Below are 57,671 nucleotides of genomic sequence, written 5' to 3' on the forward strand. Positions count from 1 at the left end.
GCACGCGCGGCTTCGGGTGCTCCAGCGGCGGGCGGAAGAACACCTCCCAGGGCGTCGCGAGGAAGCGGTTGCGGTAGCCCTGCTGGAAGTCGTCCGTGCTGGCCGACGTGTCGGAGGTAACGTTCTCTTCCAGCACCTGCGGCTGCTTGCCTTCGTGGAAGACTTCGCTGAGCAGCCACAGGTCGTTCCACTCCGCGCGCGGGTGCTCGGCGATCTCCAGGAAGTGCCCGCTGACCAGCAGCGGCTGGTCGCTGACCCCTTCGCCCAGGCGCCGGTCGGCGCGGTGGCGCTCCAGGGCGCGCTGGCTGAGCAGCTTGCCGCGCTGGCGATCGACGAAGCGACCGGGGTAGTCGTAGTCCTCCAGGTCCGGCTCGGCCGGGGCGTCGGCAGCGGGGCGGTTGCCGGCCTCCAGCAGCAGCCGCGGCTTCTCGAAGTCGTAGTCGCGGCGGGTGGTGCGCGTGGTGCGGCTGGCCAGGCGCAGGCTGAAGCGCTTGATCACCGGTTCGTCGGCGACCAGCCCGCTGTCGTGCACGTAGGCGGTGGGACGGCCCAGGCGGGGGAACACCGTCTGGTCGTCGCCGAACACCAGCAGGTGCGCCTCGGCGCTGTGCCGGAAATGGAAATGGATGCCCTCTTCGGCACAGAGGCGCTGGACGAAATGCAGGTCGCTTTCGTCGTACTGCACGCAGTATTCGCGCTCGGGATACCGGGTGCCGAGCTGGAAGCGGTAGGCGTCGGCGAGGATGCCGTGCTCCTCGAGGATCAGGGCGACGATCTGCGGCACCGTGAGGTGCTGGAAGATCCGCTGGTTGTTGCGCTGGGCGAGGTAGGCCAGGTGCGGGACGAGGGTGAGGCGATAGCGGGTCAGGCGCTTGCCGGCATCGCCCTGGGCAGCGCCGTAGACCAGGCCGTGGACACCCTGGCCCTGCGGGGTGAAGGCGAGGAAGGCGGGCCGGTGGAGGAACGTTTCGAGGTCGAGGCCGGCGCGCTCTCCGACCAGTTCGAGTTCGAAACGGTAGGGGCGACTGATGCCTTCGTGGCCGTTGAAGGCGAGGACCTGCAGGTCGTGGCGGAGGCCGTCGAGGGTGAGGCTGAAGTGGGTCTGGTTGGCCGGGTTGAACATCCGCTGTCCCCTGTTGCTCGAAAAACCTGCACGGCTGGCGTCCCTGTTCGCCGTGGTCGCTCCGAAGAGCGGGATGTCGCGGATGCTACGTCAAAAAAACTGTGCAAATTGTTGCGCACATCGCCGGAAAACCGCGGCGCGCCTGACCCTCGACAGTATGTAACAAGATATTTCAGAAAAATCCGACGAGCGAAGGACCGCCCCCGAACCGGGCCGGCCCATGCGCAATCAGCCTTGCAGACGCTGCGCCAAACGCTCCTGAAGTTGTGCGAGCACTTCCGGGTCGCCCTGCTTCGCCGCATGGATGCCGAGATTCTCGCCGCTGAAGCGCGGGATGACGTGGAAATGGATGTGGAAGACCGTCTGCCCGGCGGGGGCGCCGTTGAACTGGGCGACCTGCACGCCGTCCGGCTGCACCTCCTCGACCAGGGCGCGGGTCAGGCGCTGGACCACGGCCATGACCTTGGCCAGGTTCTGCGCATCGATCTCGAGCAGGTTGCGCGCCTCGGCGTGCTTGGGAATCACCAGGGTATGCCCGTAGGACTGCGGGAACAGATCGAGGAAGGCGAGCACGTCCTCGTCTTCGTAGACCTTGTAGCAGGGAGCTTCGCCGCGAATGATCTTGGCGAAGATGTTCTGGGAATCGTAAACGCCGTGCAGACTCATGGAGGCTTTCCTTGAACGAACCGGAATAGACCTGCGCACCATACCGGCTCGCTCCCCGCTCGTCACGACGTGATGCGTCGCGCGCGCCACACACTTCGAAAGAAATTGTCACAAGCCCGTCATCACCCTTCCCTACTTTCGTAGCACTCGCCGGATGGCCCTGCCGTCTCGCACAGCCACCTCCTCAACATAGGGAAATGCGTCATGACCCCAGGTTATCCCCTCGCCCTCTCTCTTGCCGTCTCCATGGCCGTGCTCGGCAGCGCCTTGCCGGCCCAGGCGCGCCAGGACGATCCGTCGCTGTTCAACCGCCAGGCCCGTGGCGAACTCAGCGAGTACGGCGGCGCACGGCGCGTCGAGCAGGACCTGACCCAGGCCCTGAAGCAGTCGCTGTCGAAGAAGAAGGCGAAGAACGTGATCCTGCTGATCGGCGACGGCATGGGCGACTCCGAGATCACCGTGGCGCGCAACTACGCGCGCGGCGCGGGCGGCTACTTCAAGGGTATCGATGCGCTGCCGCTGACCGGCCAGTACACCCACTACTCCCTGCACAAGGACAGCGGCCTGCCGGACTACGTGACCGATTCCGCCGCCTCCGCCACCGCCTGGACCACCGGGGTCAAGTCGTACAACGGCGCGATCGGCGTGGATATCCACGAACAGCCGCACCGCAACCTGCTGGAGCTGGCCAAGCTCAACGGCAAGGCCACCGGCAACGTCTCCACCGCCGAGCTGCAGGACGCCACCCCCGCCGCCCTGCTCGCCCACGTCACCGCTCGCAAGTGCTACGGTCCCGAGGCCACCAGCAAGCAGTGCCCGAGCAATGCCCTGGAGAACGGCGGCGCCGGCTCGATCACCGAGCAGTGGCTGAAGACCCGCCCTGACGTGGTTCTCGGCGGCGGCGCCGCGACCTTCGCGGAAACCGCCAAGGCTGGCCGCTATGCCGGCAAGACCCTCCGCGCCCAGGCCGAAGCCCGCGGCTACCGGATCGTCGAGAACCTCGACGAGCTGAAAGCCGTGCGCCGCGCCAACCAGAAGCAGCCGCTGATCGGCCTGTTCGCGCCGGGCAACATGCCAGTGCGCTGGCTCGGTCCGACCGCCACCTACCACGGCAACCTGAACCAGCCGGCGGTGAGCTGCGAGGCGAACCCGAAGCGCACCGCCGACATCCCGACCCTGGCGCAAATGACCAGCAAGGCCATCGAGCTGCTGAAGGACAATCCGAACGGCTTCTTCCTGCAGGTCGAGGGCGCGTCCATCGACAAGCAGGACCATGCCGCGAATCCGTGCGGCCAGATCGGCGAGACCGTCGACCTCGACGAAGCCGTGCAGAAGGCCCTGGCCTTCGCCAAGGCCGATGGCGAGACCCTGGTGATCGTCACCGCCGACCACGCCCACTCCAGCCAGATCATCCCCCCGGAAACCGCCGCGCCGGGGCTGACCCAACTGCTCACGACCAAGGACGGCGCGCCGCTGGCGATCAGCTACGGCAACTCCGAGGAAGGCTCCCAGGAGCACACCGGCACCCAGTTGCGCATCGCCGCCTACGGCCCGCAGGCCGCCAATGTCACCGGCCTGACCGACCAGACCGACCTGTTCTTCACCATCCGTCGCGCACTGAACCTGCGCGACTGATCGGACCAGAACGAAAAAGGCGCGCCGGTTTCGACCGGCGCGCCTTTTTCATTTCGCGCGGTATCCCTGGAACTAGCCCTCGACCTGGCTCCACTGCTTGGCCAGGCGCTTGTCCGAGACCGGCAGCCGGGTTCCCAGTTGCTGGGCGAACAGCGAGACCCGGTACTCCTCCAGCATCCAGCGATACACCTGCAACTCGGCGTCGCGCTTGCCTTCCTGGGCGTGCTTGGCGAGGCGCGCCTGGTATTGCGCCCAGAGTTCGCCCAGCTCGCCGCTCCACACCCGGTCGCGCTGGACCTGGCCGGCGACCTTGTCCAGGCGCTGCTCGATGGCCTTGAGGTAACGCGGATACTCCTTCAACCACTCCAGCGGGGTGGCGCGGACGAACCCCGGATACACCAGGTTGGCCAGTTGGCCCTTGACGTCGTTCAGCGGCACGGTCATGGCCAGCTCGACCTTGCCCTTGAAGCGCTTCTGCAGGCCGTGCCAGAGCTTGAGGATATCCAGCACCAGGCGTGCCAGGCGCTCGGCGTGCTCGTTCCAGGCAGCGCGCTTGCGCTCGGCCAGCGCGGCCAGGGCGGCGCCGTCGCGCGGCAGGCTTTCGCCCTGCAGCACGCAACTGTCGAGACTGGCCAGGAGGATGTCCTCGACCAGCGCCTCGACCCGTCCCAGCTCGCGGTACAGCAGGCCCATCTCGGTCTGCCCCGGCAGCTTGGCGCGCAGGTACTTGGCCGGCTCGGCCAGTTGCTGCAACAGCAGTCGTTGCAGGGCGCGGCGGTGTTGGTAGTCGGCCTCGGCCTGGGTCGGGAAGCGCCCTTCCTTGACCTCGCCCTGCTCCTCCACCAGCGCCGGGTATACCGTCATCGACAATCCGGCGACCTTCTGCTGGGCCTTCTCGGCGACGCTGGCGAAGGCCTTGGCCTCCACCGGACGCTGCTGTTCCTTGTCGGCCTGGGGTATCGCCAGCGCCGCCTGGCTGGCTTCGGCGAAACGCGCGGTGAGTTCGGCCAGGTCGCGGCCCTCGCCGAGGAACTTGCCCTGGGCGTCGACCACCTCAATGTTCATCCGCAGGTGATCGTCCAACTGCGTCGCCGCCTCGGCCCAGGCCTCGTCGGCTACCCGCACGCCGGTCATGCGCTGAAGCTCGCGGCCCAGCACCTGCGGCAGCGAACCTTCGCCGAAGGTGATGCGCTCCAGGGCGGCGCGGACGAAGTCCGGTACCGGCACGAAGCTCTTGCGGATCGCCTTCGGCAGGTTGCGCACCAACGCCACCGCCTTGTCGTAGAGCAGGCCGGGCACCAGCCAGTCGATGCGTTCGGCCGGCAATTGCGGCAGCAGCGGCGCCGGTACCCGCACGGTGACGCCGTCGCGCGCGGTGCCGGGCTCGAACTGGTAGCTCAGCGACAGGTGCAGGTCGCCCAGGCGCAGGCGATCCGGGTACTGCGCCGCAGTGACTTCGCTGGCTTCACGGGCCAGCACGTCTTCCTCGCGCATCAGCAGCAGGTCCGGCTGGTTCTGCCGCTCGCGGGCGTACCATTTCTCGAAACTGGCGGTCTGGTAGATATCCGCCGGCAGGCGCGCGTCGTAATAGGCGAACAGGGTTTCCTCGTCAGCCAGGATGTCGCGCCGGCGTGCCTTGGCTTCCAGCTCGTCGAGCTTTTCCAGCAACTGCCGGTTGGCGCTCAGGCACTTGGCGCGGCTGTTGATCTCGCCGCGCACCAGGCCTTCGCGGATGAACAGCTCGCGCGCCACCGGCAGGTCGATCGGACCGTAGTGCACCGGACGTCGACCGATGACGATGAGGCCGTAGAGGGTGACCTGCTCGAACGCCACCACCTGGCCGCGACGCTTCTCCCAGTGCGGCTCGAAGTGGTTGGTCTTGATCAGGTGCCCAGCCAGCGGCTCCAGCCAGTCCGGCTCGATCTTCGCGACCATTCGGGCGAACAGCTTGGTGGTCTCCACCAGTTCCGCGGCCATGATCCATTGCGGGCGCTTGCGAGCGATGCCGCTGGACGGATGGATCCAGAAACGTCGCTGGCGAGCGCCGAGGTAGTCGCCTTCCTCGGCCTTCTGCCCGATCTGGCTGAGCAGGCCGGACAGGATCGCTTTGTGGACCGCCGCGTAATCGATCCCCGGTACCTCGCGTTCGTTGTCGACCGACGCGCCTTTCTTCGCCTCCGGCTTGCGCGCCTCGGCCTTGGCCGGACGCCCGAACGGCAGCTTCAGTTCGCGGCAGATCAGGGTCAGTTGGCGGTGGGCGTCGCGCCACTCACGCAGGCGCAGGTAGTTGAGGAAGTTCTTCCGGCACCAGCTGCGCAGGGCATTGGAACCCAGCGCCTGGCGCTGCTCCTCGAAGCCACGCCAGAGATTGATCAGCGCGGCGAAGTCGGAATCCGGGTCCTTCCATTGCGCGTGCGCCTGGTCGGCGGCCTGCTGCCGCTCCACCGGACGCTCGCGCGGGTCCTGCACGGACAGCGCGCTGGCCACCGTCAACACTTCCTCGAGGCTACCCTGCTGGGCCGCCTCCAGCAGCATGCGGCCCAGCCTCGGGTCGATCGGCAGGCGCGCCAGTTGGCGCCCCAGCGGGGTCAGCTGGCCTTCGCGGTTGACCGCCGACAGTTCCTGCAGAAGGGTGAAGCCGTCCTTGATCGCCTTGCCGTCCGGCGGCTCGATGAAGGGGAACGCCTCGATGTCGCCGAGGCGCAGGTGCAGCATCTGCAGGATCACCGCGGCCAGGTTGGTGCGGAGGATTTCCGGGTCGGTGAAGGCCGGACGCGCGTTGAAGTCCTCCTCGCTGTAGAGACGCACGCATATGCCCGGCTCGACCCGTCCGCAACGGCCCTTGCGCTGGTTGGCGCTGGCCTGCGACACCGCCTCGATGGGCAGCCGCTGGACCTTGGCGCGGTAGCTGTAGCGGCTGATCCGCGCGGTGCCGCTGTCGATCACGTAACGGATGCCCGGCACCGTCAGCGAGGTTTCCGCGACGTTGGTGGACAGCACGATCTTGCGTCCCGGGCGCGGCTGGAAGATCTTCTGCTGCTCGGCCGGGGTCAGTCGCGCGTACAGCGGCAGCACCTCGGTGTGGCGCAGGTTGGCCTTGCGCAGCATCTCCGCGGCGTCGCGGATCTCCCGCTCGCCGGGGAGGAACACCAGCACGTCGCCGGGCCGCTTGCCGACCTCGCGTTCGTGGGCGGCGATCTCGTCGAGGGCGGCGAGGATGCCCTGGTCCACCGACAGGTCGTCCTCGACCCGGTTGCCCTCCTCGTCGGTTTCCGCCGCCAGCGGCCGGTACCAGGTCTCCACCGGATAGGTGCGGCCGGAAACCTCGATCACCGGGGCGCCGTCGAAATGCCGGGAGAAACGCTCCAGGTCGATGGTCGCCGAGGTGATGATCAGCTTCAGGTCCGGACGCCGGTGCAACAGGGTCTTCAGGTAGCCGAGGAGGAAGTCGATGTTCAGGCTGCGCTCGTGGGCTTCGTCGACGATCAGCGTGTCGTAGCGCTCCAGGTAGCGGTCATGCTGGGTCTCGGCCAGGAGGATGCCGTCGGTCATCAGCTTGACCAGGGTGCTGTCGTCGCTCTGGTCCTCGAAGCGCACCTGGTAGCCGACCAGCGCGCCCAGCGGCGTACCGATCTCTTCCGCGACCCGCGTCGCCACGCTGCGCGCCGCCAGCCGACGCGGCTGGGTATGGCCGATCAGGCCGTGGATGCCGCGACCCAGCTCCAGACAGATCTTCGGCAACTGGGTGGTCTTGCCCGAGCCGGTCTCGCCGGCGATCACCACCACCTGGTGGGCGGCGATAGCGGCCTTGATCTCGTCGCGCTTGGCGGCGATCGGCAGGCTGTCGTCGTAGCGGATCGCCGGCACGCTGGCGCGCCGCGCCTCGACCTTGGCGCAGGAGGTCTGGAGGCGCTCGACCCACTGCGCCAGGCGCGCGTCGTCGGGCTGCTTGCGCAGTTCGTGGAGCTGCCGGCGCAAGCGGTGGCGGTCGCTGATCTGGGCCTGGTCGAGGCGCCGGACGAGTTGGTCAAGGGAAGGAGTCTGGTCGGTCATCTAGGCTTTTCGAATGCTGTGAGCGTGCCGCAGTCGCGGAGGACGGGAGAAGCTCCGGCCACTGCCGAGGCGAAAAATATTCGGAATTGTCGCAGATTTGAGTGGAAGAGGACGAATCCCGGTTAACGCTCGCTGCCGCGATACGGCCGACGCTGCTGGTGGGCGATGGCCCTCTCAGCGCCCCAGTCGCTTGAGCATCTCGGCCAGCGGCAGCGCATCGGCGGTGCCCGCTCGGCAGTCGGCGAGGCGATCCTCGGCCACTGGCGGCCATTGGCGCTCCACCTCGGGGCCGGCGCGATGCAGCAATGCCTGGGTCAGTTCCAGACGCCGGCTGATCGGCAGACGGCGTATTTCTTCGGCCAGGGCAGGATCGAGGCGGGCCATGGGGGGTTCCTCCGGCAGGTGATGCGCTGCCGGCACGTCCGCACAGGCCCGCTCACCCCGCAACCGACTGCCTGCAACGAAGAAGCCCCGCATCGGCGGGGCTTCTTCAGGCAACGGCGGACTTACTTCTGGCCCGCTTTCTTCAGCTCTTCGTCGCGCAGTTCGCGGCGCAGGATCTTGCCGACGTTGGTGGTCGGCAGGCTGTCGCGGAACTCCACGGCCTTCGGCCGCTTGTAGCCGGTCAGGTTGTCATGCATGTGCTGCATGACCTGTTCCTTGGTCAGGGTCGCCCCCGGCTTGACCACCACGAAGACCTTGATCGACTCGCCGGACTTCTCGTCGGGGATGCCGATCGCGGCGCACTGCAGGACGCCCGGCAGGGTCGCCAGCACGTCTTCCAGTTCGTTCGGATACACATTGAAGCCGGAGACCAGGATCATGTCCTTCTTCCGGTCGACGATGCGCATGTAGCCGTCTTCCTGGATGATGGCGATATCGCCGGTCTTCAGCCAACCATCGGCGTCGAGGATCTCGTCGGTGGCCTCCTGGCGCTGCCAGTAGCCCTTCATCACCTGCGGACCCTTCACGCAGAGTTCGCCGCGCTCGCCCAGGGGCACTTCCTGGCCGTCGTCGCCAATCACCTTGCACAGGGTCGAGGGCACCGGGATACCGATGGTGCCGACCTGGATGTTCTGGAACGGGTTGACCGATACCACCGGCGCGGTCTCGGTCATGCCGTAGCCTTCGCAGATGGCGCAGCCGGTGACTTCCTTCCAGCGCTCCGCGGTGGCCAGTTGCAGCGCCATGCCGCCGGAGAGGGTCAGCTTCAGCGCGGAGAAGTCCAGCTTGCGGAAGGTTTCGTTGTTGCACAGGGCGACGAACAGGGTGTTCAGGCCGACGAAGCCGGTGAACTTCCACTGGCCGAGGTCCTTGAGCATCGACGGCAGGTCGCGAGGGTTGGTGATCAGGATGTTGTGGTTGCCGGTGAGCATCATCGCCATGCAATGGAAGGTGAAGGCATAGATGTGGTACAGCGGCAGCGGCGCGATGAGGATCTCGCAGCCCTCGTTGAGGTTGGCGCCCATCAGCGCCTTGCACTGCAACATGTTGGCCACCAGGTTGCGGTGGGTCAGCATGGCGCCCTTGGCGACCCCGGTGGTGCCGCCGGTGTATTGCAGCACGGCGACGTCGTCGGCCTGCGGCGCGGCTTCCTGGAACGACTTGCCGGCGCCCCTGGCCAGCGCGTCGGTCAGCTTGGTGGCTTGCGGCAGGCTGTAGGCCGGCACCATCTTCTTGATGTGCTTGACCACGAAGTTGACGATGAAGCGCTTCAGCGGCGGCAGGATGTCGCCGACTTCGGTGACGATCACCTGCTTGACGCCGGTCTTCGGCAGTACGCCCTCGACCAGGTGGGCCATGTTGGCCAGGCAGACCACCGCCTTGGCGCCGGAGTCGTTGAACTGGTGTTCCAGTTCGCGCGCGGTGTACAGCGGGTTGGTGTTGACCACGATGAGGCCGGCGCGCATGGCGCCGAAGACCACGATCGGGTATTGCAGGACGTTGGGCAACTGGACGGCGATGCGGTCGCCGGGCTTGAGATCGGTGTGCTGCTGCAGGTAGGCGGCGAAGTCGCCGGACAGCTTGTACAGCTCGCCGTAGGTCAGGGTCTTGCCCAGGTTGGTGAACGCGGGCTTGGTGGCAAAACGTTGGCAGGACTCCTTCAGTACCGACAGGATGTTCGGGTACTGGTCGGGATTGATCTCGGCAGCAATACCCGCTGGGTACTTGTCCTTCCAGAAGTTTTCGATCATGGAAGCCCACTCCTAAGCAACAGCTAATCTTCACCGCTCATGGCGGCATCTTGTTGTGATCTGCTCGCTAACCCTGGACCCAGGGCTATTAGGCGCGCCGAGATTATCAGCTTTGCCAGAGGCAGACCAGCACCAAACATGACCTATTCGGTCAAAAAAATGACCGAGACATTAGTCTCGGTCACGGTCTTTCCTGTCCCCGGCAAATGCCCGTTTCAGAGCCTTGTAAGGCTATCAGGCGATTTCGCGCAGCTCACGACGGAGGATTTTACCCACAGGCGTCATCGGTAATGCATCCTTGAGCACAATCTGTCGCGGAATTTTGTATCCGGTGAGGTTTTCCTTGCAGTAGGCCTTGAGTTCCTCGACCGACAGGCTGGGGTCGCGGGCCACCACGAACAGCTTCACCGCCTCGCCGGACTTCTCGTCGGGAATGCCCACCGCCGCGCAACTGGCCACCTTCGGATGGGCCATCACCACGTCTTCGATCTCGTTGGGGTAGACATTGAAGCCGGAGACCAGGATCAGGTCCTTCTTGCGATCGACGATGCGCACGAAGCCGTCCTCGTCGATCACCGCGATGTCGCCGGTCTTCAGCCAGCCTTCGGCATCGAGAATCTCCTCGGTGGCCTCGGGACGCTGCCAGTACCCCTTCATCACTTGCGGACCTTTCACACAGAGTTCGCCACGTTCGCCGACAGGCAGCTCGTTGCCCTGCTCGTCGATCACCTTGAGCGCCGTGCCCACGACCGGTATCCCCACCGTACCCAGGCGTGCCTGCTCGCCGTAGGGGTTGGTGGTCACCACCGGCGAGCATTCGGTGAGGCCATAGCCTTCCACCACGGTGCAGCCGGTGACGCCCTTCCAGCGCTCGGCGGTGGCGCTGACCAGTGCGGTGCCGCCGGAGTTGGTGAGCTTCAGGTTGGAGAAATCGACGTCCTTGAACCCGGGGTGCTCCATCAGCGCGACGAACAGGGTGTTGAGGCCGAGCAGCGCGGAGAAACGCCACTTCTTCAGTTCCTTGACGAAACCGGGGATGTCGCGCGGGTTGGTGATCAGCACGTTATGGTTGCCGCTGACCATCATGCACATGCAGTTCGCGGTGAAGGCATAGATGTGGTAGAGCGGCAGCGGCGCGATCATCACCTCCTGCGCCTCCTTCATCAGCGGCAGGCCATCCTTGCCGAGCTGGGAAAGCTGGGCGTGGACCTGCAGCATGTTCGCCACCAGGTTGCCGTGGGTGAGCATCGCCCCCTTCGAGACCCCGGTGGTGCCGCCGGTGTACTGCAACACGGCGACATCCTCCAGGCCGACCCTGACCGGCTGCAGGGCATGGCCCTGGCCTTGCTTCAAGGCCTGCCTGAACGGCAGCGCCTGGGGCAAGCGATAATCGGGGACCATCTTCTTCACCGACTTCACCACGCTGTTCACCAGCCAACCCTTCAGCGCCGGCAACAGGTCGCCCATGCGCGCCTCGATCAGGTACTCGATCCGCGTATCCGGGAGCACTTCCTCGACCAGCTTGCCGAACACGTTCAGGTAGACCAGCGCACGCACGCCGGCGTCCTTGAACTGGTGGCGCATTTCGCGGGCGGTGTACAGCGGATTGGTGTTGACCACCACCAGCCCCGCGCGCAAGGCGCCGAACACCGCGATGGGATATTGCAGGACATTGGGCATCTGCACCGCGATGCGGTCGCCGGGCTGGAGATCGGTCTGTTTCTGCAGGTAGGCGGCGAAGGCGGCGGACAGACGATCGAGTTCGGCGTAGCTGAGCGTCACGCCGAGATTGCTGAAGGCCGGGCGGTCGGCGAATTTCTTGCAGGAGCGCTCGAAGACCTCGACCACGGAACGGTAGGCGGCGAAGTCGAGACTGTCGGGTACGCCGGCCGGGCGTTTGTCGTTCCAGAATTCAGGTTGCATTTATTCTTGTCCTCTTACCTGAGCGGGTCTGGCCCGCATGTGCGGGGCATCGGGCAACTTAGCAGTTGCGTCGGACAGCGCAAATACTCCTCCTGCCCTTATTGATAGTGTGAATCTCCAGCCTGTCGCTCTTCGCCGCCCGCCATTCCAGAGCGGCCCGTGCCCAAGGGTGGCGCTTTTCCGGGACGAAGCCGCGTACGCTGCTAGAATGCGCCGCAACGCGTCCGCCCGGCACAAGGAACGAACATGCCCGCCGCTGCCTACTGGCTCCCCGCCAGCGACGAAACCCCGCTGTACACCCGCCACTGGCCGAGCGCAACGGCCGTCGGCGCGGTGATGCTGTCCCACGGCATGGCCGAGCACGCCGGTCGCTACGAGCGTCTCGCCGCCGCGCTGAACGCTGCCGGCTACCACTTCTATGCGATCGACCAGCGCGGCCACGGCCGGACCGCCGAAGCCGACGAGCTGGGCCACTTCGCCGACCAGGGCGGCTGGGGCAAGGTGGTCGGCGACCTGGCCAGCCTGAACCACCATATCCGCCAGCAGCACCCGGAACTGCCGATCTTCCTGCTGGGCCACAGCATGGGCAGCTACATCTCCATGGCCTACCTGCTGCACCACAGCTGCAGCCTGCAAGGGGCGATCCTTTCCGGTTCCAACTACCAGCCGCAAGCGCTCTACCGGATCGCCCGCCTGATCGCCCGCTTCGAGCGCTGGCGCCAGGGGCCGCTGGGCAAGAGCGCGCTGATCGACTTCCTCTCGTTCGGCTCGTTCAACAAGGCGTTCAAGCCCAATCGCACGGCCTTCGACTGGCTCAGTCGCGATCCGCAGGAAGTCGACAGGTACGTGGCCGACCCGCTGTGCGGCTTCCGCTGCAGCAACCAGTTGTGGGTGGACCTGCTCGGCGGCCTGGCCGATATCACCCCGCCCCCCCACCTGCGGCAGATCGATGCCGACCTGCCGCTGCTGGTCATCGGCGGCGAACGCGACCCGGTCAGCCAGGGCAAGCGCCTGGGCGACCTGGCCGACGCCCTACGCGGTGCCGGGCTGCGCCAGGTGACCCTGAAGACCTATCCCGAGGCCCGTCACGAGCTGTTCAACGAGAGCAACCGCGACGCGGTCACCCAAGACCTGATCGACTGGCTGGAACAGGCCCTGCGCCACCGCCGGGATCATTCGACAAAGGAGAGAACATGAGCCAGGTCCAGAACATTCCCTACGCCGAGCTAGAGGTCGGGCAAAAGGCCGAGTACACCAGCAGCATCGCCGAGCGCGACCTGCAGTTGTTCGCCGCAGTCTCCGGCGACCGCAACCCGGTGCATCTGGACGCCGCCTACGCGGCCACCACCCAGTTCAAGGAACGCATCGCCCACGGCATGCTCAGCGGCGCCCTGATCAGCGCGGCGATCGCCACCGTGCTGCCCGGCCCAGGCACCATCTATCTCGGCCAGACCCTGCGCTTCACCCGTCCGGTCAAGCTCGGCGACGACCTGAAGGTCGAACTGGAAGTCCTCGAGAAGCTGCCGAAAAATCGCGTGCGCATGGCCACGCGGGTGTTCAACCAGGCAGGCAAGCAGGTGGTCGACGGCGAAGCGGAGATCATGGCGCCGGAAGAGAAGCTCAGCGTCGAGCTGGCCGAACTGCCGCCGATCAGCATCGGCTGAGCGGCTTTCCCTACCGTCGGGCCATCCGGCCCGGCGGACTTGCCGGGCCGCCGCGCGCTGCTCTACCCTGTCCGCTGTCTTACCTCAATCATCAGGGATAACCGAAGGCACTCCACCGCCCGAAACCCCTTACCGGGAATCGGAGCCGCCATGGACCTTCGCTTGCTGTTGCTATCCCTGACCACCTTCGCCGCCGGCCTGGCGGAAAGCATCCTGATCGGCATCCTGCCGCCCCTGGCCGAAGACCTGCGGGTCTCCATCAGCCTGGCCGGCCAGCTCACCACCCTGTTCTCCCTCGGCTTCGCCCTCGCCGCACCGCTGCTCGGCTGGCTGACCCGGCGCATCGAACGCCGCCGCCTGCTGCTGGCGACCCTGCTGCTGTTCGCCCTCAGCAACGCGCTCGCCGCCCTCGCTCCGGGCTATCTCGGCCTGCTCCTGGCTCGCCTGGGAATGTCGGCCTGTTGCGGGCTGCTGATCGTCCTCGCCAGCCTGCTCGCCGCCGAGCTGGCCGCCCCGGCCCAGCGCGGCCGGGCGATCGGCCTGATCTTCATGGGCATCAGCGGTTCGCTGGTGTTCGGCGTGCCACTGGGCGTACAGATCAGCGACTGGTTCGGCTGGCGCTGGATCTTCGCCGGCATCGCGGTCTATTCGCTGCCCTTGTGCCTGCTGCTCTGGCGCTACCTGCCGCAACGCCAGGCCGGCGACCTGCCCGGCCGCGAAGGCTACCTGCGGCAGTTGCGCCAGCCCGCGCTGTGGCTCGCGCAACTGGTATCGATCCTGTTGCTCGGCGGGCACTTCACCCTGTTCGCCTATTTCACCCCGTACCTGGCGAGCATGGCCGGTATTCGCTCGCCCAGCGAGATCAGCCTGATCCTCCTGCTGATCGGCCTGGCAGCGCTGAGCGGCGGCTATATCGGCGGCTGGCTGGCCGACCGCCTCGGCCACCGGCGCGCCCTGCGTCTGGTACCGGGGGCCTTCGCCCTGGCGCTGGCGGCGGTGCCGCTGAGCCTGGGCAGCATCGGGTTCCTGCCGGTACTGATGGTCTGGAGCGCGATCAGCTGGATGATCTCGCCGGTGGTGCAGAGCTTCCTGCTGCGCAGCGATCCGGCCAGCGGTTCCGCCGGCGTCGCCCTGAACACCTCGGCCATGCACCTGGGCGTGGGCCTCGGCGCGGCGCTGGGCGGCCTGGTGGTGGCGGCACTGGGAGTCGCCGCGACGCCCTGGGTCGGCCTCGCCCTGGTGCTGGCGGCGCTGGCCTGCGCGCTTGGCGCCAGCACGCTGGATGGCGCCACGCAAGCGCTGCCGTTCAGTCCCCCTGCACGGTGACGCTGGCGGTCATCCCGGCGCTCAGGTGGACATCCGCCGGCACCTGGTCGAGGCGGATGCGCACCGGAATGCGCTGCGCCAGGCGCACCCAGTTGAAGGTCGGCTCGACATTGGCCAGCAACTGGCCGTCCGGCGTCGAGTTGCGGTCGGTGATACCGCTGCTGATGCTCTCCACCGTGCCGTCGATCGGCTGATCGCCGCTCATCAGGCGGACCTGGGCGCGCATGCCGACGCGGATGCCGGGCAGCTTGGTTTCCTCGAAGTAGGCGACCACATAGAAGGACTGCTGGTCGACCAACGCCATCACCGCCTGGCCCGCCGTGGCGTAGTTGCCCTGGGCCAGGCGCAGGTTGGTCACCTGGCCGTTGCGCGCGGCGCGCAGCTCGCTGCGCTTGAGGTTGAGTTCGGCGATCTTCACCTGGGCCAGCGCCTCCTGGTACTCGCTGCGAGCGATGGCGGCATTGATCTGGGCGTTTTCCTTGTCCTCGGCGCTGATCGCGCCGATGCCCAGGCGGCTGCGCCGGGCCGCCTCGTTCTGGCGCAACAGGTATTGCTGGTGACGGGTCTCGGCGACGGCGCGGGCCTGCTCCAGGTTGGCCTGGTAGCGTTCCTGGTCGATGCGCATCAGCACGTCGCCGACCTTGACCACCTGGTTGTCCTTGACCTCCAGGTCGGTCACCCAGCCGGACACGTCCGGCGCCACCACCACCACGTCGGCCCGCACCCGGGCATCGCGGGTCCAGGGCGAGAGCATGTAGTAGCGCCAGAGCCAGATGCCGGCGAGGACAGCGGCAGCGACCACCAGCAGGGTGACGACGACGCGAAGCGATGCACGCATGCGAATCTCCTTCTCGGGGCGACGATTCAGGTCGTAGCCGCCCAGGTAATGCCACTCAACATCAAAATGAACAGGGCGCAGTCGAACAGCGCCTCGTGCCAGACCCAGCGACGCAACGGCGTTTTCTGGATCAGCACCCGCAGCGCGGCGGTGGCCGCCAGCGCCAGCAGGGCATAGACGAACAGCGGGCTGAGGTAGACGCCGCCCCAGGCCGATTCATGCAGACTCATGGCTTTCCTCCTGATGGCACCACTGCTGCCAGGTGAACAGCAGTTGCGCCAGGGCCGCGCGCGCCAGGCGGCTGGCTTCGTCGTCGTGGCGAGCGTCACGCTCCAGGGCTTCGCGCAACGGCAGGCTGATCCGCTCCAGGCGGTCACTGCGCGGACCCGCGGGACCGGCCTCAAGCAGTTCGCCCAGTTCCCCGAGGAAGCGGTCGCGCGCCTTGCGCAGGACGCCACGGGCGCCTTCCAGGCAAGCCCGCAGGTGGATCAGTTCGTTACCCAGGTCGAGCGCCAGGAGGCCATCGTCCCAACGCCGCCGCTCCTGCTCCGGCAACAGGTTGGCGTGCCGCGCCAGGCGCAACAGGCGGTCGGCCATGCGCCCGCCGAACCAGTTCTCCGCCTGCGCCAGCGGGCGCCGGGTGAGGCGGCCGAGATCGACGCAGGTGGCGTCCAGCAGGCGTCGGGTCAGCCAGCCCGGACGCAAGGTCAGCAAGCGGAAGATCACCACCGCGAAGCCGACTCCGATCAGCACGCCCTGGGCGGAATTCAGCAGGGTCGCGAGGTTGTAGTCCATCTGGTTGCGCGGCGCGACCAGGACGATGAAGTGGATCGCGAACGAGGTGGCGGTGCCGGCGGTAACCGGTACGGCCATGCCCAGGGTGGCGAAGAACAGCGGCACGCCCATCGCCAGGCAGAGCAGCGGGAAGCCATTCCACTGCGGCAGCAGCCACTGGCTGACCAGCATCGCCGCCGGGATCGCGTAGACGATGCCGCGCAGGAAGCTCAGGCCGATGGCCACCGCGTTGTCGCGGTTGGCGAACAGGCTGCACACCACCGCCGCCAGCAGCATCGCGCCGGACGCCGCCGGCCACGCGGTATAGATCCAGTAGACCGACAGCCCGAGCAACGCCAGGGCGCTACGCGCACCGTAGAACAGCGCCATCTGCAGGTCGCGGTGCCAGGACAGGGTACCGGCGCTGCCCACCCGCCCCTCGACCTCGCCGCTGGCCACCGCGCGCATGCCCTTCTCGGCATTCACCGCCTTGAGCAGCAGCACCGAGCAGCGGGTCAGCAGGTAACGCTGGTCGTTGCTCCACTGCGGCTCGACCGCGACCTGCGCCAACTCCTCGCGCAGCGCCTGCATCGACGCCGGATCAGTTCCTTCCAGGGCGCTGGCCAGCGCGGCCAGCCAGCGCTCCACCCGGCGCTCTTCCTCTTCGCTCAGCCGCGCCCGTTGCCGGGCCACGCCGCGCGCGGTGCGCAACAGGCTGAGCAGGTCGCGCGAGAGCAACGCCAGGGCGCCGGCCCGGCGCCGCCCGCGCTCGCCTTCGAACCAGGCATGGTCGCGCTGCGCATCGACCTCGACGATCTTGCTCAGCGCGTTGAGCAGCCCCTGCGGCTGCCGCTGGCGCGGGTCGATCTCGCCGCGCGCGGCCTGCATGCCCAGCAGCCAGGTGGCGTGGGCCTGCTTGTCGAGGTTCTGCTCGACCCGCTGCGGCCAGAGGATCGCACTGACCGCCGAGGCGCAGATGATCCCCAGGCAGATCTCGGTACAACGCGCCACCGCCTGCTCGAAGACCAGCAGCGGCTGGTCCACCGCCGGCAGGCCAATGATCGCCACCGTATAGCCGGAAAGTACGAAGGCATAGGAAACGTGGTTGCGCAGGGAGGTCGAGGCCGCCGTGCAGAGCCCCAGCCAGAGCGAGATGGCCAGCAGGAACAACCAGGGCGCCTGGGCGAACAGCGCGATCATCAACACCGACATCGCGGTGCCGACCAGGGTGCCGAGCAGGCGGAACAAGCCCTTCGCCACCACCATGCCGGACAACGGCTGGGACACGATCAGCACGGTCATCAGCGCCCATTGCGGCTGCTCCAGGTCGAAGCGAAAGGCGCACCACAACGCCAGGCCGCCGGCCAGGAGCGTCTTGATGGCGAACTTGAGCGCCAGCGTCGAGGGTGCCAGGAACGGCTTCCAGTGAATGGGCACAGGGTCTTCCGAAACGGGGTCTACATCAGCATAGATAGCCGGCGAACGCCGAGGCGATATGTGCAGCCTATATTATTAGGCTGCTAACAATATCGTCCAGCGACATTCGTAGTATCCCGATCGCTGCGCCGGTGTTTTTCCAGGCGCAAAAAAACGGGCGACCGAAGTCGCCCTAAGTGCCTTGCGTGCTCTGTGTATCCGGGAGGATCAGCCTTTGCGGCTATGGGAATCCTTCCAGATGAAGTAACCGACCCCACCGAAGAAAGCGACCATGAGGCCTACTGTAAGAATCCCTGCGAGAACCACTTCGTCGATGAACATGTTGATGGCCTCCAGTTGCCGGTTGGGTGTTGCTCGATGGGCTCAGATTAGCGAGGCGCGGCGGCGCAATATTGACCTGGATCAATCGCCCGGACGGGCTTTTTCGGCCAGGTGCATGACACTGACCCAGGTCAAGTTTCGCAGGAGGGAGAATGCGGTCGGACGCCGCAGATAACCGGGAAAAACCTGCCCGATCGCCGCACGTTGCCCGCAGGAATGCGCCGCCGGCGAACGCGGCGGCGGAGGCTTCAGCGCTTCTTCGGCTTGCCTTTCGGCTTCTTCCGCGGCTTGCCCAGCGGCAACACCTGTTCGAAGGCCTTGCGGACCTCCTGCAGGCGCTTCTCGTGCACGTCGTGGATGCGCTTGTCGCGCTCGGCGCTGAGGTCGATCACCTTGTCGTCGTCGTTCATGGCTGGGGGTACACCAGGCGGAAGGTCAGGTTCAAACGGGGCATGCAGGAGCGGCGGGTCTTCGCCACCTGATGTTGCCAATGATGCTGGGTTGCGCCGCGCATGACCAGCAGGCTGCCATGGGTCAGTTCCAGAGAGTGGGCGATGCGGGTCTGGCCCTTGCGCCGCAGGTCGAAGCGGCGGCTGCCGCCGAGACTGAGCGAGGCGACCAGCGGATCGCGGCGCAGCTCTGGCTCGTCGTCGCTGTGCCAGCCCATGGAGTCCTGGCCGTCGCGGTAGTAGTTCAGCAGCACGCCGTTGACCCGCTGGCCGACCTCGCGCTCCACGCGCTCGCGGATCTCGCCGAGCAACGCGGTCCATGGCAGCGGCCGGTGGACCTGGCCGGAATAACGGTAGGCGGCGTCAGGGTCGCCGTACCAGGCCACCAGGCGCGGGGTCGGATGCTCCTCGCCATGGATGCGCAGGATCGGCTGTTCCCAGGGCGTTTCCTGTTCCAGGCGCAACAGCCAGGCGCTCGCCAGCGGCGCATCCAGCCAATGCGGGAGATAGCGCAGGTCGGCGTCCGGCAGGGTCAGGGGTGCGTCGGCGAACAGGTCCATGGGCCGCAGGTTACTACGCCGCAAGGCCGCTGCTGAAGCCTGGAAAACCAGGGTTACACTTCGATGTCGATCAATTGTCCCTTGCGCGGCAGCTCGTCCGCCTGGGCGCTCTCCCCCGCCTCGTCAGCCGGCGCCTCGTCCCCCTCGTCGCTCCGCGCGTGCGCCTCGCCGCCCTGGCGGCGCTGGCGACGGCGGTATTCCTCTTCCAGCCAGCTTTCCTCGTCGCGCTCCTGGCGCAAGGCGACGCCATCGCTGCCCGCGCCAGCCTGGGTCGGCGCGACCGGCGGCGTGGCCGGACGGGGCTTGGGCGGGTCCTGCTGGACGGTGACCGGGATCAGGCCCTGGGGGATCGGCGGAAGCATGCAGGCAACCTCTCTGGGTAGTGCCGCGTCATGGGTTCTCGCAGCGTGCCGGTTTGCGGCGTTCTTCTACAAGGGTTATCGGTCGACCCGCCGCTCGACTTGAGAACCAGCCGCCAGGCGGGCGCTCCCGTACCGACGGACGGCTCTCCGACGAAGCCGTGGCGCAACACGCAATCCATCGCCAAGCGTCGCTCAACGCCACGCGTTGCGGTACCATACCCGGCTTTTTTGGGAGGTGGACATGGCGCAGTATCAACCGGGGCAACGCTGGATCAGCGACAGTGAAGCGGAATTGGGCCTGGGGACCATCCTGGCCCAGGATGGCCGCCTGCTCACCGTGCTCTATCCGGCGACCGGCGATACCCGCCAATACGCCTTGCGCAATGCGCCGCTGACCCGCGTGCGCTTCGCCCCCGGCGATGAAGTGACGCACTTCGAAGGCTGGAAGATGACCGTCCGCGAGGTCGAGGAAAGCGAAGGCCTATTGGTGTACCACGGCCTCACCGCGCAGAACGAGCAGCGCACCCTGCCGGAAACCCAGCTCTCCAACTTCATCCAGTTCCGCCTCGCCAGCGACCGTCTGTTCGCCGGACAGATCGATCCCCTGCCCTGGTTCTCCCTGCGCTACCACACTCTCGAACGCCGCAGCCAACTGCTCCAGTCCTCGCTCTGGGGCCTCGGCGGCGCCCGCGCCCAGCCGATCGCCCACCAGTTGCACATCGCCCGCGAAGTCGCCGACCGCATGGCGCCGCGCGTCCTGCTGGCCGACGAAGTGGGCCTGGGCAAGACCATCGAGGCCGGCCTGATCATCCATCGCCAGTTGCTCTCCGGCCGCGCCGGGCGGGTGCTGATCCTGGTCCCGGAAAACCTCCAGCACCAGTGGTTGGTGGAGATGCGCCGGCGCTTCAACCTGCAGGTGGCCCTGTTCGACAAGGAGCGCTTCGCCGAAAGCGATGCCAGCAATCCCTTCGAGGACACCCAGTTGGCCCTGGTCGCCCTGGAGTGGCTGAAGGAAGACGAACGCGCCCAGGACGCCCTGTTCGCCGCCGGCTGGGGCCTGCTGGTGGTCGACGAAGCCCACCACCTGGTCTGGCACCAGGACCAGGTCAGCGCCGAATACGCGCTGGTCGAGCAACTGGCGGAGATCATTCCCGGCGTCCTGTTGCTCACCGCGACCCCGGAGCAACTCGGCCAGGACAGCCACTTCGCGCGCCTGCGCCTGCTCGATCCGAATCGTTTCCACGACCTCGAAGCGTTCCGCCGGGAGAGCGAGCAATATCGCCCGGTCGCCGAAGCGGTGCAGGAACTGCTCGACCACGGCAGTCTTTCCGCCGGCGCGCGCAAGGCCATCCACGGCTTCCTCGGCAGCGAGGGCGACGAGCTGCTGGCCAGCGTCGAGGGCGGCGATGAAGAAGCTCGCTCGCGCCTGGTCCGCGAGCTGCTCGACCGCCACGGCACCGGTCGCGTGCTGTTCCGCAACACCCGTGCCGCCGTGCAGGGCTTCCCCCAGCGCGAACTGCACGCCTATCCGTTGCCGATGCCGAGCCAGTACGAGGAATTGCCGGCCGGCGAACACCCGGACCTGTATCCGGAAGTGAATTTCCAGCAGCAGTGGGAAGACGGCGACGACAACAACCGCTGGTGGCGCTTCGACCCGCGCGTCGAGTGGCTGATCGATACCCTGAAGATGCTCAAGCAGTTCAAGGTCCTGGTCATCTGTGCCCACGCCGAGACGGCCCTCGACCTGGAAGACGCCCTGCGCCTGCGTTCGGGCATCTCCGCCACGGTGTTCCACGAAGGCATGAGCATTCTCGAGCGCGACCGCGCCGCCGCCTACTTCGCCGACGAAGAGTTCGGCGCCCAGGTTCTGATCTGCTCGGAAATCGGCAGCGAAGGCCGCAACTTCCAGTTCGCCCACCATCTGGTGCTGTTCGACCTGCCGGCCCACCCGGACCTGCTCGAGCAGCGCATCGGCCGCCTCGACCGGATCGGCCAGCGACACACCATCCAGTTGCACGTACCGCACCTGGAGAACAGCGCCCAGCAGCGCCTGTTCCAGTGGTACCACCAGGCGCTGAACGCCTTCCTCAATACCTGCCCCACCGGCAACGCCCTGCAACACGAGTTCGGCCCGCGCCTGCTGCCGCTGCTCGACGGCGGCGAGGACAAGGCCTGGGACGCGCTGCTCGCCGAAGGCCGCGCCCGTCGCGAAGCCCTCGAAGCGGAGCTGCACAGCGGTCGCGACCGCCTGCTCGAGCTGAACTCCGGCGGCGCCGGCGAAGGCGAGGCGCTGGTGGAGGCCATCGAGGAACAGGACGACGACTTCGCCCTGCCGATCTACATGGAGCGCCTGTTCGACGCCTACGGCATCCACAGCGAAGACCATTCGGAAAATGCCCTGATCCTCAAGCCAAGCGAGAAGATGCTCGACGCCGGCTTCCCCCTCGGCGACGACGAAGGCGTGACCATCACCTACGACCGTGCCCAGGCGCTGGCCCGCGAGGACATGCAGTTCCTCACCTGGGAACATCCGATGGTTCAGGGCGGCATGGACCTGGTGCTGTCCGGCTCGATGGGCAACACCTCGGTGGCGCTGATCAAGAACAAGGCGCTAAAGCCCGGCACCGTGCTGCTCGAACTCCTGTTCGTCAGCGAAGCCGTGGCACCGCGCGCCCTCCAGCTCGGCCGCTGGCTGCCGCCGCAGGCCCTGCGCTGCCTGCTCGACGCCAACGGCAACGACCTGGCCGGCCGGGTGTCCCTGGAAACCCTCAACGACCAGCTGGAAAGCGTGCCACGGGTCAGCGCCAACAAGTTCGTCCAGGCCCAGCGCGATGTGCTGGCCAAGCAGTTCGACGTGGCCGAGGGCAAGATCGTCCCGCGCCACGAGGAACGCGTGGCCAGGGCCAAGCAGCAGTTCGCCGCCGCCATGGACGAGGAACTGGCGCGCCTGACCGCGCTCAAGGCGGTCAACCCGAGCGTCCGCGACAGCGAGCTGGACAGCCTGCGCACCCAGCGCGAGGAAGGCCTGGCCCTGCTCGACAAGGCCTCCCTGCGCCTCGAGGCGATCCGCATCCTGGTCGCCGGCTGACGCCCGGCAACGGCTGCGCGAAACGAGAAGCCATGGGCATCCCCCATGGCTTCTTTCATTTCATTTCCAGCGAAGGCCGCAACGGCGGATGGCCGCGCGGCGACCGTTCGCCCCGTTCCCCGGCCCCCGCCGGGCCGCGAGCCGGGCGTCGCAGCGGAATCGCGACGGTCGCCCTGCGACTTATTGACCTCCGGCAAAGGTCCGCCGGCCGCGAGGGTCTACAGTGTCCTGGAAGTTTCAAGAACGCCCGGCGGGCGGACACTCACTCTGGAGGGACACCTTATGTACGATCGCATTCTGGTAGCCGTGGACGGCAGCCCGGTCTCCGACCGCGCCCTGGAAGAGGCCATCAAGCTGGCCGGCCTCAGCGGCGGCAAGCTGCGCGTCATCACCATCGTCGACAGCCCGCTGCGCCACCTTCCCGACTACGCGGTGTACTACAACCCCGAGCCGCTGCGCGAAGCCGCGCTGAAAGCCGCCGATGACGTCCTGGCCAAGGCCCGCGAGAAGGTCGAGGCGAGCAACGTCGAAGGCGCCACCTTCGATCGCGTCTGCCAGGAGCGCGCCAGCGAGGAAATCGCCGAGCGCATCGAGCTCGAGGCCCAGGCCAGCGATGCCGACGTGGTGGTCATGGGCACCCATGGTCGTCGCGGCATGCGCCGCCTGATGCTCGGCAGCGTGGCGGAAGGCCTGATCCGCGTGGCTTCGCGTCCGGTCCTGCTGGTCCGCGACAAATAAGGCGAAAGCCGACGAAAAAGGCCGTGGGGGGAATCCTCCACGGCCTTTTTTCTTTCAGCCCCCGTCGCTCACTGGGCTGCCCTGGGCGCGCGGCAACTGGCGAAGATGTCCAGCGCCGGCTGGTACAACGAAGTCTGTACGTCCAGCAGGCCGAGCACCGAGTGGAACAGGTTGTCGTGGCTCAGGTCCTTGTCGTCGCGCTTGCCGTCCAGGCAACTGCGCTGGATGCCCCAGTTGCCCAGCGCCTGCGGGGCGAACCACATGACCATCGGCACGTGGATCTGCGCCTGGGGCGCGATCGAATAGGGCGCCGCGTGCAGGTAGACGCCATTCTCGCCCAGCGACTCGCCGTGGTCGGACACGTAGATCATCGCCGTATCGCGCTTGTCGGCATTCCGCTTGAGCAATTCGATCACCTTCGTCAGGAAGTGGTCGGTATAGAGGATGGTGTTGTCGTAGACGTTCACCAGCTCTTCCTTGCTGCAACTGCCGAGCTGGTTGGTCCGGCATACCGGCTGGAAGCGCTCCATCTCCTTCGGGTAGCGCTCGTAGTACTCGGGACCGTGGCTGCCATCGGAGTGCAGGACGATGATGGCGTCGTCCTGCAGCCCGTCGATGTACTCCTGCAGGCCTACCAGCAGCGACTCGTCCAGGCAGTTCTTGCCGTCGCAGAACGGACTCGGCTGGGTCTTCGGGATGTCCCGGTTGGGCACCCGCAGGCAGGTGCCCTTGCAGTCGCTGTTGTTCTCCAGCCACAACACCTGCACGCCGGCACGCTGGAGAATGTCCAGCAGGCCTTCGTGGGTCTTGGCCTTCTTGTCGCTGTAGTCCTCGCGCGGGTACTGGGAGAACATGCAGGGCACCGAGACCGCGGTGGAAGTGCCGCAGGAACGGACCTGGGTGAAGTTGACGATGTCCTGCTTGCTCAGCTCCGGGTTGGTCTCGCGGGCGTAGCCGTTCAGCGAGAAATGATCGGCACGGGCGGTCTCGCCGACCACGAACACCAGCAGCGATTTCTTCTGTCGCTGCAGCGCAGCCGGCGCCTGGCGGGCGTCCAGGCCGATCGGCTCGACCACCAGGTGTTCCTTGATCACCAGGCGCTGCTTGGCGTACTTGCCCACCGCGTAGATGTAGTTGGTCGGGTTGATGAAGTGGGTCAGCTTGTCTTCCTCGCGGAAGATCGGGGCGTAGGTGGAATAGAAGCTGCCTACCATTACCGCGACGATCAGCAGGCAGCCGAGCAGCGTCAGGATCTTGTTCAGCAGGCCGCGGAAGAACGGCCGGTAGCGTACCGGCCAGAGCCAGATCAGCAGCGAAGGCAGGACACCGAGCAACAGCAGATAGCCGAGCAGGGTCGGGTTGACCAGGTCGCCGGCCTCGGTGGCGTTGGTCTCGAAGACGTTCTGCACCATCACCGTGTCGATGCTGATGCCGTAGCTGCCCATGAAGTAGGTCGCGCCGGCCGAGCACAGGGCGACCAGGGTCAAGGCCGGCTTGAGCAGCGGGCGGAAGGAAACCAGGGTCAGCAGGAGCGTGAAGGCGGCCCACAGGAACGCCGCGAACGAGGCGAAGAACGCGAAGCCCTTCAAGCCTTGCAGCGGCACCAGGCCATGCAGGGCCTTCCAGGTCGCCGCGTTGTAGAACACCACCAGAACCAGCGCGAACAGCATCACCAGCCGGGTCGAACCGATAGCCGGCAAGAAACGCTTGATACCCCCACCCATTGAAGCAACTCCTGAAACGTAACGGACCGCCGCCACCCCCCGTGGCGGGGCGCCCGAACTCTATCGGGCGCCTGGTCAAAATTTCGTGAAGCCTCGCGAGCCCTCGCGGGCGCAGCGATCATGCCCGTGGCGATGGAGCCGGAACAAGCTCAGCTATGCCTTTTCTCCCCGGGAAAATGCCGAAACCGGCCGTATGTCGGCGGCCAGCGACTTCCTTCCATGCCGACCTTGCAGGTGGCTCCCGCTATCTATACTGGAAGCACAATGCCACCCCCAGCCCGCACCCGCGCCGTCCGCGGGTTTTCCGTGTCCAGGGAGACACCGCTATGGATTGGCAAGGCCTGCGCTTCCTCGGAGAGTCTCCCGTCGACGGCTACGTGCTGCAGAACTGCACCTATTCGCCGTCGCTGGTGGCGCTCGCCTTCCTCGTCGCCTGCCTCGCCGGGTACACGGCACTGGACATGGTCGAGCGGGTCGGCAACAGCCTGAGCCACCCGCGCCTCTGGCAATGGATCGGGGCGTTCTGCCTGGGCAGCGGCATCTGGGCCACGCATTTCGTCGCCATGCTCGCGTTCCACGCGCCGATCGCCCTGCGCTACGACCTGCCGATCACCGGCCTGTCGCTGCTGATCGCCGTCGCCGCCTCGTACCTGGCGATGTACATGACCGCCCGCCCGCGCTTCGGCCTGCTGCCCTGCCTGCTCGCCGCCTGCTGCATCGGCCTGGGCATCGCTGCCATGCACTACACCGGGATGGCGGCGATGCGCTCGGTGGCCACCCAGTACTACCAGCCATCGCTGTTCGCCCTTTCGGTACTGATCGCCATCGGCGCCGCCTTCACCGCCCTCGCCGCGGTCCCCTACCTGCGCGGCCGGCGCAGCGCGCGCTACCGCTACATGAAACTGATCGCCAGCCTGCTGCTGGCCGGCGCCATCGCCGCCATGCATTTCACCGGGATGGCCGCGCTGGTGCTCAGCGTACCCGCCGGCACGCCGCTGGAACTGCAAGCCAGCGCCGACTCGCTGCGCCTGGGCTGGCTCACCGGAGTGCTCGCCAGCGCCATCGCCGCCTGCGGCATCTGGGCCGCATGGTCGGAGAAACAACGGGAGCGCCGGCTCAGCGAAAACAGCCGGGTCAACGCCCTGCTCAACCAGCTCGACCACGCCCACGCCTCGCTGCGCCAGATGGCTCGCTACGACAGCCTGACCGGCCTGCAGAACCGCACGGCATTCAACGAAGTGTTCGTCCAGCACCTGGAGAATTGTCGCCTGAGAGGCAAGGGCCTGGCGGTGATGTTCCTCGACCTCGATCACTTCAAGCGGATCAACGATTCCCTCGGCCACGACTCTGGCGACCAACTGCTGAAGATCGTCTCCGAACGCATCCGCAGCGTGTTGCGCGATAGCGACGTGGTGGCGCGCTTCGCCGGCGACGAGTTCTGCGTGCTCGCCGACCTCACCCAGGACCACGAGGCGCACATCCTCTCGCAACGCCTGATGCAGAAGATGAAGGAACCCATCGCCCTGGACGGGCGCACCCTGGTGATGACCGCCAGCGTCGGCGTCAGCCTCTACCCGAACGACGGCGAGCAGTGCGAGGAGCTGCTGAAGAACGCCGGCCTGGCCCTGCACCAGTCCAAGGCCTGCGGGCGCAACAACGCGCAGTTCTTCAGCCGGCAACTGCTGGTGCGGGCGACCCAGGAACTGCAGATGGAGGAGGAACTGCGCCAGGCCCTGCGCGACGACCAACTGGAGCTGCACTACCAGCCGATCCTCGCCCTCGCCGACGGCGAGGTACACCAGTTGGAGGCATTGGTGCGCTGGCGCCATCCGACCCAGGGCCTGCTCGGTCCGGACCGCTTCATCGGCCTGGCCGAAGCCAACGGCATGATCGACCAGCTCGACGACTGGGTGCTGCGACGCGCCTGCCGCGACCTGCGCAGCCTGCACCTGGCCGGCCACGAACGGCTGCGGGTGGCGGTCAACTGCTGCGCCAGCAATCTCGGCCGGGCCAGCCTGGTCGACGAAGTCCGTCATGCGCTGGAGCAGGCCGGGCTGGCGGCGTGCTTCCTCGAACTGGAGGTGACCGAGGACGCGCTGATGTACAACATCGACCAGACCATCCCGCTGCTCGAACGCCTCCGCGAGCTGGGCGTCAGCCTGTCGATCGACGACTTCGGCACCGGCTATTCGTCGCTCGCCTACCTGCGGCGCCTGCCGCTGGACGCGCTGAAGGTGGATCGCTCGTTCATCATGGACATCCCCGCCTCGCAGCGGGACATGGAAATCGCCCAGGCGATCATCGCGATGGCCCAGAAGCTCCATCTGAAAGTCGTCGCCGAGGGCGTGGAGACCCCGCAGCAACTGGCGTTCCTGCGGGAGAACCATTGCGAGCTGGTGCAGGGCTACCTGTTCAGCCGGCCGCTGCCGCTGGCGGCCCTGGAAGAGTTCCTCCGCGCCTACCGCTTCGACGCCGCGCCGCCGCTGCGCAGCCTGAACCAGGCCTGAGGTTCACTCGACGGCGGTCCGGTATTGCTCCACCAGGGTCGCCGGATCGCGTTCGAGATAGCCCTGGCTGCCGTGCAGACGCATCAACTGCGCGGCCAACCCGCTCATCGGGGTGGCCGCGCCTTGCTCGCGGGACAGCTTCACCGCGGTATCGAGATCCTTGAGCAGGGTCCGTACGTGCCACTTGACCGGCTCGTAACGGCTCTCGGCCATTTGCGGGGCGAGGATCTGCAACGGCTTCGAGTCGGCGAAGCCGCCCGCCAGCGCCGGAGCGACCAGGCTGGCGTCGACCCCGGCCCGCTCCGCCAGCGCCACCACTTCGGCGATCACCAGGGCGTTGCAGGCAACGATCATCTGGTTGCAGACCTTGGTCACCTGCCCGGCGCCCACCTCGCCCATGCGCGTCAGGCGCTGGCCAAGCCGGGAGAGGACCGGCCGCAGGCGTTCGATATCCGCTGCGCGTCCGCCGGCCATGATCGCCAGGCTGCCGCTTTCCGCGCCCGGCGTGCCGCCGGAGACCGGCGCGTCGACCCAGCGCACGCCGCAGCGCGCCTCCAGCTCGGCGGCCATCTCGCGGGTGGCGGCCGGCTCGGCGCTGGAGAAATCCACCAGCAACTGCCCGGGCCTGGCGTTCTCGACGATGCCGCCGGCGCCGAACACCACTTCACGCACCGCCGCGGTATCGGCCAGGCAAAGCATCAGGATTTCCGCGTCGGCGGCCAGTTCGGCCGGGACCTCGACGGCTTTCGCGCCCTCGGCCGCGAGCAACTCGCGTTTGCCCGGCGAACGGTTCCACACCGCCAGCGGATAGCCGGCGGCCAGCAGCCGGCGGCACATGGGCACGCCCATCAGGCCGAGACCGGCGAAGGCAAGGGAAGGCAGGGAAGCGGACATGGCGAACTCCAATACGCAGCGAATGGGCACGGGGAGCGCCATATTACCCGCGAGGCGCCGGCGAGCAACGCCGCGACGGCTGCCCAAGCGGGCCGCGCACCACTATACTCCCCGGGTTTTTTCCGCCATTGAACCGGAGAACTCTCCCATGTTGAAACGCTCCCTGGCGCTCGCCGCCGGCATCGCCCTGTCCCTGTCCGCCGCGCTCGCCCACGCCGAAACCCTGAAAGAACTCAAGGTCTCGGCGATCCCCGACGAGGCGCCCACCGAGCTACTGCGCAAATTCAAGCCGCTCGGCGCCTATCTGGAGAAGCAACTCGGCATGCCGGTGAAGTTCGTCCCGGTGGCCGACTACGCCGGGGTGGTCGAGGCGCTGGCCGCCGACCGCCTGGACATGGCCTGGCTGGGCGGCTTCACCTTCGTCCAGGCGCGGCTGAAGACCGGCAACGCCATTCCCCTGGTGCAGCGCGAGCAGGACCAGCAGTTCACCAGCAAATTCATCACGGCCGATCCCCAGGTGAAATCCCTGCAGGACCTGAAGGGCAAGACCTTCGCCTTCGGCTCGGTCTCCTCCACCTCGGGCAGCCTGATGCCGCGCTACTTCATGCAGAAGGACGGCATCGTCCCCGAGCAGTTCTTCTCCCGCGTCGCCTACTCCGGCGCCCACGACGCCACCGTAGCCTGGGTCCAGGCCGGCAAGGTCGACGCCGGCGTGCTGAACGCCTCGGTCTGGCAGAAGCTGGTGGACAGCGGCAAGGTCGATACCGCCAAGGTCAAGGTCTTCGCCACCACGCCGACCTACTACGACTACAACTGGACCGTGCGCGGCAACCTCGACCCGGCCCTGGCCGAGAAGATCAAGCAGGCCTTCCTCGCCCTCGACCCGGCGAAACCGGCCGACAAGGAGATCCTCGACCTGCAGGCCGCCAGCCGCTTCATCGAGACCAATCCGGACAACTACAAGGGCATCGAGGAGTCCGCACGCGCCGCCGGCCTGCTGAAGTGAGCCTGAGCCTCGACGGCGTGGACCTGGTCCACGCCGACGGCCAACGCGCCCTTGCCGACATCCGCCTACGCCTGGCCGCTGGCGAACGGGTGGCCCTGATCGGACCTTCCGGCGCCGGCAAGACCAGCCTGCTGCGGGTGCTCGCCAGCCAATGGCGGCCCAGCGTCGGCCGTGTCGAACTGCTCGGCGAGGAGCCCTGGGCGCTATCCGCCGCCGCCCGCCAACGCCTGCGCGCGCGCATCGGCCTGGTCCACCAGGCACCGCCGCTGCCGCCACGGCAGCGGGTGGTCAGCGCGGTACTGGCCGGGCGCCTCGGCCAGTGGCCGCTATGGAAGAGCCTGGTCAGCCTGGTCTATCCGCTGGACCGCGCCGGCGCCCACGACGCACTGCAACGCCTGGATCTCGGCGACAAGCTGTTCCAGCGCTGCGACCAGCTTTCCGGCGGCCAGTTGCAGCGGGTCGGCATCGCCCGGGTGCTCTACCAGCGCGCCGAGCTGATCCTCGCCGACGAACCGGTCTCGGCCATGGACCCGGTGCTCGCCGGCCATACCCTGGCCCTGCTCAACCGCGAGGCCGCCGCGCGCGGCAGCACCCTGCTGGCCAGCCTGCACGCGGTGGACCTGGCGCTGCAACACTTCCCCCGGGTGATCGGACTGCGCGCCGGACGCATCGCCTTCGACCTGCCCGCCGGCGAAGTCGACCGCGCCGCGCTGGACGCCCTCTACGCCAACGAACAACTGCAGGCCGAGCGCGCCAGCCCGGCCGGCGAACCCGCCGTGGTGCACATCCCACGATGCTGAACGCCGCTTCTCCGCCGCGCGACCCCGCCGCCCTGCCGCGCCTGCTGCTGACCCTGGCCGCGTTGCTGCTGCTCTGGCCGGGGCTGCGCCTCAGCGAACTGGATATCCCCGGCCTGTTCAGCGGCGACAACGCGCGCACCATGGGCGGTTTCCTCGCCGGCTTCTGGCCGCCGGCACACGATCCCGGGTTCCTCGCCCTGCTCGGCCGCGCCACCCTGGAAACCCTCGCCATCGCCACCGCCGGCATGGCCCTGGCCTGGCTCCTGGCGTTTCCCGCCGCACTGCTGGCGACCCGCGCCCTGTCGCTCTCGGCACTGCCGCGCGGCGGCCTGCCGGCCTGGTGGGCACGGGCACTGCGCTGGCCGGTGCGCGGCCTGCTGATCCTCCTGCGCAGCGTGCCGGAAATCGTCTGGGCGCTGCTGTTCGTCCGCGCCGTGGGCCTGGGCCCCACCGCCGGGGTGTTGGCCATCGCCATCACCTATGCCGGCATGCTCGGCAAGGTCTACGCGGAAATCTTCGAGTCGGTGGATCCGCGCCCCACCCGCGCCCTGCTGCTGGGCGGCGGATCGCGGCTGGCGGCGTTCGCCTACGGGGTGCTGCCGAACGCCGCCGGGGAAATGATTTCCTACACTGTCTATCGCTGGGAGTGCGCGATCCGTGCTTCGGTGGTGATGGGCTTCGTCGGCGCCGGCGGCCTCGGCCAGCAGATCGACCTGTCGCTGCGGATGTTCGCCGGCGGCGAGGTTGCCAGCATCCTGCTGACCTTCCTCCTGCTGGTCCTCCTCGCCGACCTGCTGAGCCGCTTCCTGCGCGGGAGGCTGGCATGAGCCGGACCTGGCGCCTGCTGCTCTGGCCGCTGCTGGTGGTGGCCGCGGTGGGCGCCTCGTTCGCCTATCTGGACATGGACACCGCAGGTCTTTTCAGCGGCAAGGGACTGGGCCAGATGGCCGCCTACGCCAGCGAGTTCTTCCCGCCCGACCTGTCCGCTCCGCACCTGCGGGCGATTGGCCGGGGGCTGCTGGAAACCCTGGCCATGTCGGCCATCGGCACCCTGCTGGCGGCGCTGCTCGGCCTGCTCTTCGCGCTGCCGGCGGCAGGTCGCTTCGGCGTGCCGGCGCAGAGCCTGGCGCGACTCCTGCTCAATGCGCTGCGCGCGGTGCCGGAGCTGGTCTGGGGCGCGCTGATGGTGCTGGCGGCCGGGCTCGGGCCGAACGCCGGGACCCTCGCCCTGGCGCTGCACACCGGCGGCGTGCTCGGCCGGCTGTTCGCCGAAGCCCTGGAGAACACCCCGGCGCAGCCCGCCGAGGCCTTGCGCCTGGCCGGCAGCGGACGCCTCGCGGCATTCGCCTATGGCACCCTGCCGGGGGTCTGGCCGCAACTGGTGGCCTATACCCTGTACCGCTGGGAGAACAATATCCGCATGGCCAGCGTGCTCGGCTTCGTCGGTGCCGGCGGGCTCGGGCAGATGCTCTATTTCAGCCTGAGCCTGTTCCAGCAGGCCCAGGCCGCCACGGTGATCCTGGCCATGCTGGTCCTGGTGCTCGGGGTCGACAGCCTGAGCGCCTGGGCGCGGCAGCGCTGGGTCAGCCAATAGGAAAACGCGCCGCCGCGCCCGTTCGAGGAAATTTACGAAGCCCGCCGAAGATCGGGCATCATCGGTGCTCGGAGCCATCAGGGAGGCACCCCGCCTCCTGGTGTCCAGGGAGAGGAAGGAACCATGCGCAAACCACTGCTATCCGCATTACTGCTGGGCCTGCTGGCCCTCGGCGGCTGCAGCCTGCCCCAACAGCAGGCCGGCGCGCCGACCGAGCAGCGGCTCGGCACCCAATGGGGCGAAGGCGTCGCCTCGCCGGTCACCTCGGTGGCCCTGCGACGTCTATCGGAGCAACCGGTCGATCGCCGCCAGGTGTTCTACAGCGCGAGCCGCTTCGATGGACGTGCCATCAAGGAACTGCCCCTGGCCAAGGGCAGGGTGGGCTTCGCCGTACTCGACGAGGATGGCGGCAAGTTCGACCTCGTGCAGCACCGCAGCACCCTGCAATTGCAGGGTCGTGAAGGCCAGCGCTACCGACTGTGGCTGAACAACCTCGGCAGCGCGACCTACGAGGTGGTCTCCACGGTAGACGGCCTGGACGTGCTCAACGGCCAGCCGGGCAGCCTGAAGAACCGCGGCTATGTGCTGGAGCCGGGCGAGAGCCTGGTGATCGAGGGCTTCCGCAAGAACGAACGGGAAGTCGCGGCGTTCCGCTTCGCCAGCCCCGACGATGCCTACGCCAGCAACAGCGCGGCCGGCGACAGCCGCAACCTCGGCGTGATCGGCGTGGCCCTGTTCGAGCTGGACGCTCCGGCCAGCGGTCGCGCGGCGCCGGCCGACGGACCGCAGGCATTTCCCGCCGACGCCCGGAACGGCGGCGGCTACGCGCCGCCACCACGCTATCGCGACTGAGGCATCTTCACGAAAACTGCGCGGCGGCGTTCCTTCATAAGCAATCCATCTCACAGGAGCCGCCGATGAACCGCTTTTCACTGCCCCGCCCCGACGCACACCAGTGCGTCGCCGGCCTGGGTTTCTCCGCCCTTCTGCTGCTGGCCTCCTCGGCCAACGCCGCCGCCTGCCGCGACATCACCAGCGTGCAGCAAAGCGCCGACGCCACGCGCAATACCTCGATGGGCGGCCACGTGACCCAGCACATCTACGGGATGACGCCGCCATCCGGCTCGTCGCAGAAAGACAAGACCCTGTTCAAGTCGAGAGGCAACTACGACGCGGCCTGGCGCCAGTACGGATACATCGACAATCCGGTGGCCTGCAGCGGCAACAGCAAGTTCCAGGTGGTTTCCCTGGAGAAGCTGCACATGGGCAAGATCGATGCCTACTCCTGCAAGCAGGCCGACGGCCAGGGCGTCTGCACGCGCTGGGATACGTACATGGCCAAGGAGATTTCGTACGGTTTCGTCCTGAAGGACGGCAAGTGGATCCTCAATACCCTCTACCCGGTTCCCCTCGACTAGGGCGCAGGCCGTCCGCGCCGGCCGCCCCATTGCAGGGAGCCGGCGCGGCCGTCCGGGTCAGAAGGTCAGCGTGCCCAGGCCCATGCCCGGGTCGCTGAAGCCGGAGCGACCATCTTCCATGCGACCGCTGAAACGCCGCAGGAAGCTGTCCGCCCCCTGCGCGCTGACGCTGAAGTCGTACCAGTTGCCGCTGCTGCGCAGCGAATAGCGGACTTCCCGGCGCTGTCCCGGCGGCACGTTGACGGTACGCCGCTCGCCCTGGCGATAGACGTTGTCCTTGACCGTCAGCTTGACCGGATGGCGGCCACGGTTGATCAGTTGCACGCGCAGGTTGCCGAACAGCGGCTCGTAGTCGATCCGCACTTCCGGCAGCGGCGCCTTGCGCTCCGCCAGGTCGCGCCGCAGGTTGCCGCGAAAGACCCGGAGGAAACCGTTCGGACCGTGCACTTCCAGGTGGTAGTCGCCGCTGGCGTCGCCCTGGAAGCTGTCGTGCAGGCGCTTGCGCGCGCCGACGGTGTAGCGTTTCGGCGGGTTCTCGCTGTCGAGCAGGTCGAACACCTGGAACACCGCGCCGGCCTTGCCGGTGTTGACGAAGGTCAGGCTCAGCGCATCTCCGCCGCTGCGGTAGCGCGCATGCACGCCCAGCTCGTAGGGCAAGGCGCGGGCCGGACGGATGCCCATTTCCTGCTTGGGCATGGCGGCCACCGCCGGCGGCTTCGGCTTCGGCAGCTTGATCTGGCTGGCGACGATGGCGTCGGCCTGGCTGGTGTCGGGCAGTTCGGGGAACGGCTCGTTGTTCGGGTTGGCGAAGTTGAACGCCGAGGTCAGGTCGCCGCAGACGGCACGACGCCAGGGACTGATATTCGGCTCCATGACCCCGAAGCGCTGCTCCAGGAAGCGGATCACCGAGGTGTGGTCGAACACCTGGGAGTTGACCCAGCCGCCCTTGCTCCACGGCGAGATCACGTACATCGGCACCCGCGGGCCGAGGCCGTAGGGCTGGTTGCGATAACGGATATCGCCCTTGGTGTGCCATTCGAGGGTGGCGTCGGCGGTGGTCTTGCCGCGCAGCGTGCCGTCCTTGTTCAGGCTCGGCGCGGCCGGCGGGGCGACGTGGTCGAAGAAGCCGTCGTTCTCGTCGAACATCACCAGCAGCGCGGTCTTGCTCCAGACCTCCGGGTTGGCGGTCAGCGCGTCGAGTACCCAGGAAGTGTACTCGGCCCCCCAGATCGGGCTGGACGGGCCGGGGTGTTCGGAGTACTTGGCCGGGGCGACGATCCAGGACACCTGCGGCAGGCTGTTGGCCAGCACGTCGCGCTTCAGCGCATCGAGCTTCCAGGTGCTCAGGCCGTTGACGATCAGCGGCGAGTCAGGCGCCGCGGCGCGGTACTGGCGGAAGCCGATCAGCGGGTTGTCGGAGAAGTTGTCGGCCATGTCCTGGTAGACCCGCCAGGTGATGCCGGCAGCCTGCAGGCGCTCGGGATAGGTGGTCCAGGTGTAGCCCTGCTCCACCGGGCCGTTGCTGTCGTGGTCGTTGGTGGTTACCGGACCACCGTGCTGGCCGAGCGGGTCGTTGGTGCCGGTCCAGAGGAACAGCCGGTTGGGGTTGGTGCCGCCCTGGAACGAGCAGTGATAGGCGTCGCAGATGGTGAAGGCGTTGGCCATCGCGAACTGGAAGGCGATGTCCTGCTCCTTGTAGTAGCCCAGGGAACGCTCGGTCTTGGCCGGCAGCCACTTGTCCATGCGCCCTTCGTTCCAGGCCTGCTGGGCGTCCGGCCAGGTGTGCGGGGTGCCGTCGACGCGCTGGGCGCTGGTGGTGCTGGTGTCGAAGTGGTAGGGCAGGATCTCGCCCTTGCTGCCCTTCTGGTGCCAGACCCGCTGGCCGTCGGGCAGCGGGATCGCCATGCGGTCGCCGAAGCCGCGGACGCCCTTGAGGGTGCCGAAATAGTGGTCGAAGGAGCGGTTCTCCTGCATCAGGATCACCACGTGCTCGACGTCCTTGAGGTTGCCATGCCGGCGGTGCGCGGGAATCGCCAGGGCCGCCTGGATGCTCGACGGCAGCATGCTGGTGGCGACGGTGGCGCCGACCGTACCGGCGGCCAGGCGGATGAAGCTTCTTCTGCTTTTCGAAATCATCGGGGGGACTCACCAGGTCAGGGTGTGGCACAGGGCTGCCGAGCGCATCCATGACGCCCGCAGGCTCACTCGGCAGCAAGCTGTTCGAACCCCGACGACGCTAGTGAGGGAAAAAGACGCTTTGGTTTCAACACGCTTTGCAACAACTATTCATGCCAACTTCGTCACAATTTCAGATCAAGATTTTGGTCTAGGCCAGATTCCACTTGACAGCCCTCGCCGGCACTCTCCTCACACTCTTCCCCGCCATTGCAGGAGCAATACCCCCGCCACCACCAGCGCCAGGCCGAGATAGCCCTCCCAGGACAAACGGCGCACCGGGAAACCGGCCCAGCCGAACTGGTCGCAGAGCGCCGAGACCAGCATCTGCCCGGCCACCACGCACGCGATGAAAGTGGCGGCGCCCAGGCGCGGCGCGACCAGGATCGCCACCGTCAGGTAGGCCGCGCCGAACAGCCCGCCGAGCCAGCTCCACCAGGGCGCGCCGCCGAGGCTGGCGGTAGCCGGCAGCGGCACCCGCACCAGCAGCAGGCCCAGGCAGACCGCCCCGAGGCTGACGCCCAGCGAAGTCAGGCTGGCGCTCAGCGGATGGCCGAGCAGGCGCCCGAGCAAGGCGTTGCTGCCGGCCTGCAGCACCACCATGCCGCCCACCGAAACTGCCATCAGTACCATCAGATAATTGGGCATGCTGATTCTCCTCCTCCGGCCATTGCCTCTGGAGCGGAGTTTTTGCTATCCACTTCGCGAATGGAAATCGATAGTTGGTACAGCCTCCATGCAGCAGATTCATGACCTACGCCGTATCGACCTCAACCTGCTGGTGGTGCTCGACGCGCTCCTCAGCGAGCGCCACGTGTCCCGCGCGGCGCAGCGCCTGGCCATGTCGCAGCCGGCGGTCAGCCACGCCCTCGGGCGTCTCCGCGAACTGTTCGGCGATCCGCTGCTGGTGCGGGTGAAAAGCCGCATGCAGTTGACCAGCCTGGCGCTGGAGCTGGCGCCGAAGCTCCAGGCCAGCCTCGACCAGGTGCGCGGGGTGATCGGCGGGCCGGCCTTCGAGCCGGTGCGCAGCCGGCGCCACTTCCGCCTGGGCATGTCCGACTACGGCGCCTGGGTGGTGCTGCCGGCGCTGCTGCGCCAGCAACAGGCGCTGGCGCCCGGGGTGAGCTTCGGGATAGTCCAGGAACCGCGCCTGGAAACCGCCCGGCAGGTCGCCGAAGGACAACTGGACTGCGCGCTGGGGGTATTCCCCCTGCTTCCGGAGGGCGTGCGCGCCAGGCGCCTGTTCGAGGAGCGTTTCGTCTGCGTCTGTCGGCGCAGCCTGTTCGACCGCCCCGACGGCCTGTCCCTCGACCGCTACCTGGCGGCCCGCCACGTGCGCGTCTCGCTACAGGACAACCCGGCCGAGGAAGTCGACAGCGCCCTGGAAAAACGCGGCCTGCGCCGGCAGGTAGCGCTGACCCTGCCGCACTTCACCGTGGCCCCGGCGCTGCTGGCCGGCACCGACCTGGTACTGACCATCGCCGAGCGCATCCTCGAACGCCTGCGGTTACCCGAGGAACTGGCGGTCTGCGAGCCGCCGCTGGCGATCCCGCGCTTCGACTACGTGCAGATCTGGCGCGGCGACGCCGAGCGCGAAGCGGCCGGCGCCTGGCTGCGGGAACAGATCCAGGCGGCGGCGCGGAAGATCTGAAGAAGAGTCAGGAAGGCTTTTCCAGCTTGCGCAGCATCTCGCCGACACGCTCGCCGAGCATTTCGTTGGCCGACAGCTTGAGGCCGCGCGCCAGTTCCACCTGGACCACGTGTTCCGCCAGCGGGCGCAGGCGCAGGAACACCTTGGCCAGCTCCTGCAGGTCCGGCGCCCCGGGCAGCAGGTCGGTGCCGCGGCCGTCCACCAGGTGGGTGACGATCAGGCGGACGATCCCCGCCGCCAGGTGCTCGGTGTCGCTGCGCAACTCGCCGAGGTGATCGAGCAGCGCCTCCAGCGGGATGCCGCTGCGGTACAGCTCCAGCCCGGCCTGGAACAGCCGCGGACTGGGGATCTTCATGCACTCGCCGTCGAACAGCAGCAGGCCCAGCGCCTGGGCCTTGTCGATCACCCGGTCGTTCAGTTCGTCGCCGAAGATCGCCTGGAGTTCGTCGAAGCCGATGCTGCCGGGCGTCTCCAGGTTCCACTCGCCGATGATCGCCTGGTCCAGGCCGAGCACGTGGTCGAGGTCGCGGCCCTGTTCCCAGGCCTCCAGCAATTCCTTGATGTTGGCGCTGGAATAGCCGCGTTCGAGCAACTGGTTGATCAGCCGCAGGCGCTTGAGATGGCTGTCGAAATACACGCCGACCCGGCCGCGCCGCTCCGGCGGCGGCAGCAGGCCGCGGTCCTGGTAGGCACGCACGTTGCGCACGCTGCTGCCGGCCGCGCGCGCCAGTTCGTCGACACTGTATTCGCGGGCATCCTCGGCGGACGGCTGCTCGCCACGTTGCAGCAGGCGCTGCAGGAGGGTCAGGGGTGTGCTCATGGAGGCGGATCATAACGAGGCCCGCCGAACGGCCACAACCTCCGGGGGTGCAACGCTCTTTGCCGGCGTCGGGATGCGCGGGCGCCAACCAAAGACTGGACTCGTCGGTCAGCCGCTCCTCCGGCACCGCCGCCACAACCCGGGGGAAACGTCCCGAGCCTTCTGCCCCGGGCCTTCCGGCGCCGGTAGCAAGTGCCGTAACACCGGCGTGAAGAGACTTCCCAGGGCTGGCGCAACGCCTGCTTATGGGCCAGCATCAACCATGACATCAATCAATGTCACAATAACGACAAGCCAGCCTGGAGAGAGCCATGTCCCAAGGCGCCTGGGTACCCACTCCCGACGATCTCGATCACTTCCGCCAGGTCCAGCGACTGGCCTATACCTGCTGCGAAACCATCCACGGCGAACTGCGCGCCGGCATCAGCGAGAGGGAAGCCGCGGCGCTGATGAAGACCTGGCTGCAGGATCACGGCGTCGACGACTGGTTCCACCAGCCCTTCGCCTGGTTCGGCAGCCGCACCTCGTTCAAGGGCTTCGACGGCCTGCGTCATCTCGGTGGCTTCAACCTGGCCTTCTACCCCGGCAAGCAGCGCCTGGAGGAAGGCATGCCGTTCATCCTCGACTGCGCGCCGACCCTCGGCGCCTATACCGCCGATGTCGGCTACTCCGGCGCGCTCGGCCACAACCTGTTGCAGGAGCGGCTGATGGACGACCTGCTGATACACCGACGCACCATCCTCGACCTGGTCCGCGAACGGCGCCCCCTGGCCGAAGTCAGCCAGGCGGTCGACCGGCTCTGCGTGATCCAGGGCACCCTGCCACGGCACAAGGCCTATCCCTTCGAAGTGCTCGCCCATCGCGTGGAAAAGCTCGGCAACCGCCGCGGTCCCTCGGTGGCGCGCTTCGGCGTGCGCAACCTGTACACCCTGACGCGCAACGCGCTGGTCACCGGCAAGCGCGAAGGCTGGTCGCCGCTGTGGTCCAGCGGCAAGCGCTCCGAGCACCCGCCGACGCCCGGTCTCTGGGCGGTGGAACCGCACCTGGGGCTACGCGGGGTGGGCGCCAAGTTCGAGGAACTGCTGGTAGTCACCGAAGACGACGCCTACTGGCTCGACGACGACCTGCCGCACGTCCGCCGCTGGCAGGCGCGCGGCCTGCTGCCGCAAGCACGGGAGGCCGCATGAACGCGCTCCTCGCCCTCCCCGACCTGCAGCCGGAACGGCTGTTCGTGCAGTCCGGCGACGTGCGCCTGGCGGTTCATTGCTGGGGCGCGCCGGACAACGACAAGCCGACGCTGCTGATGGTGCATGGCTACCCGGACAACCACGAGACCTGGCTGCCGCTGATCCGCCAACTGGCTGGGCGCTACCGCATCGTCGCCTACGACGTGCGTGGCGCCGGCGCTTCGGACAAGCCACGCTGGAGCCGCGACTACCACCTGCAACGGCTCAGCGAAGACCTGCAGGCGGTGATTCGCGCCACCAGCCCGGATCGCCCGGTGCACCTGCTGGCCCATGACTGGGGCTCGATCCAGACCTGGGAAAGCGTCACCGATCCGCAGTGCCGACCGCTGATCGCGTCCTATACCTCGATCTCCGGGCCCTGCCTGGACCATGTCGGTTTCTGGATGCGCGAACACCTCAGGCAGCGCAGTCCGAAGGCCCTGAAAGCGGTATTCGGCCAGTTGCTCCACTCCTGGTACATCGCCTTCTTCCATACCCCCGTCGTACCCGAGCTGCTCTGGAGCGCCGGCCTGGCCCGGCTCTGGCCGCAGTTCCTGAAGCACGCCGAAGGCGTCCGCCATCCGCAGGTCAACCCGACCCAGGCCAGCGACGGCCGGCACGGGGTCAAGCTGTACCGCGGCAACTTCATCCGCAGCCTGTTCCGTCCGCGCAAGCGCCACACCGAAGTGCCGGTGCAACTGATCGTACCGACCCGCGACCGTTACGTCGGCGCCCAGCTGTTCCAGCACCTCAGCCTGTGGGCGCCACGCCTGTGGCGGCGCGAGGCGAGCGTCGGCCATTGGCAACTGCTGGCCGAGCCGGAGCAACTGGCCGGCTGGCTCGGCGAGTTCATCGACGCCCAGGAAACCGGCGAGTCGTCGCCGGCCCTGCAACGCGCCCAGGTCCGGCCCGACGCGCGCTCGATGAGCGGCAAGCTGGTGGTGGTCACCGGCGCCGGCGGCGGCATCGGCCGTTCGACCCTGCTCAGCTTCGCCGAGCGCGGCGCCAGCCTGCTCGCCGCCGATCTCGATCTGGAAGCCGCCGAACGCAGCGCCGAACTGGCCCGCGCCCTTGGCGCCACGGCCCATGTCTACCAGGTCGACGTCGGCGATACCCAGGCCATGGAGACCTTCGCCGAGTGGGTGCGCGACACCCTCGGAGTCCCGGATGTGGTAGTCAGCAATGCCGGCATCGGCATGGCCGGACCGATGCTCGACACCTCGCCCGCGGAATGGGAGCGCCTGCTGCGGGTCAACCTGTGGAGCGTGATCGACGGCTGCCGCCTGTTCGGCCGGCAGATGATCGCGGCGAACAAGCCGGGGCACCTGGTCAATGTCGCCTCCGGCGTGGCCTTCGCGCCGTCGCGCAACTACCCCGCCTACGCCACCAGCAAGGCCGCGGTAGTGATGCTCAGCGAATGCCTGCGGGCGGAACTGGCCGGACGTTCGATCGGAGTCACCGCGGTGTGCCCGGGCTTCGTCGATACCGGCATTGTCCAGGCCACCCGCTTCGTCGGCATGGACGCCGAACGCCAGGCACGGCGCCAGGCGAAGATCCAGCGCTTCTACAAGCGACGCCGGCTCAGCCCGGACACCGTCGGGGAAAAGCTGGTGCGCGCCGTGGAGCGCAACAAGGCGGTGGTCTCGGTGGGCAGCGAGGTGCACCTCGGCGCCCTGCAATGGCGCTTCGCGCCCTGGGCCACGCGGTTTCTCGCGCGCTTCGACCTGACTTCCTGAGAGCCTGCCATGAGCGAATTCCACCACAAGCTGGTCCAGCGCAAGGTCCGCTTCGACTTCAGCGATACCCCCCTGCACTGGGTTCCCGGCGAAGCGGAAGCGTCCCAGGTGATGAACGTCCTGCACATGCTCCTGCCTTCCGGCGAACTGTGGTTCTGCCGCCTCTACAACAAGGCCCTGCCGCTGGTTAGCGACGCCCGCCTGCGCGACGACGTGCAGGGTTTCATCCGCCAGGAAGCGATGCATTCGCGGGCCCACGACGGCGCGATCCAGCGCTACCTGAGCAGGTTCGACATCGACTCCAAGCCGTTCACCGACAAGATGGATTTCCTTTTCGAACGCCTGCTCTGCGACTACCCGCTGGGGCAGAACAGCCTGACCCGCGCCCTCGACGGCTGGTGGCTGCGCCAGCGCTGCGCGATCATCGCCGCGGTGGAGCATTTCACCTGCGTGCTCGGCAAGTGGGTGCTGGAGGCCCGGGAGCTGGATCGCCGCGGCAGCGACCCGGTGATGCTCGACCTGCTGCGCTGGCACGGCGCCGAGGAAGTAGAGCACCGCAGCGTCGCCCACGACCTGCACGTGCATCTGGGCGGCAGCTTCGTCACCCGGCAACTGACCATGCTGTTGGTCATCGCGATACTGGTCTACCTGCTCGCCGACGGCACCCGCACCCTCCTCGACCAGGACCCGAGCCTGCGCGGCGCCAAGCGCCAGGGATTCCTACGAACCTGGTGGCGGCTCGGCAAGCAGGGCCTGCTGCCGAACCTCGCGCGCACCTTCCGCGACGTCGCCCGTTACTTCAATCCCTGGTACCACCCCGAGCACGAGGCGAATACCCAGGAAGCCCTGGAATACCTGGCCAACTCGCCGGCGGCCCGGCGCGCGGCGAACGCCTGAAAACAATTCACTGGAAATACCGGCAAGCGCCGCGGAAGCTGGAACTTTCCCGGCGCTTGTCCATTGTTACGTCAGGTCGAGTCAAACAAGGCCGGCAGACGGAAGGTAATTTCCGTAAGCCTGAAAAATGTCGCTCGATAGAATGATTGAAAATAACGGGCGCGCGACGTGAGACTTTGCAAAAGTCAGCCATTCTTGCTGATGGCATTTTGAAAACAAGCAAAATAAAAGTAAGAAAAGTTACCCTATCGATCGGAAATTAAAGAAAGAAAAGCGAGCGAGAAGAGAATCGGGAAATACGCTCTTCGCGCCCGCCTTCGTATTTATCCGGCCTGCGGTAACTCACTGGCCAGGCAGCGTGATCTCCCGTTCCGAAACGATGATCTTGTTGACCAGGCCGTACTGCACGGCCTCCTCCGCGTTCAGCCAGAAGTCGCGCTCGGTGTCGGCGCTGATCTTTTCCGGCGTCTGCCCGGTGGCTTCGGCGAAGATCCGGTCGAGGCGTTCCTTCATCCGCACGATCTCGCGGCGGTAGATCTCGATATTGCTGGCCGGCCCCTGTATGCCGCCCGACGGCTGGTGCAGGAGGAAGCGGGTATTGGGCAGCGAATAGCGGTTTTCCTTGTCCGCCGCGGCATAGATCAGCGCGCCGGCGCTGGCAACGCTGCCGGAACCGATCATGATGACCTTCGGTGTGATGAAGCGGATCGCGTCGAAGATCATGTCGCCGGATTCGACGTGGCCACCCGGGGAATTGACGAACATGTAGATCGGATCGTCGCTGATCGAGGCGAGGATGTGCAGCTGCTGGACGACGTCCTTGGCCATCTTCTCGTCGACCCCGCCGGTGACGAACACCTTCCTGACCTTGAGCGCGTACTCCATCAGCTTGGCGCCGATGGCGCCGTGGGAGTCGCCGCCTTCGCGGTCCTTGTCATCGGTTTTCATGCAACCTCCTGGAACTGTTGGTAATCCATCCGGCAAACCTTTCAGGGCATGCGTTCGTTGTTCGCCAGGGCGCGGATATATATCCGTTAATGCGCCTCTTCCGAGCGGCCCATTATGCATCAGCCAGACACTTTCGAAAGGCTTGCTTCAACTTCGAAAAGACCGGCGAAGGTAATCTCGTGAAGCATAGCCATGCAGGGCCGCGACGCACGTTTCCCGGAACCTAACAGATTTGTAAGTTGCCTCGTAAACACCTACCAGAATTAACAGTTAACAACGCGATTACCCTGCAAGAATTAACAGCTATTTCTTCGAGCCTGCCAAAAGTAATAGTACACCCCGCTCTTGCTTCGGGTGCCGCCGCTTCCCTGCCAACCACGCTGGCTACGGCGCGCTGAAACGTCGACGGGTGGAACCTGTCCGGCGAGGCGTGCGGTGCCCGTGTTCGCCGAATCGATGGATTGTTGAAGAGGACGCAGGGATGGTTCGTTTCGCTCGCTTGCCGCTATCGCCCTACCAACGGGACATCTGGGTCGCCGCCGCGCAGTTTCCGGAACTCGACCAGTACACCATCTTCAGCTACGACCGCTTCACCGGCGAGGTCGATACCCAGGCCCTGGAACGGGCGCTGCTGCAGGCGGCGCGAGACACCGAGGCGTTCCGCCTGCGCCTCGGCGAGACGGACGGTACGCCGTACCAGTGGCTGGACACGGATGCCGAGTTCGAGGCGCGCCACGTCGACCTGCGCGCCGACCGCGACCCCGAGGCCGCCGTGCGATCCTGGCTGCGCGACGCCTTCCGCCACGCCTACCCGCTGGACGGCCGCAGCCTGGTGGACCTGGCCCTGCTGCATAGCGACCAGGCGCTCTACGTCTACGTGCGCACCCACCATATCGTCAGCGACGCCTGGGGCCTGCAGCTATTCCTCAGCCGGGTGCGCGCCGGCTACCTGGGCGAGCTAGGCGAGCCACAGGCGCAGATGCCGACGGCTTCCCTCCTGGCGCAACTCGAGACCGACGACTACTCCGGTTCGGAACAGTACCGCGGCGACCGCGCCTATTTCGCCGAGGCCCTGGAGGGCCTGGAGCCGGCCCTCTTCACCCGCAGGCGCCCGGCCGGGCTGCGCCGCACCGCGCGCCACAGGCTGACGCTGGAACGCACACTGCTCGATGCGATCCGCGATCGTGGCGAATCGCCCTTCCTGTTCCTCTCCGCCGCCGTGGCGCTGTACCTGGCGCGGATCCACCAGAACGACGACGTGGTCCTCGGCGTACCGGTGCTGAACCGCGCCGACCGCGCGGCCAAGCAAGTGGTCGGGCACTTCGCCAATACCCTGCCGCTACGCATCCGCACCGCGCCGGAACAGACCGTCGACGAATTCCTGGCGCAGTTGCGCGAGGCGACCCGGACGCTGCTGCGCCACCAGAAGATGCCCCTCGGCGACCTGTTGCGCGGCGCCTCGCCACTGTTCGACACCACCCTTTCCTACATGCGCTGGCCCGCCGCCCAGGCGATCCCGAGCGCCAGCGTCGAGACCGTGGCGCAAACCCACGCCCATGACCCGGACGCGCTGGCCATCTGGGTCTCCGAGTTCGACGGGCACAGCGACGCGCAGGTGGATTTCGAATACGCCTGCGATGTGTTCGACGCCGACTTCCCCATGGACGCCGCGGCGCGGCATATCGAAACCTTCCTGCGCGCCCTGGTGGAGGGCGGCGAGCGCCGCCTCGGCGAACTCGATCCGCTGTCGGCCGCCGAGCGCGAGGAACTGATCCACACCCGCAACGCCACCGACCAGGCATTCCCCGAGCAGGCTACCCTGCCCACGCTGTTCGCCGAGCAGGTGGCACGCACCCCGCAACGCACCGCGCTGCTGGAAGCCGACGGCGGCACGCTCAGCTATGCCGAGCTGGACGCCAAGGTCCAGGCCGTGGCCGACGCCCTGCGCGCAGCGGGTGTGAGGACCGACGAGCGGGTAGCGCTACTGGTCGCCCGCGGTCCCCACCTGCTGCCGGCGATCCTTGGCGTGCAGCGCGCCGGCGGCGCCTATGTGCCGATCAATCCCGACCATCCCCTGGAGCGCGTCCGCCTGCTGTTGGAAGACTGCGGTGCCCGCGTGGTGCTGGTGGACGAGCGCGCAGCGACACTCGGCGAGAGCCTCGGAGAGACGCGCGTGCTGCACCTCGAACGCCTGCCGCAGAGCACCGGCGACCTGCCGGCGGCCAACGTGGCGCCCGGCGACCTGGCCTATGTCATCTATACCTCCGGTTCGACCGGCATGCCCAAGGGCGTCATGGTCGAGCACCGCTCGGTGGTCAACCGCCTGAACTGGATGCAGCGTCGTTATCCGATCGGCGAACGCGACGTGCTTCTGCAAAAGACTCCGGTGACGTTCGACGTATCCGTCTGGGAGCTGTTCTGGTGGAGCTTCACCGGCGCCCGCCTGTCGCTGTTGCCGCCCGGCGCCGAGAAGGACCCGCGGGAAATGCTGCGGAGCATCCAGCGCGACGCGGTCACGGTCATCCACTTCGTACCGTCGATGCTGACGCCGTTCCTCGACCTGCTCAACGGCGACCCGACCGCCCGCGCGGCGGCAAGCTCGCTGCGCCTGGTGTTCTGCAGCGGCGAAGCCCTCGCGCCGTTGCAGGTCACGCGCTTCCGCCGGCTGTTCGGCGACGCCGTGCGACTGGTCAACCTGTACGGACCGACCGAGGCCACCGTCGACGTGTCCGACCATGAATGCGCCAGCGACAACCCCACGCGGGTCCCGATCGGCCGGCCGATCGACAACCTGCGCCTGTACGTCCTCGACCGCGCGCTCAGGCCGCAGCCCCTCGGCGCCGTCGGCGAGCTATATATAGGAGGCGTCGGCGTCGCCCGCGGCTACCTGAACCGGCCGGAGTTGAACGCCGAGCGCTTCCTCGCCGACCCCTTCGTCGCCGGCGGCCGTCTCTACCGTACCGGCGACCTGGCCCGCTGGCTGGCCGACGGCAACCTCGAATACCTCGGCCGCGCCGACGACCAGGTGAAGATCCGCGGCAACCGGGTCGAACCCGACGAAGTACGCGACCGCCTCGCCGCGCTTCCCGGCGTACGCGACGCCGCGGTCGTGGCACGCGATTCGGCGGTACGCGGCACGCACCTGGTCGGCTACTACGTGGCTGCGGCGGAACTCGACCCCGGTCAATTGCGCGCCGGACTTTCGGCGACGCTGCCGGACTTCATGCTGCCAGCCTTCTTCGTGCGCATCGACAGCCTCCCGCTCAGCGCCAACGGCAAGCTCGACCGCCGGCAACTGCCGGCACCGCCGGAACAGGTGGCGGCGGTTGCGCCGCGCACGGCGACCGAGGCCGAACTGGCGGCGGTGTGGGCCGATGTCCTCGGCGTGGCGGAGGTCGGCGTGCACGACGACTTCTACGCCCTCGGCGGCGACTCGATCCTGATGCTGCGCATCCGCGCCGCCGCACAGCGGCGCGGCCTGGGCTTCGAACTCGCCGACCTGATGCGCAACCCGACGGTGGCGGGCCTCGCCGAGCGCCTGGTGCGTCCGCTCGCGGAGCGAAGCTACCAGCCCTTCGAACTGGTTTCCGAAGTCGACAAGCCGCGCCTGGAAGGGCTGGAGGACGCCTTCCCGACCAGCCGGCTGAGTCTCGGCCTGCTCTTCCATAGCCGCCAGCGCCCCGACTCGTCGGTCTACCACGACGTGTTCCACTACCGCTTCGACCTGGCCTGGGACGAAGCCGCGTTCCGCCACGCGCTGGACCGGGTGGTCGCCGCCTATCCCGCGCTGCGTTCGTCGTTCGACCTCAGCGGTGCATCCGAACCGCTGCAACTGGTGCATACCCAGGCGCGCAGCGAACCGCTGATCCTGGACCTGCGCGGCAACCCGGAGGCCGGGACGGTGCTCGACGAGCACATCCGCCAACGCCGCTTCCATCGCTATTCGCTGCAACAGCCCGGGCTGTTCCTGTTCGCCGCGTTCGTCCGCGAGGACGGCCTGGACCTGGTGTTCAGCTTCCACCATGCGATCCTCGACGGCTGGAGCGTGGCCAACCTGATCGTCGCGCTGGTCGCCGCCTACCGTGGCGAGCCGCTGCCGGGCCCCGCGCCGGCGCTGGCCTGCCATGTCCGCGAGGAGCTGGCCGCGCTGGCTTCGCCGGCCGCCGTGGGGTACTGGACCGGGCTGCTGGAGGGCGCGAGGATGACCCGCCTCGACGGCTTCGGCGCCCACGAGCCGCAAGCCGCGCAAGGTCCGGCCAGCCATCGCGAAGCGCTGCCGGACGGGCTGCTCGAACGACTCAAGGCCACTGCGGCGCAACGCGGACTGCCGTTGAAATCGCTGCTGCTCGCCGCCCATTGCCTGACCCTGCATCTGTTCTCCCGCAGCGACAGCGTGGTCACCGGCGCGATCAGCAACGGCCGCCCCGAACTGCCCGACGCCGACCGCATGGTCGGCCTGTTCCTGAATACCGTGCCGGTCCGCTCGGAGATTGCCGGGCATAGCTGGATCGAGGTAGCCGATGCGCTGTTCCGCCAGGAGCGCGACGGACACGCCCATCGCCGCTATCCGCTCAGCGCCATCCAGCAGATCGTCGGCGACGAACTGAGCAGCGCCTTCAACTACGTCAACCTGCATGTCCTCGAACCGCTGTGGCAACTGCGCGACTTCCACGTCTGGGAAGAAACCAACTTCGCCCTGCTGGTCAACGTGATCGCCACGCCCAGCGACGGCATGTACCTGCGCATCGACAGCGACGGCCGCGGCATCAGCCGCAGCCAGGCCGCGCTGATCGGCGCGACCTTCGTCGAGCTCCTGTGGCGCCTCGCCGAGCATCCCGACGAAGCCGCCGACTTCGCCTTCCTCGCCCCTCGCCGCGACGCCGCTTCCCAGCCCGAGCCGCTGGTCGACGTCGTCAGCCTGTTCGAACGCCAGGTCGAGGCGCTGCCGGGCAGCGCCGCGCTGGCCTTCGAGGAGCAACGCTGGACCTATCGCGACCTCGACCATGTGGCGCGCTGCGTGGCCACCCGCCTGGTCCGCGCCGGCGCGCGCCGCGGCGATGCGATCGGAGTGGCGCTGAACCGTTCGCCGGAGATGATCGCGACGATCTGGGGCATCCTGCGCGCCGGCCTGGTCTGCGTGCCGCTGGACGTCAGCTATCCCGCGCAGCGCCTGGCGCTGATCCTGGAGACCGCACAGCCGTTCCGGGTGGTCGCGCATCCCGAGCACGCCCATGTCGCCGCGGCGGAACGGGTGCTGCCGGTAGAGGAACTGGTCGCCGACATCGAGCCCGAGACCTTCGCCGCGCCGCAGCTCGACGAGCTGGCCATGCTGCTGTTCACCTCCGGTTCCACCGGGCGGCCGAAGGGCGTCGAGCTTAGCCACCGGATGTGGGCCAACTACACCCAGTGGCAATTGCGCGTCGCCAGCGGCGTACCGGGGCTGCGCACCCTGCAGTTCGCGCCGCTGAGCTTCGACATGGCCTTCCAGGAGATCTTCTCCACGCTGTGCGGCGGCGGCGAGCTGCAACTCATCTCCAACCGCGAGCGGATGGACCCCTCCGCGTTGCTACATGTCCTCGAACGCCGCCAGGTCCAGCGCGTGCTGTTGCCCTTCGTCGCCCTGCAACGCCTCGCCGAGGCCTCCAACACCCTGGGCGTGCGCCCCGGCGCCCTGCGCGTGGTGGTGTCCTCCGGCGAGCAGTTGCGCATCACCGAAGACGTCCGCGCGTTCTGCGCGGCGATGCCCGGGCTGCTGCTGGAGAACCAGTACGGTCCCACCGAGACGCACCAGGTCACCTACCACTCGCTGAGCGGCGATCCGGCGCACTACCCGGACCTGCCGCCGATCGGCCGGCCGCTGGACGGGGTCGAGGTGCAGGTGCTCGACGCCGCGCTGCGCCCGGTACCGGTCGGCGTTACCGGCGAGCTGTACTTCGGCGGCGACTGCCTCGCGCGCGGCTACCACCGCGCCCCCGAACTCACCGCCGAGCGCTTCGTCGAACATCCCTGGCGCCCCGGCGCCAGGCTCTACCGCACCGGCGACCTCGGGCGCATCCTCGGCAACGGCGAGATCGTCTGGCTCGGCCGCGCCGATACCCAGGTCAAGGTCCGCGGCTTCCGCATCGAGCCGGCCGAGGTCGAGCTGGCGATCATGCGCCAGGCCGAGCGCCAGCCGGGCCTGCGCGGCGCGGCGGTGGTGGCTCGCGAGCGCCAGGGCAACGATGCATTCCTCGCTGCCTTCCTGCTCGGCGAGCCCGAGGCGGTGGATCTCGCCGAACTGAAGCAGGCGCTGCGCAGCGAACTGCCGGAACACATGGTGCCGGCACACTTCGCCTGGGTCGACGGCTTCGCCCTCACCCCCAGCGGCAAGCGCGACGACGCCGCCCTGCGCGCACTGCCGCTGGAGCACGGGACGAACATCGAGTACCTGGCCCCGCGCGACGACTACGAGCGCACCCTGGCCGGACTCCTCGGCGAGTTGCTGGATCGTCCCCGGGTAGGCATCCGCGACAGCTTCTTCGACCTCGGCGGCACCTCGCTCAGCGCGATGCGCTTCATGCTGCTGATCGAGAAGCGCTATGGCGTCGACCTGCCGATGGCCGCGCTGATCGAGACGCCGACCGTGGAGGGCCTCGCCGAACGCCTGCGGGAACGCTCGGCGGTGCGCGCCTTCGACCCGCTGGTACCGATCCGTGCCGGCGGCAGCCGCCCGCCGCTGTTCCTCGTCCACCCGCTCGGCGGCCACGTACTCTGCTACCTGCCGCTGGTCCGCGCACTGCCGCCGGACCAGCCGGTATATGCCCTGCAGGCGGCCGGCACCGGCCAGGGCAGTACGCCGCTGGCGGTCCTCGAGGACATCGCCGCCAGTTACCTCGCGGCGATCCGCCGGGTGCAGCCGGAAGGCCCCTATTACCTCGGCGGCTGGTCGTTCGGCGGCTTCGTCGCCTACGAGATGGCCCGGCAACTGCGCGCGCTCGACCCGCAGGCGGTCGCCCAACTGATCGTGCTCGACTCCATCACCGTCGACCGCAACCACGCCGGCAGCGCCAGCGACGAAGCCCTGCTGCTGTTCTTCTACTGGGAACTGGTCTGGTTCGAGCGCAGCGACGAGGAGGTCGAGCCGCTGCCTGAAGGCGCGAGCCTGGAGCAGAAACTCGACCACATCGTCGAACGCGCCATCGAGGCCGGCGTACTTCCCGCCGGCACCCCGCGCGCCACCGTGCAGCGGCTCTACGAGCTGTTCCGGGCGAGCTGGCAGGCACTCATCGGCTATCGCCCGGAAGTCAGCGACCAGGACATGACCCTGCTGCGCGCGGACGGCCCGCTGCCGCTGGCGCTGAAGCCGATGCACGACGCCGCCGGCACCCACTACGGCGACCCGAAGAACGGCTGGCAGCACTGGACCAGCGGCCGCCTCGATGTGATCGACGTACCCGGCGACCACCTGGTGCTGATGAAAGAACCCTATGTCGAGACGGTCGCGGCAGAGATCGCCGCGTTGCTCGAACCCTCCACCTCCAGCGAACGGACCCGCCCATGAGCAGACATCCCCTGAAGATCGTCATCGCCGGCGCCGGCATCGGCGGGCTCGCCGCGGCCGCCTGCCTGAAAGCCGCCGGCTTCGAGGTCGAACTCTACGAGCGGGCCAGGGAGCTGCGCGCGGTCGGCTCGGCGCTGTCGCTGATGCCCAACGCGCTGACCGCCCTGGAGAGGGTCGGCGTGCGCCCTGACCTTACCCGCGCCCAGGCCTTCGACTCGCTACGGTTCCTCACCCGGCGCGGGCGACCGATCCGCGCCATCGACTTCGGCGGCCTGGCCCGTCAGCTCGGCCAGCCGAGCCTGGCGATCCACCGCGCGAGCCTGCAGCAGGCGCTGCTGGAACAGGCCCGCGACTGCCGCATCGAACTGGGCGTGAGCGCCACCGGCTACCTGCGCCACGCCGACGGCGAAGGCGTCACCGTGCTCTGCAGCGACGGCCGCGAAGTGCACGCCGACGTGCTGATCGGCGCCGACGGCTTCAACTCGGCGATCCGCGCCACCATGACCGGCCCGGAGCGTCCCACCGACTGGCACTACGTGATCTGGCGCGCCACGCCGGCGTTCCGCCATCCGAAGGTGACGCCGGGCTACGTCGCCCATTACTGGGGCCGTGGGCAGCGCTTCGGTCTCGCCGACATCGGCGAAGGCAACGTCTATTGGTGGGGCACCCGCAACATGCCGGCCGAACAGGCGAAGGACTGGCGCGGCGGCAAGGCGGGCATCCAGCGCCTCTACGCCGGCTGGGCCGACGAAGTGCAGGCGGTCATCGAGGCGACCCCGGAGGCCGACATCAGCAGCCTGCCGGCCCAGGACCGACCGTTCCTGGAGCGCTGGGGCGACGGCCCGGTGACCCTGCTCGGCGATGCCGCGCATCCGATGCTGACCAGCCTCGGCCAGGGCGCCGCCATCGCCATCGAAGACGCCGCGGTGCTGGCCCACTGCCTGGCCACCATCGACGACCCGCAAGCCGCCCTGCGCGCCTACGAGAACCGCCGTCGCGACCGCGCCAGGGCGATGGTCGAGACCTCGCGGGCGCTGAGCCGCATCGAGCAGTTGGAGCATCCGCTGCGCACCGTCGCCCGCGATCTCTACTTCCGCTTCGCTCCGGAGCGAACCTTCGCCCGGCAGAACGAACTGGCACTGACCTTCCCAGGAGTCGAATGATGGCCGAGATACGACGCCCGCTGTCCGCGGTGGAACGCTGGTACTGGCTCAGCGACCAGTTCTCCGCGCTGAACGTGATTTCCCGGGTGCGGGTCCATGGCCGGTTGTCCATCGACGACCTGCGCCGCGGCCTCGACGCGCTGCAGGCGCGGCATCCGCTGCTGCGCGCGCGGATCGAGCACGATGCCGGGCTCGATCCGCGCTGGGTGCCCTGCGAGCAGCCCATCCCGCTGCGCGAGGTGCGCGGCGGCGGCGAGGAGCAATGGCTGCGGGAAATCAACGAGCGCGAATTGCCGGAACGCATCGATCCGGACAGCGGGCCACTGATCCGTACCGTGGCGATCGCCACCGACGCCGGCGCCCACGACCTGCTGGTCGTGGTACCGCACATCATCGCCGACGGCACTACCGTGCTGACCCTCGCCGAACAATGGCTGACCCTGGCCGCCGACCCCGCCGCGCAACCCTGGACCGCCAGCGCCCTGCCGCCGGCGGAGGATCTGCGTCCGCGCCGCTTCACCGGCGACGAAGGCGCGGCGCGCCTGGCCGAGCAGACCGCCCAGGACGAAGCGCTGGTCGGTCGCCACCGCCCGGGCCGGATCGAGCCGAGCAACCCGGTGCCGCTGGAAGCGCGGCGTACCCGCCTGCTCCACCGGGAGCTGGACGGCGCGCAGCTGGAACAGCTGCAACGACGCGCCCGCGAACACGGCACCACGGTACACGGCGCGCTGACCGCGGCGCTGGCCATCGCCGCCGGCCACGACCACCAGCGCCGCCCTAGCCACATCGCCATCGGCTCGCCGATCGACTTCCGCGACGAACTGGAGCCGCCGGTGCGCCCCGACGAAGTAGGCACCTACGTCGCCACGGTACCGGTGGTGCTGGACATCGCCCGGCCGTTCTGGGAGGTCGCCCGCGCGCTCACCGACGACCTCGGCGAACGCCGTCGCCAGGGCCATCATTTCAACCTGGTCACCCTGGTCGCCAGCGCTGCGCCGCGCTGCATGGCCGACGCGCGGCCATTCATGGCCTTCATGGAAGCCGAAGGGCCGATCAACCTGTGCTCCTCCAACATCGGTCGCTATCCGTTCCCCGAGCGGATCGGCGCCTTGCGCCTCTCCGACGCGCAGTTCCTCACCGGCATCTCGGTGAACGGCTACTTCGTGGCCGCCATCAACTCCAGCCATGGCCGGCTGTTCTGGAACTTCACCTATATCGACGAAGCGGTCCCCGGCGAACGCGCCGAACGCCTGGCCGAAGATTGCCTGGGCACCCTGCTGTCGGCGATCCACGCCCCCCAACGATCCGCCCTCGAGGAGCAATGACATGTTATTCACCAGCAAACCTCTCTCGCCCCAGGGCCGCCACGTACTGATCACCGGCGCCTCCAGCGGCCTCGGCCGGGAAACCGCGCTGCACCTGGCCGAACAGGGTTTCCAGGTGATCGCCGGGGTGCGCCGCCAGGAGGATGGCGAGCGCCTGGCGAACGCCTGCCCGTCCGGCCGGATCAGCACGCTGCTGATCGATGTCACCGACGAGGAATCCATTGGCCGGGCCGCCGCGCAGGTGGCGGAGAAAGTCGGCGATACCGGGCTCTGGGGCCTGGTGAACAACGCCGGGATCTGCATTTCCGCGCCGCTGGAATGCGTCTCCAGCGACCTGCTGCGGCGCCAGCTGGAAGTCAACCTGATCGGCCAGCTCGCGGTGACCCGGGCGATCCTGCCGCTGCTGCGCCGTGGCGGCGCGGCGCGCCTGGTGAACGTCACCTCGGGCCTCGGCTCGGTCGCCATTCCCTACCTGGGCGCCTACTCCGCCGCGCAGTTCGCCAAGGAGGGAGTGAGCGACGCCCTGCGCCGCGAGCTGGCACCCATGGGCATCCAGGTCTCGGTGGTCAGCCCCGGGGCGATCTGGACGCCGATCTGGGGCAAGATCGCCAGCGAGGGCGAGCGCGCCCTGGCCGACGCCCCCGACGCCGTCGCCGACCTCTATCGCGATACCTACCTGCGCTTCCTCCAGGCCAACGAGGACGGCGCGCGCAACAGCGCGACCAAGCCCGCCGATGTCGCCGCCGCGGTGCATGCCGCGCTCACCGCGGCCAAGCCGCGGACCCGCTACCGGGTCGGCGCCGACGTGCGCCGCGGTACCCTGCTGGCGCGGCTGCTGCCCGATAGCGTGATCGACGGGATGTTCCGCCCCATCGTCACCGCCGCCCCGGCGGCGAAGGAGGAGCAACGTGCCTGATCGCAAACTGAGACTGGGCGAGGAACTGATCTCGCCACTGCACGCGCTCTACGACGGCCTGCAGGTGGACGGCGCGCCGCGTCCCGCGCATCGCGCCGCCGAGCATCCGGTGTGGGTGGTGACGCGCTACCGCGACGCGCGCAAGGTCCTCAACCATCCGGGCGTCCGCCGCGACGCCCGGCAGGCCGCCGAACTCTACGCGAAGCGTACCGGCAGCCCGCGCGCGGGGATCGGCGAGGGACTCAGCCACCACATGCTCAACCTCGACCCGCCGGACCATACCCGCCTGCGCTCGCTGGTTGGCCGCGCGTTCACCCCGCGCCAGGTGGAGCGCCTGCAACCGCATATAGAACGGATCACCGAGGCATTGCTGGACGCCATGGCCGGCCGCGAACAGGCCGACCTGATGGCCGACTTCGCGATCCCGCTGACCATCGCGGTGATCTTCGAGCTGCTGGGCATTCCCGAGGCCGAGCGCGAACACGCCCGCCAGTCCTGGGAGCGCCAGGCGGAACTGCTGTCGCCGGAGGAGGCCCAGGCCCTGGCCGATGCGCAGGTCGACTACCTGCGCGTGCTGCTCGAGGCCAAGCGCCGGCAGCCGGCCGACGACGTCTACAGCGGGCTGGTGCAGGCCGCCGACGAGAGCGGCCAGTTGAGCGAAGCGGAACTCGTCTCCATGGCCCACCTGCTGATGATGAGCGGCTTCGAGACCACCATGAACATGATCGGCAACGCGCTGGTCACCCTGCTGGTCAACCCGGAGCAACTGGCGTTGCTGCGGGCGCAGCCGGAACTCCTGCCCAACGCCATGGAAGAACTGGTCCGCCACGACAGTCCGGTGCGCGCCTCGATGTTGCGCTTCACCGTAGAAGACGTGGAACTGGACGGGGTCACCATTCCCGCCGGCGAATACATCCTGGTCTCCAACCTGACCGCCAACCACGACGCCGAGCGCTTCGACGATCCCGACCGCCTCGACCTCACCCGCAACACCGATGGCCATCTCGGCTACGGCTTCGGCGTGCACTACTGCGTCGGCGCCTCACTGGCCCGGCTGGAGGGGCGGATCGCCATCCAGCGCCTGCTCGCGCGCTTCCCCGACCTCCAGTTGGCGGTGCCCCACGCGGAGCTGCAATGGCTGCCGATCACCTTCCTCCGCGCCCTGATCAGCGTGCCGGTGCGCACCGGATGCAGCGCCCCGGCGAAAACCGCCTCCCACGCCAACCCGATCGAGAGGATCGCCCAATGAATGCCAAGGAAATTCTCGTCCACAGCCTGCGCCTCCTGGAAAACGGCGATGCCCGTGGCTGGTGCGACCTGTTCCATCCGGAAGGCGTACTCGAATTCCCCTACGCCCCGCCGGGCTGGAAGACCCGCTTCGAGGGCCGCGAAACCATCTGGGCGCACATGCGCCTGTTTCCCGAGCACCTGACCGTGCGCTTCACCGACGTGCAGTTCTACGAGACCGCCGACCCCGACCTGGCCATCGGCGAATTCCATGGCGACGGCGTGGCCACCGTTTCCGGCGGCAAGCTGGCGCAGGACTACATCTCGGTGCTGCGCACCCGCGACGGACAGATCCTGCTCTACCGCGACTTCTGGAATCCGCTGCGGCACCTCGAGGCCCTGGGCGGGGTCGAGGCCGCCGCCAAGATCGTCCAGGGAGCCTGAGCCATGCCGCGCGCCGCCGTGGTCTGCGGCCTGGGCAGCTACCTGCCCGAGGCCGTGCTCAGCAACGACATGCTCGCCGCCGAGCTGGACACTTCCGACGCCTGGATCAGCAGCCGCACCGGCGTGCGCCAGCGGCATATCGCCGGCGACCTCGGCAGCGGCGACCTGGCCCTGCGGGCGGCCTCCGCCGCGCTCGCCTCGGCGGGGCTGGAGCGAGTCGATGCGGTGGTGCTGGCAACCAGCACCGGCGACTTCTGCTGCCCGGCCACCGCGCCCAGGGTCGCGGCGCGCCTGGGGTTGGTCGGCGCGCTCGCGTTCGACCTGTCCGCCGCCTGCACCGGCTTCGTCTACGGCCTGGCCAGCGTCGGCTCGCTGATCAGCGCCGGGCTGGCGGACAGCGCGCTGCTGGTCGGGGTGGACACTTTCAGCCATACCCTCGACCCCGCCGATCGCTCGACCCGCGCACTGTTCGGCGACGGCGCCGGAGCGGTGGTGCTGCGTGCCGGCGATGCCGAGGAAGAAGGCGCGCTGCTGGCCTTCGACCTCGGCAGCGACGGCCACCAGTTCGACCTGCTGATGACCCCCGCCGTCAGTCGCGCTGAACGCAGTTCCGGACAGGCCTCCAACTACTTCCGGATGGACGGCAAGGCAGTGTTCGGCCAGGCGGTGACGCAGATGAGCGACTCGGTGCGGCGGGTGCTCGACCGGGTCGGCTGGCAAGCTTCGGACCTCCATCACCTGGTCCCGCACCAGGCCAACACACGCATTCTCGCGGCGGTCGCCGACCAGCTCGACCTTCCCGTCGAGCGAGTGGTGAGCAACATCGCCGAGGTGGGCAATACCGTCGCCGCCTCGATTCCCCTGGCCCTGGCCCACGGCCTGCGCCAAGGCATCCTGCGCGACGGCGGCAACATGGTCCTCACCGGTTTCGGTGCCGGACTGACCTGGGGTTCGGTCGCCCTGCGCTGGCCGAAGATCGTTCCGACAATGGACTGAAGAGGGAAGAACAATGCCCAACGACATGGAAGACCATCTCCTCACCGTGCTCAGCGTCGCCAGCGGCGTGCCGAAGGAGGAAATCAGCCGGGACAGCAGGATGGAAGACCTGGCTTTCGATTCGCTGGTGGTCAGCGAGCTGTCGCTGAAGCTGCGCAAGGAGTTCGGCGTCACCGGGGTCGACGACGAACTCGACCTGCTGGAAACGGTGGACGAACTGTTCCAGCTGGTCGAGAAGCACCGCGCCGCCTGAGACCAGCGAACGCCGGCGTTCCGTCGCTTCTCTGCCAGGCGAAGGCGGTGCCGGGACATGGGAACGCGCATCGCCTTCGATCAACCAACACCAGAGCGAGATTCGCTGGAGGAAGAGGTGAGTCAGAACATGGATCTCACGATCGGGACGCATCGGGAGTCGGCTTTCTACGAGCTGGAGTTCGGACCGAGGACGATAATGACCCTGGCCAACTTTCCGGACGACGTGCTGCCGTTGTTGCAAATGGAAAGCCTGATGACCTTCGAGGCGATGGCCTACCTGCGCTGCGACGCACTGGTCGAGCTAGGCTGCTACGACGGCCGGGCGCTGGAGATCGCGCGCCTGCTCAATGCCCGCTATCTCGGCGTCGACCTCGACCAGCGGGCGATCGAGACGCTGCGCACGCGGATCGAGCGCGAGGGCATGAGCGATCGCGCGGACACGGTGGTCGACGACATCCTCAACCACACCAGGCGCGGTGCCTCGGTCGGCTCGCGCGCGCTGTACCTGCTGCCGTTCAACCTGCTGGGCAACTTCCGCGAGCCGAAACGGCTGCTCGACTCCCTCGCCGAGCGCAGCGTGGCGGCGGTGGTCTCGGTGTTCGGCGACAGCGCCGAGGCCACCCGCGTCCGCCAGAGCTACTACCGCCGTTGCGGGGTGCAGGGCCTGGAGTTGCACACGCGGGACGACGGCACCGTGTTCACCGGCAGCGACGGCTTCTACTCGCGCTCGTATTCACGCGCCTGCCTCCACGCCCTGCTCGCCGAGTGCGGGCTGACCGTGGTGCGCAGCGCTTCGAACCTGTTCGCCCACTGCGTGACGGTGCTGCCCGAAGGCGCCGACCAGGGCTTCGGTTCGTCGGCGGCATGAGTCGCCGTCGTGCATTCATCGCGCGGCCACGGCACGGGCAGGTCGCCGTGGCTCGCTTCATCGTCGTCTGAACCGCTCGGGAGCTGGAAACATGCCTTTGATTGTCTACGTGCTCGGTGCCGCGATCTTCGCCCTGACCACCAGCGAATACATGGTCGCCGGGCTGATGCCGGCGCTGGCCGCCGAATTCGGCGTGTCCTTCGCCGCGATCGGCTACCTGGTCACCTTCTACGCCGGTGCGATGGCCGTCGGCGGCCCGCTGTTGACCACCGCCCTGCTCCGGGTGCCGCGCAAGAACGCCCTGCTCGGCCTGATCGCGCTGTTCGTGGTCGGCCAGGTCATCGGCGCCCTGGCGCCGGGCTATGCGGTGATGGTCGCGGCGCGACTGG

Annotated in this window: 46 protein-coding genes (2 of these 46 only partly in view); 27 read left to right on the forward strand and 19 right to left on the reverse strand. The window is 67.9% G+C overall.

The window, feature by feature from the left end:
- Positions 1 to 1,123, reverse strand: the 5' portion of a protein-coding gene (gene tssI, locus LJF27_RS27120) for a type VI secretion system tip protein TssI/VgrG (protein ID WP_010791865.1). It extends 944 nt beyond the left edge of the window; 1,123 of the gene's 2,067 nt are visible here — the first part of the coding sequence; its start codon is at positions 1,121 to 1,123; the stop codon falls past the left edge of the window.
- Positions 1,124 to 1,351: 228 nt separating this feature from the next.
- On the reverse strand, positions 1,352 to 1,789 hold the full coding sequence (locus LJF27_RS27125; protein WP_003105490.1) for an HIT family protein: 438 nt from the start codon (positions 1,787 to 1,789) through the stop codon (positions 1,352 to 1,354).
- A gap of 204 nt (positions 1,790 to 1,993) precedes the next feature.
- On the opposite strand from LJF27_RS27125, the gene phoA reads away from it, so the two are divergent.
- Complete coding sequence (gene phoA / locus LJF27_RS27130; protein WP_003112133.1) at positions 1,994 to 3,424, forward strand: alkaline phosphatase; 1,431 nt, start codon at positions 1,994 to 1,996, stop codon at positions 3,422 to 3,424.
- A gap of 72 nt (positions 3,425 to 3,496) precedes the next feature.
- Here phoA and hrpA read toward each other — a convergent pair whose 3' ends face one another.
- The 4 genes from hrpA to fadD2 form a co-directional block, all read right to left on the reverse strand.
- Positions 3,497 to 7,477, reverse strand: coding sequence for an ATP-dependent RNA helicase HrpA (gene hrpA, locus LJF27_RS27135; protein ID WP_229601895.1), 3,981 nt, complete (start codon positions 7,475 to 7,477; stop codon positions 3,497 to 3,499).
- A gap of 174 nt (positions 7,478 to 7,651) precedes the next feature.
- A complete protein-coding gene (locus LJF27_RS27140; protein WP_003105496.1) occupies positions 7,652 to 7,861 on the reverse strand; it encodes a hypothetical protein in 210 nt (69 codons plus the stop codon).
- A gap of 122 nt (positions 7,862 to 7,983) precedes the next feature.
- Entirely contained in the window at positions 7,984 to 9,672 is a 1,689-nt protein-coding gene (fadD1, locus tag LJF27_RS27145; protein WP_003091643.1) for a long-chain-fatty-acid--CoA ligase FadD1, read from the reverse strand.
- Between the two features lie 234 nt (positions 9,673 to 9,906).
- Positions 9,907 to 11,595, reverse strand: a complete 1,689-nt coding sequence (gene fadD2, locus LJF27_RS27150; RefSeq protein WP_003091644.1) for a long-chain-fatty-acid--CoA ligase FadD2 — start codon at positions 11,593 to 11,595, stop codon at positions 9,907 to 9,909.
- Positions 11,596 to 11,841: 246 nt separating this feature from the next.
- On the opposite strand from fadD2, the gene LJF27_RS27155 reads away from it, so the two are divergent.
- The 3 genes from LJF27_RS27155 (at position 11,842) to LJF27_RS27165 (ending at position 14,585) form a co-directional block, all read left to right on the forward strand.
- Positions 11,842 to 12,792, forward strand: coding sequence for an alpha/beta hydrolase (locus LJF27_RS27155; protein WP_023117038.1), 951 nt, complete (start codon positions 11,842 to 11,844; stop codon positions 12,790 to 12,792).
- Positions 12,789 to 13,259 carry a MaoC family dehydratase gene (locus tag LJF27_RS27160; RefSeq protein WP_003091647.1) on the forward strand — a complete coding sequence of 157 codons (471 nt, stop codon included), beginning with the start codon at positions 12,789 to 12,791 and terminating at the stop codon, positions 13,257 to 13,259. Before LJF27_RS27155 ends, LJF27_RS27160 begins: the two co-directional genes overlap by 4 nt.
- Positions 13,260 to 13,409: 150 nt before the next feature.
- The gene (locus LJF27_RS27165; RefSeq protein WP_023117039.1) at positions 13,410 to 14,585 is read left to right on the forward strand and encodes an MFS transporter; all 1,176 of its coding nucleotides are present in this window, start codon (positions 13,410 to 13,412) and stop codon (positions 14,583 to 14,585) included.
- Here LJF27_RS27165 and LJF27_RS27170 read toward each other — a convergent pair.
- The 7 genes from LJF27_RS27170 to LJF27_RS27195 form a co-directional block, all read right to left on the reverse strand.
- Positions 14,566 to 15,423 carry an HlyD family secretion protein gene (locus tag LJF27_RS27170; protein WP_003091654.1) on the reverse strand — a complete coding sequence of 286 codons (858 nt, stop codon included), beginning with the start codon at positions 15,421 to 15,423 and terminating at the stop codon, positions 14,566 to 14,568. The two genes, LJF27_RS27165 and LJF27_RS27170, sit on opposite strands and share 20 nt — an antisense overlap.
- Positions 15,424 to 15,449: 26 nt before the next feature.
- Positions 15,450 to 15,653 carry a DUF1656 domain-containing protein gene (locus LJF27_RS27175; RefSeq protein ID WP_003091655.1) on the reverse strand — a complete coding sequence of 68 codons (204 nt, stop codon included), beginning with the start codon at positions 15,651 to 15,653 and terminating at the stop codon, positions 15,450 to 15,452.
- Entirely contained in the window at positions 15,640 to 17,634 is a 1,995-nt protein-coding gene (locus tag LJF27_RS27180) for an FUSC family protein (protein ID WP_003107446.1), read from the reverse strand. The genes LJF27_RS27175 and LJF27_RS27180 overlap by 14 nt, the downstream gene beginning before the upstream one ends.
- Positions 17,635 to 17,841: 207 nt before the next feature.
- The gene (gene ccoM, locus LJF27_RS30495; protein ID WP_003091657.1) at positions 17,842 to 17,955 is read right to left on the reverse strand and encodes a cytochrome c oxidase subunit CcoM; all 114 of its coding nucleotides are present in this window, start codon (positions 17,953 to 17,955) and stop codon (positions 17,842 to 17,844) included.
- 248 nt (positions 17,956 to 18,203) lie between these two features.
- Complete coding sequence (locus LJF27_RS27185; RefSeq protein WP_003091659.1) at positions 18,204 to 18,365, reverse strand: hypothetical protein; 162 nt, start codon at positions 18,363 to 18,365, stop codon at positions 18,204 to 18,206.
- Positions 18,362 to 18,964 (reverse strand): alpha-ketoglutarate-dependent dioxygenase AlkB family protein, encoded by a 603-nt coding sequence (locus LJF27_RS27190; protein ID WP_003115462.1) that lies wholly within the window; start codon positions 18,962 to 18,964, stop codon positions 18,362 to 18,364. Before LJF27_RS27190 ends, LJF27_RS27185 begins: the two co-directional genes overlap by 4 nt.
- A 53-nt stretch (positions 18,965 to 19,017) precedes the next feature.
- Positions 19,018 to 19,326 carry a hypothetical protein gene (locus tag LJF27_RS27195; protein ID WP_003091664.1) on the reverse strand — a complete coding sequence of 103 codons (309 nt, stop codon included), beginning with the start codon at positions 19,324 to 19,326 and terminating at the stop codon, positions 19,018 to 19,020.
- 235 nt (positions 19,327 to 19,561) lie between these two features.
- Between LJF27_RS27195 and rapA the strand changes: the two genes are divergently transcribed.
- Both rapA and LJF27_RS27205 read left to right on the forward strand, forming a co-directional pair.
- Positions 19,562 to 22,414 (forward strand): RNA polymerase-associated protein RapA, encoded by a 2,853-nt coding sequence (gene rapA / locus LJF27_RS27200; RefSeq protein WP_410896911.1) that lies wholly within the window; start codon positions 19,562 to 19,564, stop codon positions 22,412 to 22,414.
- Positions 22,415 to 22,696: 282 nt separating this feature from the next.
- Positions 22,697 to 23,152 (forward strand): universal stress protein, encoded by a 456-nt coding sequence (locus LJF27_RS27205; protein WP_003091672.1) that lies wholly within the window; start codon positions 22,697 to 22,699, stop codon positions 23,150 to 23,152.
- A 68-nt stretch (positions 23,153 to 23,220) separates the two neighbouring features.
- On the opposite strand, the gene LJF27_RS27210 is transcribed toward LJF27_RS27205, so the two are convergent.
- The gene (locus LJF27_RS27210; RefSeq protein WP_003091675.1) at positions 23,221 to 24,876 is read right to left on the reverse strand and encodes a phosphoethanolamine transferase; all 1,656 of its coding nucleotides are present in this window, start codon (positions 24,874 to 24,876) and stop codon (positions 23,221 to 23,223) included.
- A gap of 326 nt (positions 24,877 to 25,202) precedes the next feature.
- Here LJF27_RS27210 and LJF27_RS27215 point away from each other — a divergent pair, with 326 nt between their 5' ends.
- The gene (locus LJF27_RS27215; protein WP_003117586.1) at positions 25,203 to 27,383 is read left to right on the forward strand and encodes a putative bifunctional diguanylate cyclase/phosphodiesterase; all 2,181 of its coding nucleotides are present in this window, start codon (positions 25,203 to 25,205) and stop codon (positions 27,381 to 27,383) included.
- Between the two features lie 3 nt (positions 27,384 to 27,386).
- On the opposite strand, the gene LJF27_RS27220 is transcribed toward LJF27_RS27215, so the two are convergent.
- A complete protein-coding gene (locus LJF27_RS27220; RefSeq protein WP_003113156.1) occupies positions 27,387 to 28,277 on the reverse strand; it encodes an NAD(P)-dependent oxidoreductase in 891 nt (296 codons plus the stop codon).
- A gap of 148 nt (positions 28,278 to 28,425) precedes the next feature.
- Between LJF27_RS27220 and LJF27_RS27225 the strand changes: the two genes are divergently transcribed.
- From LJF27_RS27225 to LJF27_RS27250, 6 genes are all read left to right on the forward strand, one after another.
- Positions 28,426 to 29,283, forward strand: a complete 858-nt coding sequence (locus LJF27_RS27225) for a putative selenate ABC transporter substrate-binding protein (protein WP_003113155.1) — start codon at positions 28,426 to 28,428, stop codon at positions 29,281 to 29,283.
- The gene (locus tag LJF27_RS27230; RefSeq protein ID WP_003117585.1) at positions 29,280 to 30,083 is read left to right on the forward strand and encodes a phosphonate ABC transporter ATP-binding protein; all 804 of its coding nucleotides are present in this window, start codon (positions 29,280 to 29,282) and stop codon (positions 30,081 to 30,083) included. The genes LJF27_RS27225 and LJF27_RS27230 overlap by 4 nt, the downstream gene beginning before the upstream one ends.
- Entirely contained in the window at positions 30,077 to 30,910 is an 834-nt protein-coding gene (locus LJF27_RS27235; protein WP_003113153.1) for a PhnE/PtxC family ABC transporter permease, read from the forward strand. Before LJF27_RS27230 ends, LJF27_RS27235 begins: the two co-directional genes overlap by 7 nt.
- Positions 30,907 to 31,677, forward strand: a complete 771-nt coding sequence (phnE, locus tag LJF27_RS27240) for a phosphonate ABC transporter, permease protein PhnE (RefSeq protein ID WP_003091685.1) — start codon at positions 30,907 to 30,909, stop codon at positions 31,675 to 31,677. The genes LJF27_RS27235 and phnE overlap by 4 nt, the downstream gene beginning before the upstream one ends.
- Positions 31,678 to 31,800: 123 nt before the next feature.
- Positions 31,801 to 32,529: a hypothetical protein gene (locus LJF27_RS27245; RefSeq protein ID WP_003158319.1), complete on the forward strand. Its 729-nt coding sequence runs from the start codon at positions 31,801 to 31,803 to the stop codon at positions 32,527 to 32,529.
- A gap of 65 nt (positions 32,530 to 32,594) precedes the next feature.
- Entirely contained in the window at positions 32,595 to 33,095 is a 501-nt protein-coding gene (locus tag LJF27_RS27250) for a hypothetical protein (protein ID WP_016263221.1), read from the forward strand.
- Between the two features lie 57 nt (positions 33,096 to 33,152).
- Here LJF27_RS27250 and LJF27_RS27255 read toward each other — a convergent pair whose 3' ends face one another.
- Together LJF27_RS27255 and LJF27_RS27260 are read right to left on the reverse strand one after the other, a co-directional pair.
- On the reverse strand, positions 33,153 to 35,231 hold the full coding sequence (locus tag LJF27_RS27255; protein WP_023117041.1) for a phosphocholine-specific phospholipase C: 2,079 nt from the start codon (positions 35,229 to 35,231) through the stop codon (positions 33,153 to 33,155).
- A 231-nt stretch (positions 35,232 to 35,462) separates the two neighbouring features.
- Positions 35,463 to 35,918, reverse strand: coding sequence for a DMT family transporter (locus LJF27_RS27260; RefSeq protein WP_003158318.1), 456 nt, complete (start codon positions 35,916 to 35,918; stop codon positions 35,463 to 35,465).
- 88 nt (positions 35,919 to 36,006) lie between these two features.
- On the opposite strand from LJF27_RS27260, the gene LJF27_RS27265 reads away from it, so the two are divergent.
- The gene (locus tag LJF27_RS27265; protein WP_003138279.1) at positions 36,007 to 36,921 is read left to right on the forward strand and encodes a LysR substrate-binding domain-containing protein; all 915 of its coding nucleotides are present in this window, start codon (positions 36,007 to 36,009) and stop codon (positions 36,919 to 36,921) included.
- A 7-nt stretch (positions 36,922 to 36,928) separates the two neighbouring features.
- On the opposite strand, the gene LJF27_RS27270 is transcribed toward LJF27_RS27265, so the two are convergent.
- On the reverse strand, positions 36,929 to 37,741 hold the full coding sequence (locus LJF27_RS27270) for a MerR family transcriptional regulator (protein ID WP_009313699.1): 813 nt from the start codon (positions 37,739 to 37,741) through the stop codon (positions 36,929 to 36,931).
- Between the two features lie 311 nt (positions 37,742 to 38,052).
- Here LJF27_RS27270 and LJF27_RS27275 point away from each other — a divergent pair, with 311 nt between their 5' ends.
- From LJF27_RS27275 to LJF27_RS27285, 3 genes are read left to right on the forward strand one after another with little or no spacing between them, the layout of a single operon-like run.
- Positions 38,053 to 38,928 (forward strand): M24 family metallopeptidase, encoded by an 876-nt coding sequence (locus LJF27_RS27275; RefSeq protein WP_003091703.1) that lies wholly within the window; start codon positions 38,053 to 38,055, stop codon positions 38,926 to 38,928.
- The gene (locus LJF27_RS27280) at positions 38,925 to 40,703 is read left to right on the forward strand and encodes an SDR family oxidoreductase (RefSeq protein WP_003102094.1); all 1,779 of its coding nucleotides are present in this window, start codon (positions 38,925 to 38,927) and stop codon (positions 40,701 to 40,703) included. Before LJF27_RS27275 ends, LJF27_RS27280 begins: the two co-directional genes overlap by 4 nt.
- 9 nt (positions 40,704 to 40,712) lie before the next feature.
- Positions 40,713 to 41,600 carry a metal-dependent hydrolase gene (locus LJF27_RS27285; protein ID WP_003102091.1) on the forward strand — a complete coding sequence of 296 codons (888 nt, stop codon included), beginning with the start codon at positions 40,713 to 40,715 and terminating at the stop codon, positions 41,598 to 41,600.
- Between the two features lie 342 nt (positions 41,601 to 41,942).
- Here the strand turns inward: LJF27_RS27285 and LJF27_RS27290 are convergent, their stop codons facing one another.
- On the reverse strand, positions 41,943 to 42,548 hold the full coding sequence (locus LJF27_RS27290; RefSeq protein WP_003091706.1) for an ATP-dependent Clp protease proteolytic subunit: 606 nt from the start codon (positions 42,546 to 42,548) through the stop codon (positions 41,943 to 41,945).
- Between the two features lie 481 nt (positions 42,549 to 43,029).
- Here LJF27_RS27290 and LJF27_RS27295 point away from each other — a divergent pair, with 481 nt between their 5' ends.
- The 10 genes from LJF27_RS27295 to LJF27_RS27340 all read left to right on the forward strand — a co-directional run.
- Positions 43,030 to 50,088, forward strand: a complete 7,059-nt coding sequence (locus tag LJF27_RS27295) for an amino acid adenylation domain-containing protein (protein ID WP_023117042.1) — start codon at positions 43,030 to 43,032, stop codon at positions 50,086 to 50,088.
- A complete protein-coding gene (locus tag LJF27_RS27300; protein ID WP_003091709.1) occupies positions 50,085 to 51,251 on the forward strand; it encodes an FAD-dependent oxidoreductase in 1,167 nt (388 codons plus the stop codon). Before LJF27_RS27295 ends, LJF27_RS27300 begins: the two co-directional genes overlap by 4 nt.
- Complete coding sequence (locus tag LJF27_RS27305; protein WP_003122420.1) at positions 51,248 to 52,576, forward strand: condensation domain-containing protein; 1,329 nt, start codon at positions 51,248 to 51,250, stop codon at positions 52,574 to 52,576. The genes LJF27_RS27300 and LJF27_RS27305 overlap by 4 nt, the downstream gene beginning before the upstream one ends.
- Position 52,577: 1 nt before the next feature.
- Positions 52,578 to 53,492, forward strand: coding sequence for an SDR family NAD(P)-dependent oxidoreductase (locus LJF27_RS27310; protein WP_003106196.1), 915 nt, complete (start codon positions 52,578 to 52,580; stop codon positions 53,490 to 53,492).
- Positions 53,485 to 54,741, forward strand: a complete 1,257-nt coding sequence (locus tag LJF27_RS27315; RefSeq protein ID WP_023117043.1) for a cytochrome P450 family protein — start codon at positions 53,485 to 53,487, stop codon at positions 54,739 to 54,741. Before LJF27_RS27310 ends, LJF27_RS27315 begins: the two co-directional genes overlap by 8 nt.
- Positions 54,738 to 55,163, forward strand: a complete 426-nt coding sequence (locus LJF27_RS27320) for a nuclear transport factor 2 family protein (protein ID WP_003091711.1) — start codon at positions 54,738 to 54,740, stop codon at positions 55,161 to 55,163. Before LJF27_RS27315 ends, LJF27_RS27320 begins: the two co-directional genes overlap by 4 nt.
- Before the next feature lie 3 nt (positions 55,164 to 55,166).
- On the forward strand, positions 55,167 to 56,159 hold the full coding sequence (locus LJF27_RS27325; RefSeq protein ID WP_003091712.1) for a beta-ketoacyl-ACP synthase III: 993 nt from the start codon (positions 55,167 to 55,169) through the stop codon (positions 56,157 to 56,159).
- Between the two features lie 13 nt (positions 56,160 to 56,172).
- The gene (locus LJF27_RS27330; protein WP_003106204.1) at positions 56,173 to 56,412 is read left to right on the forward strand and encodes an acyl carrier protein; all 240 of its coding nucleotides are present in this window, start codon (positions 56,173 to 56,175) and stop codon (positions 56,410 to 56,412) included.
- Between the two features lie 117 nt (positions 56,413 to 56,529).
- Positions 56,530 to 57,282, forward strand: a complete 753-nt coding sequence (locus tag LJF27_RS27335) for an SAM-dependent methyltransferase (protein ID WP_003119643.1) — start codon at positions 56,530 to 56,532, stop codon at positions 57,280 to 57,282.
- A 91-nt stretch (positions 57,283 to 57,373) separates the two neighbouring features.
- Positions 57,374 to 57,671, forward strand: partial view of an MFS transporter gene (locus LJF27_RS27340; protein ID WP_003122418.1) — the start only. 869 nt of this gene lie beyond the right edge of the window; only the first 298 of its 1,167 coding nucleotides appear in the window; it begins with the start codon at positions 57,374 to 57,376; its stop codon lies off the right edge, out of view.

The sequence above is a fragment of the Pseudomonas sp. 203-8 genome (assembly GCF_020708595.1).
Lineage (GTDB): Bacteria > Pseudomonadota > Gammaproteobacteria > Pseudomonadales > Pseudomonadaceae > Pseudomonas > Pseudomonas aeruginosa.

Bases quoted from the DNA above. Each gene is read 5' to 3' on its own strand.
- LJF27_RS27125 (WP_003105490.1), bottom strand. From the start codon at position 1,789: ATGAGTCTGCACGGCGTTTACGATTCCCAGAACATCTTCGCCAAGATC.
- phoA (WP_003112133.1), top strand. From the start codon at position 1,994: ATGACCCCAGGTTATCCCCTCGCCCTCTCTCTTGCCGTCTCCATGGCC.
- hrpA (WP_229601895.1), bottom strand. From the start codon at position 7,477: ATGACCGACCAGACTCCTTCCCTTGACCAACTCGTCCGGCGCCTCGAC.
- LJF27_RS27140 (WP_003105496.1), bottom strand. From the start codon at position 7,861: ATGGCCCGCCTCGATCCTGCCCTGGCCGAAGAAATACGCCGTCTGCCG.
- fadD1 (WP_003091643.1), bottom strand. From the start codon at position 9,672: ATGATCGAAAACTTCTGGAAGGACAAGTACCCAGCGGGTATTGCTGCC.
- fadD2 (WP_003091644.1), bottom strand. From the start codon at position 11,595: ATGCAACCTGAATTCTGGAACGACAAACGCCCGGCCGGCGTACCCGAC.
- LJF27_RS27155 (WP_023117038.1), top strand. From the start codon at position 11,842: ATGCCCGCCGCTGCCTACTGGCTCCCCGCCAGCGACGAAACCCCGCTG.
- LJF27_RS27160 (WP_003091647.1), top strand. From the start codon at position 12,789: ATGAGCCAGGTCCAGAACATTCCCTACGCCGAGCTAGAGGTCGGGCAA.
- LJF27_RS27165 (WP_023117039.1), top strand. From the start codon at position 13,410: ATGGACCTTCGCTTGCTGTTGCTATCCCTGACCACCTTCGCCGCCGGC.
- LJF27_RS27170 (WP_003091654.1), bottom strand. From the start codon at position 15,423: ATGCGTGCATCGCTTCGCGTCGTCGTCACCCTGCTGGTGGTCGCTGCC.
- LJF27_RS27175 (WP_003091655.1), bottom strand. From the start codon at position 15,653: ATGAGTCTGCATGAATCGGCCTGGGGCGGCGTCTACCTCAGCCCGCTG.
- ccoM (WP_003091657.1), bottom strand. From the start codon at position 17,955: ATGTTCATCGACGAAGTGGTTCTCGCAGGGATTCTTACAGTAGGCCTC.
- LJF27_RS27185 (WP_003091659.1), bottom strand. From the start codon at position 18,365: ATGAACGACGACGACAAGGTGATCGACCTCAGCGCCGAGCGCGACAAG.
- LJF27_RS27190 (WP_003115462.1), bottom strand. From the start codon at position 18,964: ATGGACCTGTTCGCCGACGCACCCCTGACCCTGCCGGACGCCGACCTG.
- LJF27_RS27195 (WP_003091664.1), bottom strand. From the start codon at position 19,326: ATGCTTCCGCCGATCCCCCAGGGCCTGATCCCGGTCACCGTCCAGCAG.
- LJF27_RS27205 (WP_003091672.1), top strand. From the start codon at position 22,697: ATGTACGATCGCATTCTGGTAGCCGTGGACGGCAGCCCGGTCTCCGAC.
- LJF27_RS27210 (WP_003091675.1), bottom strand. From the start codon at position 24,876: ATGGGTGGGGGTATCAAGCGTTTCTTGCCGGCTATCGGTTCGACCCGG.
- LJF27_RS27215 (WP_003117586.1), top strand. From the start codon at position 25,203: ATGGATTGGCAAGGCCTGCGCTTCCTCGGAGAGTCTCCCGTCGACGGC.
- LJF27_RS27220 (WP_003113156.1), bottom strand. From the start codon at position 28,277: ATGTCCGCTTCCCTGCCTTCCCTTGCCTTCGCCGGTCTCGGCCTGATG.
- LJF27_RS27225 (WP_003113155.1), top strand. From the start codon at position 28,426: ATGTTGAAACGCTCCCTGGCGCTCGCCGCCGGCATCGCCCTGTCCCTG.
- LJF27_RS27235 (WP_003113153.1), top strand. From the start codon at position 30,077: ATGCTGAACGCCGCTTCTCCGCCGCGCGACCCCGCCGCCCTGCCGCGC.
- phnE (WP_003091685.1), top strand. From the start codon at position 30,907: ATGAGCCGGACCTGGCGCCTGCTGCTCTGGCCGCTGCTGGTGGTGGCC.
- LJF27_RS27245 (WP_003158319.1), top strand. From the start codon at position 31,801: ATGCGCAAACCACTGCTATCCGCATTACTGCTGGGCCTGCTGGCCCTC.
- LJF27_RS27250 (WP_016263221.1), top strand. From the start codon at position 32,595: ATGAACCGCTTTTCACTGCCCCGCCCCGACGCACACCAGTGCGTCGCC.
- LJF27_RS27255 (WP_023117041.1), bottom strand. From the start codon at position 35,231: ATGATTTCGAAAAGCAGAAGAAGCTTCATCCGCCTGGCCGCCGGTACG.
- LJF27_RS27260 (WP_003158318.1), bottom strand. From the start codon at position 35,918: ATGCCCAATTATCTGATGGTACTGATGGCAGTTTCGGTGGGCGGCATG.
- LJF27_RS27265 (WP_003138279.1), top strand. From the start codon at position 36,007: ATGCAGCAGATTCATGACCTACGCCGTATCGACCTCAACCTGCTGGTG.
- LJF27_RS27270 (WP_009313699.1), bottom strand. From the start codon at position 37,741: ATGAGCACACCCCTGACCCTCCTGCAGCGCCTGCTGCAACGTGGCGAG.
- LJF27_RS27275 (WP_003091703.1), top strand. From the start codon at position 38,053: ATGTCCCAAGGCGCCTGGGTACCCACTCCCGACGATCTCGATCACTTC.
- LJF27_RS27280 (WP_003102094.1), top strand. From the start codon at position 38,925: ATGAACGCGCTCCTCGCCCTCCCCGACCTGCAGCCGGAACGGCTGTTC.
- LJF27_RS27285 (WP_003102091.1), top strand. From the start codon at position 40,713: ATGAGCGAATTCCACCACAAGCTGGTCCAGCGCAAGGTCCGCTTCGAC.
- LJF27_RS27290 (WP_003091706.1), bottom strand. From the start codon at position 42,548: ATGAAAACCGATGACAAGGACCGCGAAGGCGGCGACTCCCACGGCGCC.
- LJF27_RS27295 (WP_023117042.1), top strand. From the start codon at position 43,030: ATGGTTCGTTTCGCTCGCTTGCCGCTATCGCCCTACCAACGGGACATC.
- LJF27_RS27300 (WP_003091709.1), top strand. From the start codon at position 50,085: ATGAGCAGACATCCCCTGAAGATCGTCATCGCCGGCGCCGGCATCGGC.
- LJF27_RS27305 (WP_003122420.1), top strand. From the start codon at position 51,248: ATGATGGCCGAGATACGACGCCCGCTGTCCGCGGTGGAACGCTGGTAC.
- LJF27_RS27310 (WP_003106196.1), top strand. From the start codon at position 52,578: ATGTTATTCACCAGCAAACCTCTCTCGCCCCAGGGCCGCCACGTACTG.
- LJF27_RS27320 (WP_003091711.1), top strand. From the start codon at position 54,738: ATGAATGCCAAGGAAATTCTCGTCCACAGCCTGCGCCTCCTGGAAAAC.
- LJF27_RS27325 (WP_003091712.1), top strand. From the start codon at position 55,167: ATGCCGCGCGCCGCCGTGGTCTGCGGCCTGGGCAGCTACCTGCCCGAG.
- LJF27_RS27330 (WP_003106204.1), top strand. From the start codon at position 56,173: ATGCCCAACGACATGGAAGACCATCTCCTCACCGTGCTCAGCGTCGCC.